Source organism: Pseudonocardia broussonetiae, from assembly GCF_013155125.1.
GTDB classification, from domain to species: domain Bacteria; phylum Actinomycetota; class Actinomycetes; order Mycobacteriales; family Pseudonocardiaceae; genus Pseudonocardia; species Pseudonocardia broussonetiae.
In genome coordinates this window covers 6,622,341-6,680,011 of the sequence record NZ_CP053564.1, presented here as the reverse complement: position 1 = coordinate 6,680,011, position 57,671 = coordinate 6,622,341, and the positions used below count along the sequence as shown (strand labels likewise).

Annotated in this window: 40 protein-coding genes (2 of these 40 cut by a window edge); 28 read left to right on the top strand and 12 right to left on the bottom strand. The window is 73.6% G+C overall.

What is annotated here, in order from left to right:
* A protein-coding gene (locus HOP40_RS32195; protein WP_240157395.1) for a DUF899 domain-containing protein crosses the window boundary here: on the top strand, positions 1-578 show its 3' portion. The gene continues 94 nt to the left of window position 1, outside the view; 578 of the gene's 672 nt are visible here — the last part of the coding sequence; its start codon lies off the left edge, out of view; its stop codon occupies positions 576-578.
* Here the strand turns inward: HOP40_RS32195 and HOP40_RS32190 are convergent.
* Positions 575-1,177: a hypothetical protein gene (locus HOP40_RS32190; RefSeq protein ID WP_172166652.1), complete on the bottom strand. Its 603-nt coding sequence runs from the start codon at positions 1,175-1,177 to the stop codon at positions 575-577. The genes HOP40_RS32195 and HOP40_RS32190 overlap by 4 nt on opposite strands.
* A 298-nt stretch (positions 1,178-1,475) precedes the next feature.
* Between HOP40_RS32190 and HOP40_RS32185 the strand changes: the two genes are divergently transcribed.
* From HOP40_RS32185 to HOP40_RS32130, 12 genes are all read left to right on the top strand, one after another.
* Positions 1,476-4,322: a helicase-related protein gene (locus HOP40_RS32185; protein WP_240157394.1), complete on the top strand. Its 2,847-nt coding sequence runs from the start codon at positions 1,476-1,478 to the stop codon at positions 4,320-4,322.
* 74 nt (positions 4,323-4,396) lie between these two features.
* Complete coding sequence (locus HOP40_RS32180; protein WP_205346994.1) at positions 4,397-9,088, top strand: Eco57I restriction-modification methylase domain-containing protein; 4,692 nt, start codon at positions 4,397-4,399, stop codon at positions 9,086-9,088.
* On the top strand, positions 9,085-10,671 hold the full coding sequence (locus HOP40_RS32175) for a 3'-5' exonuclease (RefSeq protein WP_172166648.1): 1,587 nt from the start codon (positions 9,085-9,087) through the stop codon (positions 10,669-10,671). The genes HOP40_RS32180 and HOP40_RS32175 overlap by 4 nt, the downstream gene beginning before the upstream one ends.
* 4 nt (positions 10,672-10,675) lie before the next feature.
* Positions 10,676-14,455: a protein kinase domain-containing protein gene (locus HOP40_RS32170; RefSeq protein WP_172166645.1), complete on the top strand. Its 3,780-nt coding sequence runs from the start codon at positions 10,676-10,678 to the stop codon at positions 14,453-14,455.
* Positions 14,455-16,086, top strand: a complete 1,632-nt coding sequence (mads7, locus tag HOP40_RS32165) for a methylation-associated defense system protein MAD7 (RefSeq protein ID WP_172166643.1) — start codon at positions 14,455-14,457, stop codon at positions 16,084-16,086. Before HOP40_RS32170 ends, mads7 begins: the two co-directional genes overlap by 1 nt.
* Positions 16,086-21,185, top strand: a complete 5,100-nt coding sequence (locus tag HOP40_RS32160; RefSeq protein WP_172166640.1) for a helicase HerA domain-containing protein — start codon at positions 16,086-16,088, stop codon at positions 21,183-21,185. Before mads7 ends, HOP40_RS32160 begins: the two co-directional genes overlap by 1 nt.
* Before the next feature lie 200 nt (positions 21,186-21,385).
* Positions 21,386-21,697: a hypothetical protein gene (locus tag HOP40_RS32155; RefSeq protein WP_172166629.1), complete on the top strand. Its 312-nt coding sequence runs from the start codon at positions 21,386-21,388 to the stop codon at positions 21,695-21,697.
* Positions 21,682-22,215 (top strand): hypothetical protein, encoded by a 534-nt coding sequence (locus HOP40_RS32150; RefSeq protein ID WP_172166627.1) that lies wholly within the window; start codon positions 21,682-21,684, stop codon positions 22,213-22,215. The genes HOP40_RS32155 and HOP40_RS32150 overlap by 16 nt, the downstream gene beginning before the upstream one ends.
* Positions 22,212-22,934, top strand: coding sequence for a hypothetical protein (locus tag HOP40_RS32145; RefSeq protein ID WP_172166625.1), 723 nt, complete (start codon positions 22,212-22,214; stop codon positions 22,932-22,934). Before HOP40_RS32150 ends, HOP40_RS32145 begins: the two co-directional genes overlap by 4 nt.
* Positions 22,935-23,012: 78 nt before the next feature.
* Positions 23,013-29,105, top strand: coding sequence for a DEAD/DEAH box helicase (locus HOP40_RS32140; RefSeq protein WP_172166623.1), 6,093 nt, complete (start codon positions 23,013-23,015; stop codon positions 29,103-29,105).
* Positions 29,105-31,216, top strand: coding sequence for a UvrD-helicase domain-containing protein (locus HOP40_RS32135; protein WP_205346993.1), 2,112 nt, complete (start codon positions 29,105-29,107; stop codon positions 31,214-31,216). Before HOP40_RS32140 ends, HOP40_RS32135 begins: the two co-directional genes overlap by 1 nt.
* 180 nt (positions 31,217-31,396) lie before the next feature.
* Positions 31,397-32,089, top strand: coding sequence for a DUF4253 domain-containing protein (locus tag HOP40_RS32130; RefSeq protein ID WP_240157393.1), 693 nt, complete (start codon positions 31,397-31,399; stop codon positions 32,087-32,089).
* Positions 32,090-32,096: 7 nt separating this feature from the next.
* Here HOP40_RS32130 and HOP40_RS32125 read toward each other — a convergent pair whose 3' ends face one another.
* From HOP40_RS32125 to HOP40_RS32115, 3 genes are read right to left on the bottom strand one after another with little or no spacing between them, the layout of a single operon-like run.
* Positions 32,097-32,459, bottom strand: coding sequence for a hypothetical protein (locus tag HOP40_RS32125; RefSeq protein WP_240157392.1), 363 nt, complete (start codon positions 32,457-32,459; stop codon positions 32,097-32,099).
* Positions 32,456-33,475, bottom strand: a complete 1,020-nt coding sequence (locus HOP40_RS32120; protein ID WP_172166619.1) for a DUF4236 domain-containing protein — start codon at positions 33,473-33,475, stop codon at positions 32,456-32,458. Before HOP40_RS32120 ends, HOP40_RS32125 begins: the two co-directional genes overlap by 4 nt.
* A gap of 7 nt (positions 33,476-33,482) precedes the next feature.
* A complete protein-coding gene (locus tag HOP40_RS32115; RefSeq protein ID WP_172166617.1) occupies positions 33,483-34,076 on the bottom strand; it encodes a TerD family protein in 594 nt (197 codons plus the stop codon).
* An 89-nt stretch (positions 34,077-34,165) separates the two neighbouring features.
* On the opposite strand from HOP40_RS32115, the gene HOP40_RS32110 reads away from it, so the two are divergent.
* From HOP40_RS32110 to HOP40_RS32090, 5 genes are all read left to right on the top strand, one after another.
* Positions 34,166-35,179 (top strand): hypothetical protein, encoded by a 1,014-nt coding sequence (locus tag HOP40_RS32110; protein ID WP_172166615.1) that lies wholly within the window; start codon positions 34,166-34,168, stop codon positions 35,177-35,179.
* Between the two features lie 89 nt (positions 35,180-35,268).
* Positions 35,269-37,500 carry a GmrSD restriction endonuclease domain-containing protein gene (locus HOP40_RS32105; protein WP_172166613.1) on the top strand — a complete coding sequence of 744 codons (2,232 nt, stop codon included), beginning with the start codon at positions 35,269-35,271 and terminating at the stop codon, positions 37,498-37,500.
* A 30-nt stretch (positions 37,501-37,530) separates the two neighbouring features.
* Complete coding sequence (locus HOP40_RS32100) at positions 37,531-37,872, top strand: ArsR/SmtB family transcription factor (RefSeq protein ID WP_172166611.1); 342 nt, start codon at positions 37,531-37,533, stop codon at positions 37,870-37,872.
* 1 nt (position 37,873) lies between these two features.
* Positions 37,874-38,359 carry an SRPBCC family protein gene (locus HOP40_RS32095; RefSeq protein WP_172166609.1) on the top strand — a complete coding sequence of 162 codons (486 nt, stop codon included), beginning with the start codon at positions 37,874-37,876 and terminating at the stop codon, positions 38,357-38,359.
* A 28-nt stretch (positions 38,360-38,387) separates the two neighbouring features.
* Positions 38,388-39,320 (top strand): glycosyltransferase family 9 protein, encoded by a 933-nt coding sequence (locus tag HOP40_RS32090; RefSeq protein ID WP_205346991.1) that lies wholly within the window; start codon positions 38,388-38,390, stop codon positions 39,318-39,320.
* Between the two features lie 3 nt (positions 39,321-39,323).
* On the opposite strand, the gene HOP40_RS36235 is transcribed toward HOP40_RS32090, so the two are convergent.
* Positions 39,324-40,226 (bottom strand): helix-turn-helix transcriptional regulator, encoded by a 903-nt coding sequence (locus tag HOP40_RS36235; protein ID WP_240157391.1) that lies wholly within the window; start codon positions 40,224-40,226, stop codon positions 39,324-39,326.
* 69 nt (positions 40,227-40,295) lie between these two features.
* Between HOP40_RS36235 and HOP40_RS32080 the strand changes: the two genes are divergently transcribed.
* Positions 40,296-40,973: a class I SAM-dependent methyltransferase gene (locus HOP40_RS32080; protein ID WP_172166606.1), complete on the top strand. Its 678-nt coding sequence runs from the start codon at positions 40,296-40,298 to the stop codon at positions 40,971-40,973.
* 3 nt (positions 40,974-40,976) lie between these two features.
* On the opposite strand, the gene HOP40_RS32075 is transcribed toward HOP40_RS32080, so the two are convergent.
* Together HOP40_RS32075 and HOP40_RS32070 are read right to left on the bottom strand one after the other, a co-directional pair.
* Positions 40,977-41,759 (bottom strand): aminotransferase class IV, encoded by a 783-nt coding sequence (locus HOP40_RS32075; protein WP_172166604.1) that lies wholly within the window; start codon positions 41,757-41,759, stop codon positions 40,977-40,979.
* Between the two features lie 10 nt (positions 41,760-41,769).
* On the bottom strand, positions 41,770-42,417 hold the full coding sequence (locus HOP40_RS32070; protein ID WP_172166601.1) for a TetR/AcrR family transcriptional regulator: 648 nt from the start codon (positions 42,415-42,417) through the stop codon (positions 41,770-41,772).
* 72 nt (positions 42,418-42,489) lie between these two features.
* On the opposite strand from HOP40_RS32070, the gene HOP40_RS32065 reads away from it, so the two are divergent.
* A complete protein-coding gene (locus tag HOP40_RS32065) occupies positions 42,490-43,431 on the top strand; it encodes an NAD(P)-dependent alcohol dehydrogenase (protein WP_172166599.1) in 942 nt (313 codons plus the stop codon).
* Positions 43,432-43,468: 37 nt separating this feature from the next.
* Positions 43,469-46,549, top strand: a complete 3,081-nt coding sequence (locus HOP40_RS32060) for a DEAD/DEAH box helicase (RefSeq protein WP_172166597.1) — start codon at positions 43,469-43,471, stop codon at positions 46,547-46,549.
* Positions 46,550-46,577: 28 nt separating this feature from the next.
* Here HOP40_RS32060 and HOP40_RS32055 read toward each other — a convergent pair whose 3' ends face one another.
* A complete protein-coding gene (locus HOP40_RS32055) occupies positions 46,578-47,690 on the bottom strand; it encodes an NYN domain-containing protein (RefSeq protein WP_172166595.1) in 1,113 nt (370 codons plus the stop codon).
* The gene (locus HOP40_RS32050; RefSeq protein WP_172166593.1) at positions 47,687-48,307 is read right to left on the bottom strand and encodes an NUDIX hydrolase; all 621 of its coding nucleotides are present in this window, start codon (positions 48,305-48,307) and stop codon (positions 47,687-47,689) included. Before HOP40_RS32050 ends, HOP40_RS32055 begins: the two co-directional genes overlap by 4 nt.
* Positions 48,308-48,377: 70 nt before the next feature.
* Here HOP40_RS32050 and HOP40_RS32045 point away from each other — a divergent pair, with 70 nt between their 5' ends.
* The gene (locus tag HOP40_RS32045) at positions 48,378-49,115 is read left to right on the top strand and encodes an ARPP-1 family domain-containing protein (protein WP_172166591.1); all 738 of its coding nucleotides are present in this window, start codon (positions 48,378-48,380) and stop codon (positions 49,113-49,115) included.
* The gene (locus HOP40_RS32040) at positions 49,112-50,008 is read left to right on the top strand and encodes an ADP-ribosylglycohydrolase family protein (protein WP_172166589.1); all 897 of its coding nucleotides are present in this window, start codon (positions 49,112-49,114) and stop codon (positions 50,006-50,008) included. The genes HOP40_RS32045 and HOP40_RS32040 overlap by 4 nt, the downstream gene beginning before the upstream one ends.
* 279 nt (positions 50,009-50,287) lie before the next feature.
* Here HOP40_RS32040 and HOP40_RS32035 read toward each other — a convergent pair whose 3' ends face one another.
* Positions 50,288-51,310 carry a thermonuclease family protein gene (locus tag HOP40_RS32035; RefSeq protein WP_172166587.1) on the bottom strand — a complete coding sequence of 341 codons (1,023 nt, stop codon included), beginning with the start codon at positions 51,308-51,310 and terminating at the stop codon, positions 50,288-50,290.
* 80 nt (positions 51,311-51,390) lie between these two features.
* On the opposite strand from HOP40_RS32035, the gene HOP40_RS32030 reads away from it, so the two are divergent.
* From HOP40_RS32030 to HOP40_RS32020, 3 genes are read left to right on the top strand one after another with little or no spacing between them, the layout of a single operon-like run.
* Positions 51,391-52,560 (top strand): Tm-1-like ATP-binding domain-containing protein, encoded by a 1,170-nt coding sequence (locus HOP40_RS32030; RefSeq protein WP_172166585.1) that lies wholly within the window; start codon positions 51,391-51,393, stop codon positions 52,558-52,560.
* The gene (locus HOP40_RS32025) at positions 52,557-53,399 is read left to right on the top strand and encodes a phosphoenolpyruvate hydrolase family protein (protein ID WP_275691321.1); all 843 of its coding nucleotides are present in this window, start codon (positions 52,557-52,559) and stop codon (positions 53,397-53,399) included. Before HOP40_RS32030 ends, HOP40_RS32025 begins: the two co-directional genes overlap by 4 nt.
* Positions 53,399-53,836: an SRPBCC family protein gene (locus HOP40_RS32020; protein ID WP_172166583.1), complete on the top strand. Its 438-nt coding sequence runs from the start codon at positions 53,399-53,401 to the stop codon at positions 53,834-53,836. Before HOP40_RS32025 ends, HOP40_RS32020 begins: the two co-directional genes overlap by 1 nt.
* On the opposite strand, the gene HOP40_RS32015 is transcribed toward HOP40_RS32020, so the two are convergent.
* Positions 53,824-54,411 (bottom strand): hypothetical protein, encoded by a 588-nt coding sequence (locus HOP40_RS32015; protein ID WP_172166581.1) that lies wholly within the window; start codon positions 54,409-54,411, stop codon positions 53,824-53,826. The two genes, HOP40_RS32020 and HOP40_RS32015, sit on opposite strands and share 13 nt — an antisense overlap.
* 77 nt (positions 54,412-54,488) lie before the next feature.
* Here HOP40_RS32015 and HOP40_RS32010 point away from each other — a divergent pair, with 77 nt between their 5' ends.
* Positions 54,489-56,225 carry an ATP-binding protein gene (locus tag HOP40_RS32010; protein ID WP_172166579.1) on the top strand — a complete coding sequence of 579 codons (1,737 nt, stop codon included), beginning with the start codon at positions 54,489-54,491 and terminating at the stop codon, positions 56,223-56,225.
* Between the two features lie 53 nt (positions 56,226-56,278).
* Here the strand turns inward: HOP40_RS32010 and HOP40_RS32005 are convergent, their stop codons facing one another.
* Positions 56,279-57,040 (bottom strand): VOC family protein, encoded by a 762-nt coding sequence (locus HOP40_RS32005; protein WP_172166577.1) that lies wholly within the window; start codon positions 57,038-57,040, stop codon positions 56,279-56,281.
* 60 nt (positions 57,041-57,100) lie between these two features.
* On the opposite strand from HOP40_RS32005, the gene HOP40_RS32000 reads away from it, so the two are divergent.
* Positions 57,101-57,671: the 5' portion of an exonuclease SbcCD subunit D gene (locus HOP40_RS32000; RefSeq protein ID WP_172166575.1), read on the top strand. 620 nt of this gene lie beyond the right edge of the window; 571 of the gene's 1,191 nt are visible here — the first part of the coding sequence; it begins with the start codon at positions 57,101-57,103; its stop codon lies beyond the right edge, outside the window.

Sequence of the window (57,671 nt, the reverse complement as noted above, 5' to 3'; positions counted from 1 at the left end):
GCGCCCGCGACGCCATGGCGGCGCGGCGGCGCCGGATGCCGTGGACGCCCGTCGAGCGGGAGTACGCGTTCGACGGCCCCGACGGACGGGTGAGCCTGCCCGACCTGTTCGACGGCCGACGCCAGCTGATCGTCTACCGCGCGTTCCTCGAGCCCGGGGTGCACGGCTGGCCCGACCACGCCTGCCGCGGCTGCTCGCTGGTGGCCGACCAGGTCGCGCACGTCGCCCACCTGCACGCCCGCGACACGACCCTGGTCTTCGCCTCCCGCGCCCCGCAGCCCGACATCGCCCGGGTGAAGGAGCGGATGGGTTGGACGATGCCCTGGTTCACGATGACCGACGGGTTCGACGCCGACTTCGGCGTCGACCAGTGGCACGGCACCAACGCCTTCCTGCGCGACGGCGACCGCGTCTACCGGACGTACTTCGTCGACAACCGCGGTGACGAGGCGATGGGCGGGACGTGGAGCTACCTCGACATCACCGCCCTGGGCCGGCAGGAGTCGTGGGAGGACTCGCCCGAGGGCTACCCCCAGTCCCCGCCGTACGCGTGGTGGAACTGGCACGACGCCTACTAGCCCACCAGGGCGGCCGCGTGCCCGGCCTTCACCTCGACGTCGCGGTTGACGGAGTCCATCGCCTCGCCGGGCACGATCTCGCAGCCCATCGCGGCCGCGTTCATCACCCGGACCATGCCGACGAGGTGCGCCAGCCGCACCTCGTCGCGGTCGACGGGCTGCTGCCCGCCGACGGCGAGGTCGATGATCCGGTCGACCCACAGCGCCTCGCCGTGCATCCCGGCGTCCTCCAGGACCGAGCGCAGCCGCTCGGCCAAGCGCCGCGGCGGGAGGTCCTGCCAGGTCGCGAGGGTGGCGGCGTCGGCGGGGAAGAGGCGGTCGCGGTCGCGGAAGTAGATCAACTCCAGCGCGTGGGCGTGCGCGTAGGCGCAGTAGGTGCAGCCGTTGAGCAGCGAGTACGCGACGCACGCCAGGTGCGTGCGCACCGGCCCGAGCACCCGCAGGGTCACCAGGTAGCGGGGCATGTTCGCCGCGAACCACCGCAGCGCCCCCGCTGCCCCCCGCTCCCGCACGATCGTCGGGATCATGCGCGGGGAGCAGTCCCACATCCACCGGCACAGCCCCTGGAGCGCACCGGTCACGAGGTCGTTCGCTGACATCCGAGCTCCTCACGCCGGGTAACGACGTTATCACTCCGCCGGGGAGCGGGTCACGTTTCGGCGTCGCCGGCAGGGTTCGTGCTACCGAAACCGATCGCGCCGAGTACGACGCGGTTGCCGGATGTGGCGCTGGAGCCAGGGCAGGCGGTGCTGGTGGGACGGCTGTGGGCGCCGTCGGGAGGACATCCGCTCTCTGTTCACGCGGATCGACAACGGGATGCCGGTGAGCTGCCCTCCCTGTGTGCTCGCCCCGTACCCGCCCACTAACGTGCGGTGCTCAGCGACGACGGGGGACCGGGTGCAGGGGGCGTTCGCGGCGGGCGGCGTAGTGGTCGTCCGCGACGAGGAGTGGATCGTCTCGGCCTGCGACCGGGTCGGCGGCGGCTGGCGAGTCCGCTGCCTGGGCAGCTCAGAGCTGGTGCGCGGAGTGTCGGCCACCTTTTACAGCGCGCTCGACGACATCGCACCCCTCGACCCGGCCGACGCCGAGCTGGTGCGCGACGACTCCCCGCAGTTCCGGCGCAGCCGGTTGTGGGTGGAGGCGGTGCTGCGCAAGACTCCGGTGCCGCTGCACGAGCCGGGGCTGACGGTGAGCCGCGACATGCTGCTCGACCCCCTGGACTTCCAGCGTCAGGCCGTCGCCGAGGCGCTCGATCCGGCTAGATTGCGGCCGCGGCTGTTGATCGCCGACGCGGTGGGGCTGGGGAAGACCCTGGAGATCGGGATGATCCTCGCCGAGCTGGCCCGCCGCGGCCGCGCGGAGCGGGTCCTCGTGGTCACGCCGCGGCACGTGCTGGAGCAGATGCAGTACGAGCTGTGGACGCGCTTCGGGATCCCACTCGTGCGCCTCGACTCCGACGGGATCGCCCAGGTCCGGCGCCGGCTCCCGGCGAGCCGCAACCCGTTCACCTACTTCCCGAAGGTGATCGTCTCGATCGACACGCTCAAGTCGGCGCGCTACCGCTCGCACCTGGAGAAGCACCTATGGGACGCCGTCGTGATCGACGAGTCGCACAACCTCACCAACCCCGGCACGCAGAACAACAAGCTGGCCCGGATCCTGGCGCAGAGGACCGAGGCGCTCATCCTGGCCTCGGCCACCCCGCACAACGGGAAGGCGGAGTCGTTTGCCGAGTTGATCGGCCTGCTCGACCCCACTGCGATCGTCGACCCCGAGCACTACGAGATGCGCGACATCGCCCACTTGTTCATCCGCCGGCACCGGCACTCCCCGGACGTCGACCGCGAGGTCGGCCACAAGTGGGCGAAGCGCCCCGAACCGCAGGTGCTGGCTGTGCCGGCGAGCCCGGCGGAGGACGCGGTGGCGACCGAGCTGTCGCAGGTGTGGCTGCATCCCGAAGGTGAGTCGCCGGTGGCCGGCGCCGGCCGCAGGCTGTTCCCCTGGACGCTGGCGAAGGCATTCCTGTCCTCGCCCGAGGCGCTGGCCGAGACGGTGGCGAACCGGACCAAGACGCTGGCGTCGAGCGGTGAGCTCCACACCCCCGAGGGCACGGCGCTGACCCGGCTGGCCGAGCTGGTCGAGGGTGCGCTCGGCGGTGGCTGCGCGAAGCTCGACGCGCTGGTGGAGCACCTCGGCGCGATCGGCGTCGGGCGCGGGAAGGAGACGCGGGTGGTGCTGTTCAGCGAGCGCGTCGCGACCCTGAAGTGGCTGCGCCGGGAGCTGCCCTCCCGGCTGCGGATGCCGGACGACGCGTTCGCGGTGCTGCACGGCGGTCTGATCGACAAGGAGCAGCACGCGGTCGTCGACGCCTTCCAGCGCTCGGCCACCCCGGTGCGGGTCCTGATCACCGGTGACGTCGCCAGCGAGGGCGTCAACCTGCACAAGCAGTGCAGCCGGCTCGTGCACGTCGACATCCCGTGGAGCCTGATCCGGATCGAGCAGCGCAACGGCCGCATCGACCGCTACGGGCAGCTGGAGGAGCCGCAGATCACCGCGCTCGCTCTGACGACGTCCGACGAGCGGTTCTCCGGAGACGTCCGCGTGCTCGCCCGCCTCCTGGCCAAGGAGCACACCGCGCACACCGCGCTCGGCGACGCCGCATCGCTGATGCGTCTGCACGACGTGGGCGCCGAGGAGGAGGCCGTGCGCCGGGCACTGGCCGAGGGCCGCCCGATCGACGAGGTCGCTCCGGATCCCGCGCCCGACGGCGACGTCGCCGGGAGCTTCGACGCCTTCTTCGACGCCCTGGGCGAGGACGTGGTGGACGCGCCTGCGGAGGCGGCGCAGCTCGGGCTGTTCGACCGCCAGGTCGACTTCCTGCGCGAGGCCCTGCACGAGGCGTGCCCCGACCCGGCCGCGAGCGTCCGCAGCGGGGGAGTGGGGTGGACCGAGCACCCGGCAGAGCAGCTGGTGGAGCTCGTGCCGCCGCCCGACCTGATGGCCCGGCTGAAGGTGCTGCCGCAGAGCTACCTCACCCAGCGCCAGGTCCGCGAGAAGCTGCTGCTGGCCGTCACCCCGGAGGCCGGCACCGAGTCGCTGCGCCGCGCGACGCAGGGCACGGCCGCGGGTGACCAGACCACGCAGTGGCCGCTCGCGCACTTCCTGTCCCCGCTGCATCCCGTGCTCGACTGGGCGGTCGACCGCGCGCTGAGCCGGCTCGGCCGCAACCAGGTGCCGGTGGCCACCGCCGCCGTCGACGCCCCGACCGCGCTGGTGCTCGGCACGTTGACCAACGGCCGGGGGCAGGTTGTGCTGCGCGCCCTGGTCGGCATGGAGTTCTTCGCGCCGGGAGTGGCGCCGATGGTGCACCCGGACGCCGTCGACGTGCTGGCGCGCGCCGGGTTCCGCACGGGCGCGGTGAACGCCAACGCCTCCCTCGACCTCGAGGTCCACCGGCCGCTGGTGCCCGCCGCGGTGACGCAGATGCGCCAGTACATGTCCTCGCTCGCCACCGAGCGCGCATCGACGATGGGGGAGCCGTTGCAGGCCGCCGCACAGCGGATCGACGCGTGGCGCCGCGCGTCGCAGGCCCGGGCCGACGGGATGAGCGCCCAGCGGGCCACGGCTCTGCGCCGGCGGATCGACCGCCACGGCGACGCCTCGGCCGAGCTCGTGGTGTCCCTGAACGCCCGGGCCGAACCGATGGTGCGGGTCCTGCTTCTGCTCCTCCCGGAGGGATCGTGACGCGTTTCGACTCGATCGTGGTCGGCAACGACCTCGTCTCCGAGCACTGGCTCGCCGAGCAGTTCCCGGCCACCGTGCGCGCGCTGCGTGCGGACTGGAAGGACCGCGAGGAGCACACCAAGGCCACCCCGCGGTCCGGGCTGACCGGGCTGGGGGCGAAGTTCGGCTCGCTGCTGGTCCAGGCGCGGGAGCAGAGGTCGGAGAAGCTGCTCAGAACGCTGCACGACGCCGTCCGGCAGGCGCTGCAGCTCGACGGCCCTGAGGTCGAGGTCGGAGAGCTCGCGGTGCCGGCGGTGGTGCGCGGTGAAGGGCTGCTGGTGCTCCAGGCCCGCGACGCGATGACCGTCGAGGACGTACTGGACGGCGACGGCGCCGGGCACCTGCTCGGCCCGGCCACGGTCGACGGCAAGCCGGAGACCACCACCTCCCGGGTGCTCTCGGCACTCTTCGGCGCCGAGACGCCGCCTGCGCTGGTGGTGGTCACGGCCGGGGCATGGGTGCTGTTGGCCGAGCGGTCGAGCTGGCCGGAGGGTCGTTGGCTCGCCGTCGACCTCGCCACCGCGCTGGAGCGGCACGACACCCGGGCGGCGGGGGAGCTGGAAACGATCGCGGCGCTCGTGTCGGCTGACGCCCTCCTGCCCCGCGACGACGGTTCCGTCCTGCTGCTGACCCTGCTCGAGGAGTCGGTCAAGCACGCCGTCGGCGTCTCGAAGGACCTCCGCGGCGGGGTGCGGGAGTCGATCGAGCTGCTGGCCACCGATGTGCTGCGCCGACGCGCCGAGCTGGGCCTGCCGTCCGACGTGGACGGGCTCGCGCCCGACCTCACCCGCCAGTCGCTGCGCTTCCTCTACCGCATCCTGTTCCTGCTCTACGCCGAGGCGCGCCCCGAGCTGGGGGTGCTGCCCGTCGGCACCAGCGAGTACGCCGAGGGCTACGGCCTCGACCGGCTGCGCGAGTTGGTGCTGACCGACCTCACCAGCGACGCCGCCGAGCGCGGCACCCACCTCTACGACTCCCTGCGCATCCTGTTCCGGCTGGTCAACGACGGCTACCCGCCGGAGACGCTGGGCGCCGACGGGGTGATCTCCCCTGCCGACGGCCCGGCCGACGCGCCGTCCGCCGGCGCGGACGACGGCGGCGAGCTGCGCTTCGAGGCCCTGCGCGCCGACCTGTTCTCGGCCGACGCCACCGCGCTGATCGACGAGGTCGGCCTCGGCAACCGCTGCCTGCAGCAGGTGCTGGCCCGGTTGCTGCTCTCCCCGGAGCGCCGCGGCCGCGACCGCGGCTTCGTCTCCTACGCCCAGCTCGGCATCAACCAGCTCGGTGCGGTGTACGAGGGCCTGATGTCCTACACCGGATCGATCGCCACCCGGCACCTGGTCGAGGTCGCCCGCGACGGCGACCCGTCCAAGGGCAGCTGGGTGGTGCCGGAGGAGGACACCCGCGAGTTCGACCCGCGCTGGTTCGTGGAACGGGTCGATCCGGAGACCGACGTGTCGGCCCGCGTCCGCTACGCCCCCGGCGACTTCGTCTACCGGCTCTCGGGCCGCGATCGCCAGCGCAGCGCCTCCTACTACACCCCCGAGGTCCTCACTCGCTGCGTCGTCACCCACTCGCTCGCCGAGCTGTTCACCGACGACACCCCGGCCGCCGACGTCCTCGACGTCCGCGTCTGCGAGCCCGCCCTGGGTTCCGGCGCGTTCCTCGTGGAGGCGGTCGACCAGCTCGCCGACCAGTACCTGACGCGGCGCCAGCGCGAGCTGGGGGATCGCATCGACCCCGAGGACGTGTCTGCCCAGAAGCAGCGCGTGAAGGCCTACATCGCGCTGCACAACTGCTACGGCGTGGATCTCAACTCCACCGCCGTGGAGCTGGCGGAGATCACCCTGTGGCTCGACGCCATGCACCCCGGCCTGCGCGCACCCTGGTTCGGGCTGCATCTCCGCCGCGGCAACTCGCTGATCGGCGCCCGCCGCGAGACCTGGACCCCCGCCGACATCGCAAAGGGCGGCTGGCTCACCACCGTGCCGACGCCCCGCCCGCTCGGCTCCGCGGTGTCGCCCTACGAGGTGCACCACTTCCTGCTCCCTGCCGCCGGGTGGGGCGCGGTGGCCGACACGAAGGAGGCGAAGGAGGGCCGACCTGCGGCCACCGACACGCTGAAGAAGTGGCGCCGCTCGAACAAGACTGCGCTGAGCAAGACCGAGCTGGCCCGGCTCCAGGCGCTCGGGCAGCGGGTGGAGACCCTGTGGACGCTCGCCCAGCGCCGCCTGGAGGTGGCCGAACGGGAGATCCGCCGCGACATCCCGATCTGGGGCGCTGCCGACCTGCCCTCGGGCACCGGCGCCGTGCAACGCGAGCAGATCGAGGCCAGCCTCACCGACCCCGCGAGCGCCTACCGCCGGCTGCGCCGGGTGATGGACGCCTGGGCGGCGCTGTGGTTCTGGCCGGTCACCACCTCCGTCGCCCTCCCGACGCGGGCGCAGTGGATCGACGCCTGCGAGATGCTGCTCGGGGTGCGCAGCAAGGCCGAGGCCAAGCTCGGCCGGGGCCTGTTCGCCGACGCCGCCACCTGGCCGGAGCTCGACGACGCCGAGCAGTCCGAGATCAGCTTCACGACCATGCGCCCGGTCGACGAGGTGCTCGCCGCGCACCCGTGGCTCGGGGTGTGCGCCGGGATCGCGGAGCGGGAGGGGTTCTTCCACTGGGAGTTCGACTTCGCCCCCGTCTTCGCCGAACGCGGGGGCTTCGATCTCCAGCTCGGCAACCCGCCCTGGGTGCGGCCGGACTGGGACGACAACCTGGTCCTGGCCGAGGACGACGCGTGGTTCGGGTTGGCCGACAAGCCGGGCGTCACCGAGGTGCGGGAGCGGCGTGAGCAGGTGCTCGACGACGGGGACGTGCGGTACCTCGACGAGCGCGCATCGCTCGCGGGCACGAGCGCGCACCTGGGCAGCGCTGTCGACCGGCCCGTTCTGGCTGGGCTGCGGCCCGACTTGTACCGCTGCTTCATGGACCGCACCTGGCGCAGCATGGGTGACGGCGGGATTGTCGGGCTGATCCATCCGGAGTCGCATTTCACCGAAGCGGCGGCGGGGAGGTTGAGGCGGCACACCTACAGTCGTTTGCGACGCCATTGGCAGTTCCGCAACGAGCGAAAGCTGTTCGAGATCGGCAATACCCGGGAGTTCGGGTTGCACGTGTACGCGGCTCCGGGTGATCCTGACTTTCTCAACGCTGCCGCGCTGTATGTTCCCGAAACGATCGACCGGTCCTTCCATCATGACGGCAGTGGCCCGGAGCCAGGCATCAAGGATGACGAAGACCGATGGGACGCTAGACCACACGCGGCGCGGCTGGTGTCGGTCAATTGCGAAGTGCTTGCGACCTGGGCTGCCCTCATCGAAGAGCCAGGAACTCCGGCGATCGAGGCACGCATGTTGCGTCCCATCACCGCGGCGAGTCAACAGGTGCTCGACAAGCTCGCGGGAGCGCCGCGATTCGCTACATCACGCTTCGACTGGGCTTCAGGTTGGAACGAGGCAACCGATAGGACCGCTGGCTTCTTTATCAGTGGCTCTGCCGTGCCCCCGTCGCTCGACGATGTGATCATTCAGGGCCCTCATCTAAGCGTTGCCAACCCGTTCTATCAGAATCCACCAGCTACCTACCGGACCTTCAAGGACTATCGGGCTGTCGACCTGGAGGAACTGCGAGAGCTGGTCATCCCGCGCACTAACTACCAGCGCGCCAAGCCGACCCCGGACTACATCGCCGGTTACCCGCGGTGGGGCGGCGTCCCGGCGAACCGATTCTGGCGTGTGGCCTGGCGGCGCATGGCTGACTCCTCAACGGTTCGCACGCTGCATGCCGCGCTGATTCCGCCTGGGCCAATGCATGTTCACCCCGTGCTCACTCTCACCGCCGATTCCTTGGATCTTGCTGTCGCCGCCGGCATGTGGGCGTCCCTGCCGGTCGACTTTTTTGCGAAGGTTGGCGGCTCGTCAGAGATGAACACGTCGGTCGTCCGGCGCTTCCCCCACCCCCGCGACCACGTCCTTGTCCCCGACCTGATCCTCCGGGCCCTGCGCCTGAACTGCCTGACCGCCGACTACGCCCCGCTGTGGGAGGAGCTGTTCGACCCGTCCTGGCAGCTCGACCAGTGGACCCGCGACCTACCGGCCGTTCCGCTGCACGAGGTGGGGCCACGCTGGACCATGCAGACCCCGCTTCGCCGCGACGCGGAACGCCGGCAGGCGCTGGTGGAGATCGACGCGTTGGCCGCGGTGATGCTGGGAATCACCGCAGAGGAACTGTGCGCGATCTACCGCACCCAGTTCGGGGTGCTGCGCAAGTACGAGCGGGTGATGCAGCACGACCGCAACGGCCGTCAGGTGCCCAAGGACGTTCTGAAGGTCGCGAATCAGCGCGGGGCCGACCTGGGCCGCTACGAACTCCCGTTCACCCCGGTCGACCGGGAGGCGGAGATGACTGAGGCCCACGAGCGGTTCACCGCCCGCATGCGGATGCGGGAGGCCGCGCACGAGGGCTTCGACACCGGCGACCCGGACCTCACCGCCGAGATCCTGCGGCAGTCCCGCGCCACCGGCTACAGCCCCGGGTTCCTGCACCGCGTCAACGACGGCAGCGGGTTCCGGATGGTGGAGCCGACGCCGGACACCTCGCCCGAGGCGATGGCGGTGCTGCGGGCCGAGGGCGTCGACGCCTGGCGCGCGTTCGCGGCCCGGCAGGGGGAGCCGCGGTGACCTCATCGGTGCAGGACCTGCACCGCCGGGCGTCGGCGGGGTTGGGGGACCGGCCGGGCACCGTCCTGCTGGCCGCCGACGGGCCGGACCGTCCCGACCTGCTGCTCATCGACCGGGCCGTGGGCCTGCTCGCGATCGAGTTCGACCCGCACGGCCACAGCGCCACGGACCGGGCGCCGTTCGTGCGTCTCAACCGCAAGCGGGCCGAGCTGCGGGCCGCCCTCGGCGGGCTGGCCGACGCCGGGGTGGGGGGGGCCGTCGTGCTGGGCGCGGCGACGGGACCGTTCCCGGTGCAGCCGGCGAGCGCCGTGCTCGGCCTCCCCGAGCTGGACGACGCGGCGTGGCCGGACCGCCTTCCGCCCCGCCCGCTCGACGAGGAGACCTTCCGGGCGATCGTGGACCGGCTCGCCCCGTCGATCGTGTTCACCCGCCGGGGCCGCACCAGCTCCCACGACCCCGGCTCCGTGGCCCGCGCCGACCTGCGCCTACAGCTCGACGCCGCACAGGCGGCCGTCGCGCTCGCTGCGGTCCGCGACGTCGCCGTAGTGACCGGGCCGCCGGGCAGCGGGAAGACGCTGCTCCTCGCCGCCCGCGCCCGGCAGCTCGCCACCGCGCACCCGGGGTGGACCGTCGCGGTCGTCATGTACAACAAGTCGCTCATGCACTACGTGAACGACCTCATCGGTGTTCCGTCCGTGCTGGTCGGCACCGTCGGACGGATCGCGCACCATCTCGGGCTGTGGGTCGACTTCGCCGGCGGGCCCGCGGCGGCAGCCGCGCTCACCGCGGTACGGGCCCGCCGCCTCCCGCCGGTGCTCGACGCGCTGCTCGTCGACGAGGCCCAGGACCTCGACCCGGCGTGGCTGCACACCCTGATGGACGCCGTCCGGCCCGGCCGCGGGGGCACCGTGATCGTCGCGGACCCGGCGCAGGGTCTCTACCGTGACGTCGACCTCGACGGGGCGCTGCGCGGCCGGGACGTCGCCCGGCACGTCCTCATCCGGCCCTACCGCAGTACCCGGCCGATCCTGCGGGCCGCCCAGGCCCTCGCCCCGGCCGGGCCGGGCATCCCGTCCGCCGGGGCGCCGGACGGGGAACCCGTCGACCTCGTCTGGGCGGCCTCCTGGGACGAACAGGCCGCCTGCGTGGCGGCCGAGGTCCAGGCGATGATCGCGGACGGCCACCGGCGGCCCGCCGATATCGCGGTGCTCGTCACCAAGATCGGCGGCACGCTGAAGCGGCTGCGCCTGGCGCTCGACGAGCGGCAGGTCGCGTACGCCGTCGTCGATCGCGACAACTCCGCGACCTACACGCCGGGCGCCGACGCCGTCACGTTGCTGACCGTGCACTCCGGGAAGGGCCACGAGTTCCCCGTCGTGGTGCTGTTCGGCCTGGAGGCCGTGCCCGACGGTCGGGGTGACGCCGAGGCCGCGCGCAAGGCCCGCGTCGGCTACGTCGGCGTGACCCGCGCCCGCGACCAGCTCCTGATCACCTACACACGCACGAACCCGCACGTGGCGAACCTGCTCGACCTCGGTGACGACGTCCGTCGCTGGACCTGGCCCGACGACTACGAGGTGTGAACCGATGGCCCAGCTGCACGTACTGTCCGAGTGGCACGGGCCGGGGGAGGAGTACGCGGCGACGCGGCTCGCCGCCGAGCTCCCCGACGACTGGCACGTGATCGCCGGTCGGCAGCTGCCCGACCCGCGCGGCGCCATCGACCTCGACCTGGTCGTGGTCGGGCTCAACGGCGTGCACCTGTGCGAGGAGAAGTCCTGGGGCCCGGACGTGGTTGTCGGCGAGGTCACCTGGTATTCGAACGGGCAGGCCCGGCCCAACGCCCTCAACCAGTGCTCGCACGCGGCGAAGGTGCTCGCCGGCCGGCTCCGTACGAAGGTGGGGGGCTGGGGGGTCGCGGCGAAACAGCTCGCACGCGGCGGTCGGGCCGTCACCGCGCACGTCGTGATGTCGGCGGACCCGCTCGTCCTCACCGGCGCCACCGAGCTCGGCGAGGACACGGTGCTGCGGCTCGCCGACGCGGCGCAGGTGCTGACGCGGCGCGACACCGCCCTCGGTGGGGCCCTCGCCCCGTTGCGCCCACAGCTGATGGCGTACCTGCTCGGGCTCGGGGCCCGGCCGAAGCCCCACCACGCCACCCAGATCCTGCACTACTCCGTACTGGGGCGACCGCACGTGGAAGGGCACGTGACGGTGTTCCCGGCGGCTAACCCGGCCGGGAACCCCGTCGGGCTCTACGCGGTACCGGTCGCCAACGCGGCCGATCCCGAGCAGACCCGGCGGCTCGCCACCCGGGAACACGACGCGCTCGTCGCGCTGGCCACCAAGGAACGCACCTGGCGGGTGCAGGACTGGTTCGACTGGGAGGGCTACCGCGTCACCCCGGTCGTCGTCGACATGGACGGGACGAGCCTGGGCAAGCTCGCGTCCGAGCGGCGGCCCGAGCCCGACGCGAGCGGGCGCGTCCCCGAGGAGATCGGCACCGCCGTCGTCCACGACGCGTTCACCGCCCTCGCTACCGTGCACGGCGAGGGGATCATGCACCGGGCCTTGCAGCTGCGCAGCGTCGAGGTGACCGGGCACAACCGGGTGCGGTTCCGCGACTTCAGCCGGTCCCGGCTGCCGGAGGCCCTGACCGTCGCCCCCGCACTCGACGACGAGCACCGCTCGGCCGCCTTCCTCCCGCCGGGCACGACCCTGGCCTTCTACCAGACGCGCGACGACGTGTACGGCCTCGCGCTGTGCCTCGTGCAGTGGCTGCACGGCGACCCGTCCGACGAACCCGACCACGACCTGGCCCGGCAACGGGCCGCGGCCTACCCGGGCGTTGGTGCCACGCTCGCCCGCTGCCTGGCCGTCACCCCCGCCGACCGGTTGGACGCGGCCGCGGCGGCCGCCGCCACGGGCCCCCGACCCGGGCCGCCCGCCCCGCGGGACATCGGGCCCGGGACGTTGGTCGGCGGCCAGTTCCGGGTGCAGCACAAGCTCGGCGAGGGAGCCTGGGCGGTCAGCTGGCTGGCGGTGGACGAGGAGGTCGACAAGCTCCGCGTGCTCAAGCACCTGCGGCCCGAGCGGGTCAGCGCCGAGCAGGTCAAGGCCGAGTTCCTGCACGCCGACGCGATCAACAGTGCGCACTGCGCCCGGCCGTACCGCGTGCTTCCCCAGCCCGAACCCGGCGTGCTTGTGCAGCAGTACATCGAGGGCCCGACGTTGAAGGAGCGCGGCGACCACCTGCGGGCCGCCGGCCTGCGGTTCGAGCCTGAGGAGGTCCGGCGTATCGCTGTCGACGTGCTGCGCGGCCTGGCCGACGCCCACGACCAGCACATCTACCATCGCGACGTCAGCCCGAGCAACGTCGTCGTCCGGCCCGACGGGCACGCCGTGCTGATCGATTTCGGCTTGGCCGCCGCCACCGACGCCGCACAGTCGGCCGTCGGGTCACCCCCGTTCACCGCGCCCGAGGTGTGGACCCGGCGGCACTGGTCGCCGGCGGCGGACATCTACAGCGCCGCCGCGACCGTCCTCACCGCGGTGCTCGGCCGGTACCCCTACCGGGGTGCCGACGTCGACCAGCGCGACGTCGTCGCGCCGAGCGCGGAGGACCAGGTGCACTACGGGCGGGCCCTGCTCGCGACCCTGTACGAGGCCCTCCATCTCGAGCCCGCGGCCCGGCCCGGAGACGCCCGCGCCCTCGCCGACCGGATCCAGCAGGCTCGCGACTCGGAGGCGGTCGCCGGTACCCGGGTGATTAATCCGACCGTCGACGCGCTGCGTGGGCTGTACCGCGGGAGCGGGGTGGGCAACGCCGGGAACCGCGGCCTCGACGACCTGTTCGCGCAGGAGACCTACGTCCCGACGGTGCTCGACTCCGGTCTGCTGCCGGCGATCCTGCGTCGCGATCTCGACGTCGTCGTGCTCAGCGGCAACCCCGGGGACGGTAAGACCTCGTTCCTGGTGCAGGTCGGCGACGCCCTCGACCGAGCAGGCGCCACGGGCACCGGGGACGCGGCCGGGTGGCGCAAGACCGTGGACGGACACACGTTCGTCGCGGTCTACGACGCGTCAGAGTCGCACGGGGACCTCTCGTCCGACGCGCTCATCCGGGCCGCCCTCGATCCCGCCGCCGGGGAGCATCCGTCCCGCCGGACGGTGCTGCTCGCCGCGAACGACGGACGTATCGTCGACTTCTTCACCGACCACGAGGAGCTCTATCCCGCCGTGGCCGAGCAGATGGAGCGGCAGCGCCGGGCCCCGGCCGGGCCGGGGAGCCGGATCGTCCTCGTCGATCTCAAGCGCCGCGCGCTCGCGCTGCCCCACGGAGGCGGCCTCGGGCTCGACATCCTCGCCGCGGTCACCGAGCCGAAGCGGTGGACGGCGTGCGAGGGCTGTGTGGCTCGTGCGACCTGCCCGATCCGGGCCAACGCCGCACTGCTCCGCACCCGGGGCGCCCAGAACGGGGTCTGGACCCTGCTGCTGACCAGTCACCTGCGCCGGCGCAGGCGGGCCACGGTGCGCGACGTCCGGTCGGCACTCGGTTTCCTCGTGACGGGCAACCGCTCCTGCGCCGACGTCCACGTCGAGCACGGGCGGGGCCAGGACCCCGGCGCCGGCGCCGACCGCCGCACAGCCGACCTGGCCTTCACCGACGGGAGCGGCGACTACCTCGTGCAGGAATGGTCGGAGCTCGACCCGGCCACCCTGTCGGCCCCGGGGGCGGCCCGCGCCGCCCGCTCGGACCCGACCGTGCTGCCGGATCTGTCCGCCGTCGACATCGGGGTCATGGCGAGTCTCAAACGCCGGCTGTTCTTCGGGGAGTGGTCGGCGCCCGGTGCCGAGCACGAGGTACGCAGCTATCGCTACCTGCTCGACTACCTCGACGCCCTGGACGATCCCGAGAAGGCGCGGACCGTGTTGCTGCGCGGGCTGTCGCGGGTGCTGGCCTACGTCGGGTACGCGGGAGAGCACGTTGCCCTGCGCGACCGCACCTTCGACGACCCAGCGGTGCGCGCGATCGTCGTGGTCAAGGAGCTGCGGGCCGAGGAGTTCACGCTCCGCACCGACACCGTTGCCTCCGCCTACGTCGAGTCCTTCCCCGACCTGCTCGTACTGGAGCACGACGGGTCCCGCGCCCGGCTGCGGATCACCCTCGACACCGCTGAACTGCTGCTGCGGGCCGCCGCGGGGGAGGTGCTGGGAGATCCGGCGTCGGCCGCCCTGCGCCAGGAGATCGAGGGCTTCGGCAACCAGCTGCGGCTCCAGCCGGCAGGCAGCGTCCGCATTGTCGACGGGGCCGGCCGCTCGGTCGGCGCCACCGTGCAGGGCGAGAAGATCGTGCGGGTGCCGTGATGACCATCAAACTGCCACCCGCGCTGAAGACCTACCAGTACCGCGATCTCACGGTGTTCTCCCTGCTCGACACGGATACCGATCGGGTCTTGCCCCAGCTGTTCGAGCTGTGCGTGAAGGGCGGGCGGACGGCCCGCTCCAAGACCGACGCCCGCGACTTCGCCGGATACCGCGAGCGCCTGCTGAACAGCGGATTCGTGAACGGCTTCGACAACGCCGACGACCAGGCCCTCCTGGACGGGTGGCTGCGCTCCTGCGTGGTCGACATGGGCTCAGTCGGCCGCAGCCGCACCGGGGAGCAGATGCTGGCGGTCGCCCCCCTCACCCTGGCCGCGTACCGGGCTGGGCTGCCCACCCGCCGGGAACGCCATCGGGGCATCGACGACTTCGTCTACCGGTTGCTCCTCGCGGCGGTGGGCCGCAGGGGTTCTCGCGCCGAGCGCCGCGACCTGCGCGAGATGGTCGGGGCCGCCGTCGGGCGGGGCATCGTCATCGGGCCGGAGCCGCGCTGGGAGCCCCGGCTCGCCGACGCGGCGCAGCTCGACATCGGGGCCCTGCTCGAACTCCGGTTCGTCGAGGGCTTCGAGATGAGCGACGCCAAGGAGATCGAGGGGCTGCAGCCGAACAGCCCGCTGCCGCGAGTCGCTGACGACATGGGGACCCTGCTGCTGTCCCACCTCACCGAGTACGGGCACCGGCTCCCGACCCAGGCGCTGATGTCGAGCTTCGCCGCGCTGCTCGCCCTCAGCGTCCTCACCTTCAGCCTGCGGGTCGACGCGGCGGCGCGGGACCTGCTGCGCACCGGGGAGCTGCCGCCGGACATGCGGGAGGAACCGTCGTCGTCGACGCTGGAGCTCTATTGCGACTTCACCGGGGTGCTCGACTCCGAGTCCGACCGGATGAGCCGGCGCTGCGTGGAACGTGACCTGGACCGGGTCCGGCTGGCGTTCCGGGACCGCATGACCTTCGTCGTGGTGCAGAACGCGCTCGAGCGGATGGCGTCGGAGAAGGAACGGCGCGCCACGATGACCCGCCCGGAGCAGCTGGCCCACGCGGCGTCCCTGCGCACCCACCCGCGAGTCGAGGCGTACGCGCTGAGCCGGCTGGAGGATCTGGTGTTCGATCCCGGCCCGGACGTCACCGAGCTGGAACAGGAGTTCCTGCAGCGCATACAGGGCGGGGACTCCTCCGAGCTGGACAAGCTGCTCGACGTCCTCCAGCACGTCAACCAGAACCCGGCCACTGCGGCCGCCGTCCAATGGTTCTGGTCTGTCGGGGGGCTCCAGAAGCCCTACGGGCTGCTGGACGGCCAGCAACGCAGCCGGCGGACCTGGCGGTACGCGCCCAGCGACGAACTGCTCACCGCGCTGCTGCTCGCCGTGTTCCTGCGCCCGGGCGGTGCGGGCGTCCGTCCCACGATGCCGCTGCACGAGCTCCTCGCCGCCCTGCGTGACCGGTTCGGGCTCCTGATCGACCGCCCCCCCGCGCGCCAGGACGGTGCCGAGGCGCGGGCCGCCGCGGCGGCGAACCTGGAGGCGTTCAAGCGTCGCCTCCAGCTGCTCGGCTGCTTCGACAGCCTGTCCGACGACTTCTCCGTGCAGGTCGTCCACCACCCACTGGGAGCGTCCTGATGCCCGTGCTGTCCCCGCCGGCCCAGTCGAGTGCGGCCCTGCCGGAGGTGGTGATCGGCGTCATCGCCCGCTACGTCGCCGCGCAGCTCGTCGACCGCAGCGCCGGGCACTGCGTCCGGATCGACAGCATTCGCCCCGAGGACGGGCTCGCGCTCGTCGCTGCGCTCCGGCGGGGCGTTCCGGCCGACGCGCTGGACGTGTACCTGCTGGCCGAGTCCCGCGACGACGCCGACGGTCGCACGTCGATCCCGGCCGAGCGTGCCGTCGAGCTGCGCAACCGCAAGCTGCGCGTGCTGCTGCTGCTCGTGCCGATCGGCAGCGGCTCGGCGGCCAGCTCGCTCGACAACAGCTTCGAGCGGATCGATGTCGCCACGCTGCTGCGGGCGGCCGGGGACGAGCTGGTGGCCGGCCTCGACGAGGAGCTCCGCTCCGCGGTCAACCGGGTGGCGCGGGCGCTGAGCCGGTCACGGCCGGTGGAGGCGTGGGCGCGCTACGTTGCCGCGGTGACGGTCGATCCGACCTGGGAGACGGTGGGAGCCGAGCTCTCGGTCGTCGGCATGGTCCCGGACCTCGGCGGACCGGAACTGGTGCCGCGCCTGGACCGCAACGTGCGCTGCGTGCGCGCCATCGCCCGACCGCGCCGCGCCGTGGCACCGGTGGCGGACCGGCTCGACACCGCAGGCCTGCAGGAGGGGTCCGAGCGCGAGCGGATCACCCGCTACCTGTCCCGGCCCGACGTCGACCTGTCGGACGTGCCGACCTGGGCGGCCGCGCTGGTCGCGTCGTCGCTCGCCCCCACCTTCGACGGTTGGCCGCTGGCCGAGCAACACAGCGTCGACGCCGATCGCGTCGTCGTCACGCCGTTTCTCAAGGAGGACGGCGCGCTACGCACCGGCACCCAGCTCCGCCAGCAGTCACCGGGCGAGCTGCCCTACGCCGAGGCCGGGCCGGACGATCCCGCGTCGGTAAAGCTGAACTGGAAGACCGAGCCGCCGCGCCCGGACGGCATCGACCGTTGGCTGATCGAGGCGCTACCTCCTGAGGACCTGCGCGACGCCGACACGGAGCCGCTCGCCACCCAGTCGGTGAAGGGGGACAAGCGGACGGCGACGGTGCGGATCTCCTTCGACGAGGAGAACCTGACGGCCGGTGCGCTCCTGATGCTGCGGCTCACCGCCCTCGACTCCGCCGGGCAACCCGTGCTGCTCACCGACGGCTCGGTCGCCGTCCAGGAGAGCCAGCAGTTCGCGGTGCGGTGGGAGGCGGACATCGTGCCGGGCGCCACCCGCCGGGCGTCAGCGCTGTCGCTGCCGCTCGCCCGGATCGGCGCCGCGCTCGACGGGCAGGACGACCTCGACCTCGAGTCGCCCACCTGGGACGAGGCCGAGTCGGAGTTCACCGTGCGGGTCGGCGGTCGGCGGACCGCGCTGCTCGCCACCAGCCCTGCGCTCACCGGGCTCCAGCGCCGGATCATGGCCGATCCCGGCCCGGAACGGGCCGTCGCATGGGAGGCCGCAGGCCGCCTGGGTGAGGTGGTGGGCGCCGCCGACATGACACCGATCCCCGGCACGCTCCCGCTCGCGCTGGCCGACCGCAGGCGCCGCCTGTTCGAGGAGCTCGCCTCCCGGTGGCCCCGCGACATCCCGGAGACACTGCATTGGGACGCCGACCTGCGCTCCGAGGTGCTCGCCTACTGCCAGAGCTACCGGAGGGCCCTCGACTCGGTCCCCGACGAGCAGACCCGGGTCTCCCTGCTGACGCTCGACACGGTGATGCTCTCCGTCGACACAGCGGGTGGCGCCTCCATCGCCACCGTGATCGTGTTGCCGCTGCACCCGCTGCGGCTCGCCTGGTTCGCCGGCTACGACGCCGTCCTCCACGAGTGGGCCGAGGCTCTCACCCGGGCCGGCACCCGCACCGAACGGCGGCGCTCGGTCGACGCCGACCTGGCCGGGCGGGTGACCCCGGCGAACTTGCCGCACGTCGTGCTCAGCCCCGAACCGAAGGCGTACGTCTACACGCGGGAGGCCACGCTCGGTACCGGCATCTACCTGAACCCGGAGGAGCCCGAACCCGGTGCGGCCGTCCAGGCGGTCTTCGACGTGCTCGGCCTGGGCCGCCGCGACGTGAGTTCGAGCGTGCCGCCCGCGATCGTCGCCGAGCGGCTCACGGCGTACCGCCGCGTCCATCCCGGTCAGGAGTCGCTGCGCCTGCTGGCGTTCAACCCCGGCTCGGGAGAGCTGCTCGCGAACGCGCTCGCTTCCTCGGTGCTCGCCGGGCAGGACGAGGAGGACGACGAGGTCGGGCAGGCGCCGGCGCGCGTCGAGATCGTCGCGTTCAGCAGGCGGCGCTCGCTCACCGACCCGCTGCCGGCGTTGACCGAGTTGCAGGCCGACGTCGCCGTCCGCCAGGTGCAGGGGACCCGGTCCTACCTCACCCCGCTGCTGGGGCTGAGCGTGCGGCCCGCCGAGCAGCTGTCGTCGGAGACCTCGGCCGCTCACCTGGGTGTGCTGGCCGACCTCGCCCGGATCAGCGCGACGGGCCGATCCGAGCTCCCCTCGGTGGCGTCGTCGTTCCACAACCTGCTCACGCCGACGACGAACCTCCGGCTCGCCGCGTCCGAGACGATCGAGTGGCAGACCTCGGCCGCGTTGCGCTCGCGCAAAGGGGTCGGCGCCGCCGAGGCGGTGGACGCCCACCGGGCCTACAGCGCAGCGCTGGCCGCCCAGCTCGGTGGAGGCACCGGCACGGCCGTCACCGCTGCCCTGCGCGACGGCGAGCAGGCCACCCTGAACGCGGCGCACGACCGGGCCGACTGGGTGCTGACGCTCGACCGGCACCTCGGTATCGACCTGTTCACGGCCGGTGCAGCCACGGACGAGACCTACATCTTGGACTACGCCCCCGACTTCCTGGAGGGCCTCGGGCCGCGGCTCACCGTCACCACCGCACACCGCAAGGAGGTCCAGCGGCTGCTGGCGGACGCGATGGGGGAGCTCCATCTCGCCGCCGTCGACGAGTCCGTCCGGGCCGTCCTGCACCACCTCCAGATCGTCTCGGGACGGCTCGCCCTGCGTCTGATCGGCCGGTCCACGCTCGCGACCGAAGCCGTGAGCCTGGCGGCGTTGATGGCCTACCTCGGCGCTCGCGGCGACCTTCGGGACACGATCGTCGTGCCCGTCGACGCTCACCTCGACGTCTTCGGGGACGCTGTGGCGGGCGGCGTACAGCGGTGTGACGTCCTGCTCGTCCGCGTCACCGCCCGCACGATGCGGATGGAGTGCGTCGAGGTGAAGTCGCGGCGGGCCGCCGTGTTGCCTGCGCAGCTGGCCGACGAGATCGTGGACCAGCTCGACGCCACCGAGGACATGCTGCGCAACACGTTCTTCCGCACCGACCCGCCGCGCATCGACGCCGACCTTCAGCGTGCCCGGTTGGTGGGCATCCTGCGGCACCACGCCGAACGGGCCGTGGCGATGGGCCTGCTGGGCGCGGCCCGGCGGGCTGACGCCGAGCGGTTGTTCGAGCGGCTGGAGGACGGCCAGCTGGTGCCTGAGTTCCCGAAGACCGGGTATCTCGTGAGCCTCGGTGACCAGCCCGACGTGCCGCGCGAGCACCGGGGCGTCCCGATCCACGTGGTGACCGCGGCCGACCTCGGTCCCGCGGGGCTGGCCTCGGTCGCGGGACCGCCGGGTGGCCCGGACCCCGACCCGCGACCGGGTCCCGATTCGGAACCAGACCCTGATTCGGGACCTGGACCTGGACCCGGTCCGGGACCTGACTCCGGTCCGGGACCTGACTCCGGTCCGGGACCTGACTCCGATCCGGGACCTGACTCCGATCCGGGACCTGACTCCGATCCGGGACCCGAGCCCCACCCGGACCCGGGTGGCGCCGACCCGGGCTCCTACCCCGACCATACTTCCGGCCCGGGAGGGCCCGGAACGGCCGAGCCAGCGTCGGCGCCGCCCGCCCGCCCGCATCCGTCTCCCGAGCCTCCGCGTCCGGTGGCGGACTCGGCCGACGCGACGGAGGCGGAGGAGCCTGCAGACCAGCCGGGGCCGGCCGGCGACTTTCCTGCGGTAGTCGACGTCCACCTGGGCCAGGACGGCAACGCGGCAGAGGTGCGATGGCGGATCAGCACGTCTGGAAGCCCGCACATGTTCGTGCTGGGCATCCCAGGTCAGGGCAAGTCCGTCACCACCCGGCGGGTGCTCGACTCGTTCGCCGATCAGGGCCTTCCTGCACTGGTCCTGGACTTCCACGGCGACATGGCGGCCGATCCGGCCGGCGGCGCCGCCGTGCTGGACGCCGCGGAGGGCCTCGCCCTGTCGCCCTTCGAGCTGCGCGACGACGACCACTCCCGCTACGCGGAGGCGGCCTGGGAGCTGTCGGAGGTGATCGGCTATGTCTGCGACCTCGGTGAGATCCAGCAGAACGTGGTCTACGAAGCGGTGCGGGACCTGTATCGGGAACATGGATTCGGCTCGATCGGGGGACCGACGGGGCTGCCGACGATGACCGGGTTGGCCGAGGTCGTGGCCGAACGGGAACGCGGCGGACGGGGCCGCAACGTCGCGGCCCGCCTGCGTCCCCTCACGGACTTCGGGCTGTTCGTCGACCGGCCCGACGAGCGGGGGTTCGCCGATCTCCTGCGGTCCGGTGTGGTGCTGGACGTCCACGGTTTGATGGAGCAGGTGCAGCTGGCGGCGGGTGCCTTCGTCCTGCGCAAGGTCTACCGGGAGATGTTCCGGTGGGGGCAGACCGCCCAGCTGCGGTTGGCCGTCGTCCTCGACGAGGCCCATCGACTCGCCCGGGACGTGACGCTGCCCAAGATCATGAAGGAGGGCCGGAAGTACGGCGTGGCCGTCGTCGTCGCCAGCCAGGGCGTCGACGACTTCCACCGCGACGTGCTCGGCAACGCCGGGACGAAGGTGGTGTTCCGGTGCAACTTCCCGCAGAGCAAGAAGGTGGCCGGGTTCCTGCGCGGACGGACCGGTCAGGACATGTCGACGGCCCTGGAGAACCTCGGTGTCGGCCAGGCTTTCGTGTCCACCCCGGAACGAGCCGAGGCTCGCAAGGTCTTCATGGCCCGGTGACAGGACCGGCCGGGTCCCCCCCCGGGTGGTTGGCACCCGGAGACCGTCGCGGTCGGGCACCGCTGACGGCCGGATCCGGGCGACCACGGCCACCGGCCGACGCATCCGTGCGGGCCGGTGACCGCGGGCATGCCGGCTTCCCGCTCGTGCGTTTCAGAACGGCGGGTCGTCGGGCAGGTCGCGGCGCGGTGGCGGGCGGGGTGGACCACGAGCTGAACCACCCCTACGCCCCGATCGCGCACATCCCGGTGGGCAGCGCGGTCACTGCGGTGCTCGACGGGCAGCAGCGGCTCACCGCGCTCAACGTCGGCCTCTACGGCAGCCTGGCCGAACGACTCCCGCGCAGGTGGGCGAACAACCCCGACGCCTACCCCGTCAAGCGTCTGTATCTCGACCTTCTGCACGGCGGGGACGACGAGGACCTCGACGGCCGTTTCCGCTTCCTGACCGACGCCGAGCCGCGCCCGCGGAGGGGGCGCCGACCGGCTGGTACCGGGTGTCGCAGATCCTGAAATTGGCCAACAGCGGGCCCGCGATGGTCGGTTGGCTCCGCCAGAACGGGTTGATCGACGACGAGCGCGCCTACGAGCGCCTCCATGCGCTCTACCACGCGGTGTGCGAGCGGGAGGCGATGAACGCTTACCAGGAGGACGGGCAAGACCCGAACACCGTCCTCGACATCTTCGTGCGGGTGAACAGCGGCGGCACCAAGCTGTCCTACTCGGATCTGCTGCTGTCGATGGCCACCAACCAGTGGACCGAGCTCGACGCCCGTCAGGAGGTGCGCAATCTCGTCGACGACCTGAACGGCAGCGCGCGCGAGATGAGCTTCAGTCGCGACAACGTGCTCAAGACCGCGCTCGTGCTGATCGACGTGCCCGACATCCGGTTCAACGTCGCCAACTTCACCCGCGCCAACGGGGCGGAACTGGAGAAGCAGTGGGGCGGGGTACGCAACGCGATGCTGCTGGCGTCCCGGCTGCTCGCGAACTTCGGGTTCACTGCCCGCACCTCGCCGCGAACAGCGTGATCGTCCCCCTGGCCTACTACCTGTACCGACGCGGCGCCACGGAGTCCTACCTGACGGGTGGCGCCCACGCCGCCGACCGGGACGCGATGCGCACCTGGGTGCTGCGCAGTCTGGTCAAGCGGGGTATCTGGGGAAGCGGGCTGGATGGAGTGCTGGCCCGCCAGCGGGAGGCGATCCGGTCGACCCCGGTGGCCGCGGGCTGGCCGACCGAAGCCCTGGAGGCCGCCATGGCCCCGATCGGCAAGTCGCTGACGTTCTCGGCGGCCGAGATCAGCGAGCTGGCGCACCTGCAGTACAACTCGCCCCGGACGTTCGCCGTCCTCGCGCTGCTCTACCCGGGCCTGAACCTGGCCGAGCAGTTCCACGCGGACCACGTGTTCCCCCGCGCTCGGTTCTCCGCGGCTCAGCTGCGCCGCCACGGCGTGCCGGAAGAGCAGCGGGTCGCCTACGGCCAGGCGGTCAACGGCCTGGCCAACCTCCAGCTGCTGCGGGGACCGGTCAACATCGCGAAGAAGGACTCCTGGCCGTGGGAGTGGCTCCACTCCGACGCGTTCCTCTCGGCCGCGGCCCGCGAGCAGTACGCGGTGCAGAACGACCTCGACCTGCTGCCCGGGACGTTCGACGGTTTCCTGGCGTTCTGCACGGCGCGGAGGGCTCGCTTGGAGCAGCGGCTCCGCGCGTTGCTCGGCGTCGCGGACCCGGACCCGTCCGGCGGGTAGTGACCCCGACCGGGTGGCCCGGGTCGCGCAGGCGGCCCGTTCCACTACGGTGAGTCGCCTACCTGGGGGAGGTCCGCCGTGCTGCCGTCGCTGGTCGCCGAAGATCTCCGCGCGTCGCTGACCAGCTTCCTCGGCACCACATTCGCCCTCGGTGACGACGACGTCCGTGCGGAGCTGGAGCGGTTCGTGGCCGACCCGGCCCACGGCGTGTTCCGCGGCCCCTACGTCCGGCTGCGTCTACCGTTCCGCCCCGCCGACGAGTCGTGGCGCGGGCATCTCGACTGGTCGCCCGCCGGCTTCCGGCCGCATCGCCATCAGGCGCAGGCGTGGATGCGGCTGGCGTCGCGCAACCGGCAGCCGCTGCCGACACTCGTCACGACCGGCACCGGGTCGGGCAAGACCGAGAGCTTCCTCGTGCCGCTGCTCGACCACTGCCGCCGCAACCGCGGGCAGCGTGGGATCAAGGCGATCGTGCTCTACCCGATGAACGCGCTGGCCAACGACCAGGCACGGCGCGTCGCGGGGATGGTGCACCGGGAGCTGTCGGGTCTGCGGGTCGGCCTCTACACCGGAGACTCCACCGGTGGCGATCAGATGACCGACACCGCCGTGATCGGCGACCGGTACGCCATGCGGGCAGATCCCCCGGACATCCTGCTCACCAACTACAAGATGCTCGACATGCTGCTGCTGCGCAGCGAGGACGTGCCTCTGTTCGCCGGCGCGGAGGAGTCGCTGCGCTACCTCGTGCTCGACGAGTTCCACACCTACGACGGCGCGCAGGGCACCGACGTGGCGATGCTGCTGCGGCGGCTCGGCGCGGCGCTGGGGGTCACCACCGACGACCGGCCGCTCGGCGCGATCACCCCGGTGGCCACCTCGGCCACGCTCGGCGGAGGGCCCGACGGTGCGCCCGCGCTGCGACGCTTCGCCGAGACGGTGTTCGGCCTCCCGTTCGACGAGGACGCACTGGTGGGGGAGGACCGGCTCACCGTCGACGAGTGGGCCGGGACGGACACGTACGGGCCGGTCCCGCTGCTCGACGAGGTCACCTCCGCCCTGCGGGAGTGTTCGTCGCACGCCGAGCAGCTCGCCGTCGGGCGCCGGCTGTTCCTCGGGTCGCCCGCCGCGAACCCGGGACGCGCGGGTGAGCTGCTGCGGGCCCACCCGCTCACCCGCACCCTGCTCGGGCTCACCGCCGTACCCCGCCCGCTCGGTGAGCTCGCGGCCGACCTCGAACCCAGCTGGGGGGCCACGTCCGGGCAGCGGGCCGAGGCGGGGCGGCACGCCGTGGCGTTGTTCCTGGCCCTCCTCTCCCAGGCTCGCGACGGTGACCGGCCACTGCTCGGCGTCGACGTGCAGCTGTGGATCCGTGAGGTCAGCAGGCTGCTGCGGCGGCTCGGCGGGGTGCCGCAGTTCCGCTGGCACGAGGGAGCCGAGCCGGAGGACGGGAGCAGGCACCTGCCCTCAGTGTTCTGCCGGCACTGCGGCCGCTCGGGCTGGGGTGTCGTGGCTACCGCGGGCGGTGGCCACGAGACAGGAGCGGTCGCGGTGTGGGGCAAGTCGGTGGTCGACCCCGCCGCCTCGCGGGCGTGGATCTACGCGCCGGGCGAGGCCGGCGAAGGCTCCACCGACGTGGTGTGGGTCGACCCGGACAGCGCGGACGTGGTGCCCACCCCGACCAGCCGGCACGGCAGCGAGGTGCCGGTGCTCGTCACCCCCGACGCCCAGGCGGCCCGCGACGGTCAGTGCCCGTCCTGCGGGCGCGCCGACGGCATCCGATTCCTGGGTTCGCGCGTGGCCACCCTCGCGTCGGCCACGCTGGGGCAGTTGTTCGGCAGCCCTGATATCGCCGCAGCTGAGAAGAAGACCCTGGTGTTCACCGACAGCGTGCAGGACGCCTCGCACCGAGCGGCCTTCGTCGAGAGCCGGGCCTACGCGCTGAACCTGCGTGCGCTGCTGCACCGGGCGATCGGGCACAACGGATGTACGCTCGATGCGCTCGGCGCAGCGGTCGCCGATGGCGCCCGCACCCCTGCCGAGCGGTACGCGGTGCTGCCACCGGATCTGCGTGAGCACGAGGTCTTCCGTGCGTTCTGGGCCGACGACGGGAAGCGCGAACGCTACGTCACCGATTTCGTGGCCCGGCGGATGGCCTTCTCCGCGACGCTCGAGTTCGGGCTGGCCTCGCGCACAGGACGCACGAGCGAGCTGACAGGTGCGGTCACCGCGCACGTGCACGTCGAGGACCTCGCCGCCGTCGTCGACAGGGCGCTGACCGCCGTAGCCCGACACGATCTGCAGCTGACGCTGGACGGGGTCGGACCGCAGCGGACCGCCGCGTGGGCCCGCGGCATCATCGAGCGCGTCCGCGTCCAGGGCGGCATCGCGCACGAGTGGCTCACCCGGTTCGCAGAGACGGACGACCGGCACAGGATTTGGGGCGGCCGCCCGCGCCGGGAGGGCATGCCGGCGTTCCCGGCGCCACGACCGGGGCAGACCGGGCGGCCCGCGCCGCGCTTCCCCACCGCGGCCCGGCGCGCCGAGAACCTGGACCTCGTCGTGGGATCGCGGAGCTGGTACTCCACCTGGACGGCCCGCGCACTCGGCGTCCCGGCTGCCGACGCCTCGCGCTACGTGCTCGCCCTCTTCGACGCGCTGGTCGCCGACGGCGCGCTGGTCCGACTGCCCGAGGCCCGCAATCCCGTCTGGCAGATCCCCGCCGGCCGAGTTCTGCTCGCCCGCACCTCCGGTGCGCCACCCATGTTGCGCTGCACGGTGTGTGCGACCCGGTTTCCCGGCCCGGAGATCGTGCTCGACGAGCTCGACGGCGGTCCGTGCCAGCGCGACCGCTGCCCGGGGGTGTTCAGCGTCGAGCGGTCCGGTCACGACTACTACCGGGAGCTGTACCGCGGGGGTGAGGTCCGGCGCATCGTCGCCCGCGAGCACACCTCGTTGCTGCCCGCGGCCGAACGGGTAGCGCTCGAGGAGACCTTCAAGTCCGCGAAGGGGGCCGACGCCCCCAACGTGCTGACCTGCACGCCCACTCTGGAGCTCGGCATCGACATCGGCGACCTGTCGACGGTGGCGCTCACCTCGCTGCCGCGGTCGACGGCGTCCTACCTGCAGCGCGTCGGACGGGCAGGTCGCCTCACGGGCAACGCGCTGGTGGTGTCGCTGCTGCCGGCCCGCCCGCTGGAGCTGCAGCGGCTGACCGATCCGCTCACGATGATCGCCGGTGATGTGGTGCCGCCGGCCTGCTACCTCGACGCCACCGAGATCCTGCGTCGCCAGTACCTCGCGTCGTTGTTCGACCGGCATGCACGCTCGCCGCAGCCCGGCCGGACCCGGCTGGCCAAGGACGTGTTCGCCGGCGGGTTGACGTCCACGTCGTGGCTCGGGCGGATCGTCGCCGACGCCCGGGCGAACGCCGAGCCGTACGTCGAGGGCTTCCTGCGCGGTTTCGGCGATGCCGTCACGAAGGACACCGCGGCCGAGCTGGGTGTGTGGGCCGGTGTCGGCGCCGAGGGGGTCCCCGGGTTCGAGCGCGACGTCGAAGCGGCCGTCACCGCGTGGGTGGCCGAGGGTGCCGAGCTGGACGAGCGGCGCAAGGCGGTCGACGCCGAGATCGCGCGCATGCGGGCCCTGCCCTCGCTCGACGAGGCGGGTGAGCGCGATCTGCGCCGCCTGTTCGGTGAGCTCGGCGCCGTGCGGAGCACACGGGCCCAGCGCGATCGCACCTACTGGATCTCCGCGCTGGAGGCGGCCGGTCTGCTGCCCAACTACGCGCTGCTGGACGACACGACCCGTCTCGACGTCGGTCTGTGGTGGACCGACGAGGAGTCCGGGGCGCACGAGTCCAGCGACGAGCAGTACGTCCGGGGCAGTCGCACGGCGTTGTCCGAACTCGCACCCGGTGCCACGTTCTACGTGCGGGGGACGTCGGTCGAGATCGACGGGATCGACCTGGGCACCAGCCGCAACCCGGCCACCGTCGTGCGTCGCTTCTGCCCCGCCTGCGGCTGGTCCGGTCCCGGCGGATCGGCCTCCGGGTGCCCCCGGTGCGGAGCGCTCGGCGCGGCCGACGCGGGTCAGGTGCTGACCACCCTGCCGTTCCGTCGGGCGTCGGCGTACGCCTCCCGTGAGCTGGCCATGCGCGACGACGACACGGAGGACCGGCGTCGCACCCGCTTCACGGTCGTCACCACCGTGGATGCTGACCCCGACGACATCACCGCGGCCTGGGAGCTGGCCGACTACCCCTTCGGTGCGGAGGTCCTTCGGTCCGCGGACATCGGTTGGATCAACGTCGGCCCCGCCGATCGCGGTGGCGCGACCCGGACGATCGCCGGTCAGGAGGTCGCCACGCCGCTGTTCGACGCCTGCACCCACTGCGGGGTGGTGCCCGCGGCTCAACGCGGGGTGCGCGACCGCTCGGACGCCCGGCACCGCGGCTGGTGCCGGCAGCGCCGCGAGCCGTCCACGACGGCGTGGGCCTCCGTCGCGCTCACCCACCGGCTGCGCACACAGGCCGTACGCCTGCTCGTCCCGCCGATCGTCGTGGCCGACCGCACGGTCCGCACCTCGTTGCGGGCCGCACTGCTGCTGGGTCTGCGTGAAGTCCTGGGCGGGGACCCCGACCACCTCGACGTCGTGGAAGCCGCCGACCCGGTACCCGGGAGCAGCGAGCGGTGGGTGATGGTGCTGCACGACCTGGTGCCCGGTGGCACCGGATACCTCGGCCGCTTCAGCGACCCCGACCGTGTGCGTGACCTGTTGGCCGCCGCGCTGCGGGTGCTGCAGGCCTGCCCGTGCCGCTCGGAAGCCGTCACCGCGTGCCACCGGTGCCTGCTGCCCCACGTCGCACCGCACCTGGCGCCGGAGGCGCGGCGCGACGCCGCCGTGGACCTGCTGGAACAGATCCTCGGGCAGTGGGAACCGCGGCCGATCGACACCATCCGCCGCATCGTCGTCGGCTCCCACGACACGCCCATCGAGAAGCGCTTCCGCGCGTTGCTGCTGCGCTGGGCGAAGACCCGCGGTGCGGCCGTCACCACGCAGGCCACCACCCACGGCGACCGGGCCACGGTGCAGTTCCCCCAGGCCCACGGCAGCGCCGTGTGGCAGCTCTCACCACAGGTCCGGCTCGGCGAGGTGCAGCCCGATTTCCTGCTGACCAGCGCCGACACCGAGGTACCGCGGATCGCCGTGTTCTGCGACAGCGTCCGCTGGCACAGCAGCCCGCAGACCAACCGCCTCGCCGACGACGCGAGCAAGCGAGCCGGCCTGCGGGATCAGGACGTCCTGGTGTGGGCCGTGACGCACGACGACCTCGATGCGTTCGCCCTCGTGCTCGACGGTGCCGCGGTGGTGCCCCCTGCGTGGTGCGACGAAGCGGTGCGCACCACCTACGGGCAGGTGGCGCGGCGGATCGCCGCACCGGGAAGCGTTCCGCCCGCGGATCTGCTCAGCGACCCGATCTCGATGCTCACCGCGTTCGTGCTCCGACCGGAACGCAGCGCGTGGGAGAGCCCGGCGCACGCGCTCGCGCTGGCGTTCGTCCGCGGCGCGGCCACGAAGCAGGTCGATGACGTCGACGGGTTGCTCTGGGCGGAGCTCACCGGCGAGCCCGGTCCGGGCCCCGGCCGATCGACCGTCGCCGTCCCGCGGAGTGCTCGCGGTGCCGTGGTGGCCGCGGAGCTGCAGAGCCCCGCCGACGTCCGGGTGTGGCTCGGGGTCGACGACCGCGACGGGCGCGTGGGCACACCGGAGCAGGTGGGGAGCTGGAAGGACTGGTTGGCGCTGAGCACCGCGCTGCAGTTCCTCGCCGCCGGCCGATTCCACGCCCACACCTCGAACACCGTTCCGCGCGGCGGGGCGGAGCTCGTCGTCCTGCCGCTTCCCTGGCAGCAGGTCGTCGACGTCTCCGAGGAGGTGATCGCTGCGCTGGTTCGCGCGCTGGCCGGCACAGGAGTGCCGCTGCCCGAGGCAGGGTTCGAGGTCGACGACGGTGAGTACCAGCTCGACCTGGCGTGGCCGGCCGCGCAGATCGCCGTGGTCGCCGAGCCGGACGATGGCCGCGAGGCCTGGCTGGCCGGCAACGGTTGGACTGCCGTTCCCCCCGATGTCGCGGCGGTGCGCGCTGCCCTGACCCCTGTTGGAGGCCCCTGATGGGCGTGATCATGTCCAAGGAGTTCCACCGCGCCGTCGACGTCGACGGATCGCTCAAAGCGCGGGCCTGGGACTTCCTCACCAAGCTCAGCCGTGACGCCGACCTCACCGGTCTCGATCTGAAGCTGCCGCGCAATGCCGCCGACCGTCGGGTGCGGACCGCGAGGGTCGACCTCAACCACCGTGCGGTCGTCTTCGCTGTCGGGGACGAGCGCGAGCCGATGTGGCTGCTCGCCGCGATCAAGCCGCACAACGAGGCCTACGCGTACGCCGAGACCCTCACGCTCGAGGTGAACCCCGCCAACGGCGCGATGGAGGTGCTGCGGACGGAGGCGGTGCGGCGCACCGTCGAGGAGTTTCGGGCCCGACCGGTCGCCGAGGACCTTCCGCAGGTGCTTCCCTTCACCGCTGAGGAGCTCGCCGGTCTCGGCATCGACGCGGGTGTGGCCTCCGAGGCGATCCGGTTGACCAGTGAGGAGGACGTGCTCGATCTCGCTGCCGATCTACCCGAGTGGCAGCAGCGGGCACTGCTCGAGCTGGCCACCGGCACCTCGATCGAGGAGGTGCGCAGCACCTACGAGCTGGACCAGGGGCCCGCGGGGGACGACCCGCTGGCCGCTGTCGACCGGCCCACCAGCAGGATGCAGTTCGTCTACCTCGACAGCGACGACGAACTGCGCCGCATGATGGAGGGTGATTTCGCCGCCTGGCGGACGTATCTCCATCCACAGCAGCGAGCGGTGGCGTACCGACCGTCGTACAACGGCCCGTTCCGGCTCGCCGGGGGCGCCGGTACGGGCAAGACCGTCGTGGCCCTGCATCGCGTGGCTCATCTCGCGCGCCGCGCGGGTGCTCGGGTGCTGCTCTGCACGTTCACCCGCAACCTGGCCGCGAATCTCGACGTGGACGTTCGCGGGCTCGTCACGACCGAACAGCTCGCCCGGGTGGACGTCCGCGGTGTCGATCAGGTGGTTCGCGCGATCGTGACGGCCGTCGACGGAGCGCCCGGCCAGCTGCTCGGCGACCGCGAGCAGGAGACCCTGTGGGAGGAGGCGATCCGAACGGCAGGAGCCCCCGAGCTCACGCCAGGGTTCCTCGCAGGGGAGTTCCGATCAGTCGTGCTCGCGCTGCCTCAACGGAACAGAGCGACGTACCTGGCCGTCAAGCGGCCCGGCCGAGGTGTCCGACTGAACCGGGTGCAGCGCGCGGCGGTCTGGAACGCGGTCGAATCGTTCGAACGGGCCGCATCGATGCAGGGTCGAACCACGTTCGAGCTGCTCGCGGCCCGGGCCGCCGACATCCTCGCCGATCCTGCGCTTCGTGTCCGTGCGCCTGCCTACGACCACGTCGTCGTCGACGAGGCGCAGGACCTGCACGCCGGCCACTGGCGGGTGCTGCGCGGACTGGTTCTCCCCGGTCCCAACGATCTATTCCTCTGCGAGGACGGCCACCAGCGCATCTACGGTGAGCGCACCGTGCTGTCCCGGTTCGGCATCGAGACCCGTGGCCGGTCCCGCCGCCTGACGCTGAACTACCGCACATCTCGGCAGAACCTGGCGTTCGCGCTCGGGGTCATCGGTGATGCCTCGGTGCAGGACCTCGACGGTGAGCAGGAGAGCGTGGCCGGGTACCACTCCACGTTCGCCGGGCCCGTCCCCGCTCTGCGAGGATTCCGGTCTCCGACCGAGGAGATGGCGTCGCTGGTGGAGACGGTGCGCGAGTGGCTCGCCCGGCCGGTCGAACCAGCGGCCATCGCGGTGCTCTCCCGACGCGAACCCGAACAGGGACGGGCTCGGCAAGCGCTCCAGGAAGCCGGGATTCCGGTGGAGCTGCTCACTCGTGACGGCCCGGGCAACCCGGGCTCGGTGAAGATCGCGTCGATGCACCGCGCGAAGGGCACCGAGTTCTCCTGCGTCGCGATCATCGGAGCGGAGGCGGGCGTGGTACCGCTGAGCTGGCTGGTCGACGAGCTCCCTGAGCCGGAGCGACCCGCCGCGCTGGGCAGGGAGCGCTCACTGTTCTACGTTGCGAGCAGCCGAGCCCGTGATGAACTGGTCGTCAGCTGGTCAGGGGCGCGCAGCCCGCTGCTGCCGGAGCCTCGCTCGACCTGATCGGCCACTGCTCGTCATCGCAGACAATCCAACCCCGCGGGTCTCAGCGCAATGGCCGGCTCATCGGGGTGCGCGCGGTGCAGGTCCTGGCAGCTGACGAGCGTTCGAGGCGTTCGGTGGTCGGAGCAGATGTTCGGATCTGTACGGAACCGTGGGGCCGCGGGATCCGTCTGTGTCGCCATGACTCTCGAACTCCCGGCCCTGCGCCCACTCGGACCAGCACGCCTCAGCGTCGAGCCGCACACGGCCCACCCCGCCTATGCGACCCTCCTCGCCGACGCCGCCACGACCGGGTCCTGTCCGGTGTGGGTGAGCGAACGCGGCCTGCAGATGCTCGAGCCGCCGCGCGATCCGCATGCCGTCCTCGCCGAGGTGGCCTCCCGGGACGCGGCCACGTTCCTCGACGAGCGGTGGCCGTCGGACTGCCCCCAGTGCGGTTGCCGCGACTCGTTCGGCAGCTTCACCGGGCTGGCACCGGCCCTCGTGCCCGAGGACGATCCGGTCGCGGTGGCGGCCGAGTCCGAGATCGCCTCCCGGAGGTCGCACCTGGCGCTCGTCCCGGGGATCCGGCCGGCCGATGCCGTGGCGGTGCTGCGCTGGCGGGGCACCTGCAACCGGCACGACGACGTGGCCGGCCTCTCGGCGGTGCTGCGCAGCTGGGAGGAGCGGTTCGGAGCGTTGCTGGTGCAGATCGACTTCATGACGCTCTGGCTGACGGTGGCCGCGCCGCCGCGCACACCGCAGGAGTGCCGGGCGGTGGCCGCCGAGCACTTCGCGTTCTGTCCCGATGTCGACGGTGAGGATCCGCGGGCGCTCCGGGACTACGCCGCGACGCTCGCCGGTCGGAGGTGGTGGCGGTTCTGGTGGGACTGAACGCGCGTCAGGCGTCGCGCAGCCAGGTGGCGGCGGTCTGGCGGGAGATGCCCAGGGCGCGGGCCATCGCCAGCACCTCCAGCCCCTCCCGCTTCCCGGTGGCCAGCAGCTCGCGCTGGCGGACGCGCAGCTCCTCGATTCCCGCGGCGACCTCGGCCATCTCCGCCAGGAGTTCCTCCGCCCGCGGGGTGGCCCCGGCGCGGGAGCGGCCGGCGCCGGGGCGGGGGAAGGTGCGGACGGCGTCGGCGTCCCAGGTCCGGCCGTCGGCGAGCGGGGCGGGGGCCTGGCCCCGGGAGACGTAGCCGTGCCAGGTCGCGAGCTTGACGCCCCACGCGTCGGCGCACTCCTGTGCGGTCCAGGCCTCGCTCACCACAGCTCCACCTGCGCGAGGCCGGGGTGCGTCGGGTCCTCGGCGCGGACCTGCTCCAGGTCGCGACGGGCTCCGGCGCGGTCGCCGTGGGCCAGCCCGACCTGCGCGCGCTCCAGCAGCGCCCGGTGCCGCACCGACGACGCCCGGCCGGGCACCCGCAGCGCCGCGTCCAGCGCCTCGCGGGCGGCGTCGGGGTAGCCCAGCGCGCCGAACGCGCGGCCGCGGAACACGAGCAGCAGGGCGGAGGCGTCGTCGAGGTTGGTGGTGGCGCCGGTCGTCTCGATCACCTCGGCGTGGCGGCCCGCGTCGCTGTAGAGCTCGGTGAGCGAGAGGGCGGCGGGGACGGTCGGCTCGGCCTGCTCGACCGTCCAGATCGCGGTGTCCAGGTCGCCCGCCGCCTGGTGCAGCTCGGCGACGGCGAGCAGGACGACGTCGGTGGTGATCCCGAGGTGGGCGACGGCGCCGCGGGCGATCTCGACGGGCCAGGTGCGGTCGGCGAGGTGGCGCACGGTGAACGGGTGCGTCCGCAGCGCCGTGGTGCCCTGGGAGACGACCCAGGCCAGCAGCTCCCGGGCGCGCTGCGGGTCGCGCTCGTCGAGGCCGTCGAGGGCGGCGGCGAGGAGGCGGAGCACGGGATCGGCGCGGCCGTGGGTGCGCGCGACGTCGGCGTAGCGGCCGGTGCGCAGGGCGTCGAGGAGGTCGCGCTCCCAGGGCGGTAGGACCGGGACCGGGGCCGGGGGATCGGCGGGCCAGGGCAGGCTCGGCACCGGGGACGGCGCGGGCGGCGGCGGGGACGGAGCCGGCGGCGGCGCGGGCCGGTTCGCCCGCGCCTCGCGCAGCGTCGTCGAGTGGACCAGCCCCATGCGCGCCAGCCCGACGGTGCTGCTGATCCGGCCGCCCGGGTGCCGGGTGAGGCGCGCGTTGCGCGAGCCGACGGAGTAGCTGACGCCGCCGTTGCTCAGCGTCACGTGCACGCCGGGGAGGACCTTGATGCTCTTGTGCAGCCAGAAGCCCACGGTGCTCCTACAGCTCGTAGCCGGCGGGGACGGGCGGACGGCGCCAGTCGACGCCCTGGGGCGGGGGCGGCGGCTCGTCGTCGATGTCGACGCCGAAGTCGCGGGCCAGCCCGGCGAGGCCGTCGTGGTAGCCCTGCCCGACCGCGCGCACCTTCCACCGCGCGTCGCGGCGGTAGAGCTCGACCGCGACGGCCGCGGTCTCGGCGGCCAGCCCGTCCATGACGAACGACGCCAGCTCCGCGCCGCCGTCGCCCGTCACGGCGACGCGGAACGGGGCGAGGTCGGCGAGTGTCCGCCCGGGTGCGGCGTCGAGGCCGACGGCGAAGGCGAGCGTCTGCACGGCGGGGTCGACGCCGTCGAGCTCGACGACGACCCGGTCGGTCACCTCCGCACCCGCCCGCTTCCCGGCGTGGACGACGCGGCGGTCGGCGGAGGCGGGCTGGTTGTAGAAGACGAAGTCGGCGTCGCCGCGGACCTTCCCCTCGACGAGCAGGAGCGCGGAGAGGACGGCCTCGAGCTCGGGGCGGGGGGTCCAGGTGCAGGTGACGGAGACTGAGCGGGTCGGCGGGAGCGCGGTGTTGGCGCCCTTCGTCAGCTGCACGCGGCCAGGCTACGGGGCGGGTCGATCACTCCGGCACCAGTTCTCCCGAACGGCCACGGAGTCGGTGTCCGGCGCGGCATCCTCCCGCCATGACGACCTACGCGTACGACTCGTCCACCCGCACCCTGCACGCGACGTGGAGGTGCGGCATCGGCGGCGTCGCCCGCTCCGTCGCCCGCCTGCACGAGCGCACCTCGGACCGGACCGGCATGCACCTCGCCCAGGCCCTCACCGACCTGTCCGCCACCGCCTGGCTGAGCTACTCCGACCCCGGCCTGCTCGGCGAGCCCGACCGGGAGGAGGTGCTGCGGGCCCTGCGCCGCCCGCACCTGGTGGAGGACGGCCTGCTGTACCGGGAGGCCGACCAGCAGCTCGAGAACGCGCACGGCGTCGGCCGGGCGCTGGCGGCGGTCGGCAGCGCCGGCGTGGTGCGGGCGGTCGTGGCCGACGTCGTCGCCGAGCTCGACGCGGTCGACCGCGCGCTGCTCGGCGACCTCGACGGCCGGGCCCGGCAGGCCGTCGTCGTGGCCCGGCTGGACGCCTCGCCCACCCAGATCGCCGCCGCCGACCGGCTGCTGCACGCCGTGCCGATGGGCAGCGAGGAGCTGTTCGACGAGGTCGACTCGACGGCCGCGTGCGTGGCCGCGGCGCACTGGCTGCAGGCCGCGCTCGACGTGGTGGCGACCGTCGTCGACGAGGGCGACCCGCTCGACGTGCTGGAGTCGGCCGCGGAGGAGCAGGGCGCCGACCTGGGCGGGGTGTGCACGGTCCTCCAGGTGCTGCAGGTCGGCAACCCGCCGCTGGCCGTCGTGCGCAACCTCGTGAGCTCGGCGATGCAGGCCGCCCGCGGCATGGTCCTGCCCGGCGACCTGGGTCCGGAGGACGACGTCGTCGACGGCGAGCCCCGCTTCACGCTGCTCGACCCGCTCCGTCCCACCCGGGCGCTGCTCACGGGCCTCGTGCGGGCCGTGCAGGTCTGCTTCACGGTGTTCGAGGAGCGGTGCGGGGTGGTCGAGGAGGAGGTGGCCCGCCGGCGGTTCGACGACGCGGTGCGGGCGGAGGCGGCGCGGTCGGCCGGGCGGCTGCTGGCGACGTCGGGCTGATCCTGGGGCCCAGCTCCGGCCGCCCTCCGTAACAACCCCGTCCGCGGGCCCGATGGACGAGCGCACGCGTACGTGGGGGGAATGTCGGCATGGCGAAGTTGAGCGCGATCCTGGACCAGATCGACGGTGGGACGATGCTCCTGCCGGAGTTCCAGCGGGGTTACGTGTGGAACCGCGACCAGGTGCGCGGCCTGATGCGGTCGCTCTACCGGGGCTACCCGGTCGGGGCGCTGCTGGTGTGGGAGACCGACACCACCGACCAGGCCGTCCGCGGCGCGGTCGGAGCGCGGGGGACGCGGTCGCTGCTGCTGGACGGGCAGCAGCGGGTCACGACCCTCTACGGGCTGATCCGCGGGCGTCCGCCGGCGTTCTTCGACGGCGACGCCGAGGCCTTCTCCGGGCTGCGGTTCAACGTCGAGACGGAGTCGTTCGAGTTCTACGGCCCGGTCAAGATGAAGGACGACCCGCGCTGGATCGACGTCACCGCGCTGTTCGTCGACGGGCCGACCGCCGTCGCCAAGGACCTGCACGCCCACCCCGACACGGCGGCGCGCTTCTTCGAGTACCTCGACCGCCTGCAGACCCTGCGCAACGTCGTCGACCGCGAGTTCTACGTCGACGCGATCACCGGTGCGGACAAGACGGTCGACGTGGTCGTCGACATCTTCAACCGGGTCAACTCGGGCGGCACCAAGCTGTCGAAGGGCGACCTCGCGCTGGCGCGGATCTGCTCGGAGTGGGCCGACGCCCGCCCGATGATGCGCAACAACGTCGAGCGCTGGGCCGCCGACCGCAACGTCCGGTTCACCCCGGACTGGCTGCTGCGCAACGTCAACGCCGTCGCCACCGGCCGGGGCTCGTTCTCCGCGCTGGAGGACGTCTCGGCGGGCGACTTCCAGGACGCCCTCTACAAGACGCTGCACAACGTCGACCACCTGCTCGACCTGTTCTCCTCGCGCCTGGGCCTCGACCACGACCGCGTGCTGTTCGGGCGCGCCGGCATCCCCGTCCTGACCCGCCTGCTGCACTCCCGCGGCGGCCGCTTCGCCGACCAGGCCGAGGCCGACCGCGCCCTGTGCTGGTTCGTCCACGCCGCCGTGCGCGGCCGGTACGCCGCGTCCGGGGAGACGACGCTGAACCGCGACCTCGAGACCGTCGACCGCGACGGCATCGACGGCGTGATCACCAACCTGCGCCGGATCCGCAAGGGCCGGTTGACGATCGACCCGCAGGACTTCGAGGGCGACGGGCGCGGCTCGCGCTCCTACCCGCTGCTGTACCTCGTGAGCCGCACCGGCGGCGCGCAGGACCTGCTCAGCGGGCGGCCGCTGGGCGCCGACACCGGCGCGATCGAGGTGCACGAGATCTTCCCGCGCGCGCTGCTGGCGCACGCCGGCTACTCGCGGGCCGAGATCAACTCCGTGGCGAACTACGCCTTCGTGACGCCGTCGACGGCCACGGCGCTGCACGGTCGCGAGCCGGGGGAGTACCTGCCCGGACTGGCGACGCGCGAGTCGCAGTGGATCCCCGACGGCCTGTGGCGGATCCAGGACTACCCGAAGTTCCTCGCGGCCCGCCGCAAGCTGCTGTCCGCGGCGGCCAACGAGTTCCTGGGCGAGCTGATGGCCGGCGTCCTCCCGGAGTCCCGGGTGCTCGTGCCGGTGGAGGTCACCGAGGACGCCGCACCGCCGGACCCCCGCACCGCGGAGGTGGCGGCGCTGGTCGAGGAGCTCGCCGGCCTCGGTTACGCCCGCCCGCTGCTCGACGAGGAGATCACCGACGCCGAGACCGGCAAGGTGCTCGCCGTCGCCGAGGCGTTCTGGCCCGACGGCCTGCAGGTCGGCCAGGGCAAGCCGGTGGTGCTGGAGCTCGACCCCGAGGAGGCGGACCTCCCGCGGCTCACCGAGCTCGGCTGCGAGGTCTTCACCAGCAGCGACGCGCTGCGCGGGTACGTCCAGCGCCTGGGTGAGGTGGCGTCGGGGGAGCGCACCTCCGGCGCCGGCTTCGCCGAGCAGACCGGCGGCGACGGCACGCTGGAGAGCGCCCTGTTCCTGATGATCGCGCGGTGCCAGGCGGAGCTGCAGTACAACCCGGTCCAGCTGCGCGAGATGGTGCACGAGCTCGGTGCGCTCGACACCGTCCGCCGGATCCTCAACTCGGCCACGCCGAGCGACGGGTTCCGGCGCCTGTGGGAGGAGCAGCGGCTCGACCTCGCGGTGGAGACGGTCGCGCTGCGGTTTCCCGCCCTGTTCGCGCCGGGGGAGCTGGCGACGGCGCGGCAGCGGCTGCGAGATGCAGGGGTTGTGGCAGCACAGGGTTGACGTACAACCGATCGGTTGTATATTGGTGTCATGACCGAGGACGACGAGGACCGGGCCGACGCCCTGTTCCACGCCCTCGCCGACCGCACGAGGCGCGACATCATGCGCCGCGTGCTGGCCGGGGAGCACTCGGTCTCCGCGCTCGCGGCGCGCTACGACATGAGCTTCGCCGCGGTGCAGAAGCACGTCGCCGTCCTCGAGAAGGCCGGTCTGCTCACCAAGCGGCGCAACGGCCGCGAGCAGCTGGCCAGCGGCGACGTGGCGGCGGTGCGGTCGGTGGGCTCGATGCTCACCGAGCTGGAGCAGGTCTGGCGCGGCCGCATCGCCCGCATCGACGAACTGATCGCCACCGACAACGCCCTGGAGAGCTGACATGCCCGTCACCGACGTCTCGCACGACATGGACACCCTGACCCTGACGATCGTCGCCGAGTTCGCGGCACCGGTCGACCGCGTGTGGCAGGTCTACGCCGACCCGCGCCAGCTCGAGCGGGTCTGGGGGCCGCCGACCTACCCGGCCACGTTCGTCGACCACGACCTGAGCCCCGGCGGCCGGGTCACCTACTTCATGACCAGCCCCGAGGGGGAGAAGTTCGCCGGGTACTGGAACATCGTCTCCGTCGACGAGCCGACCGGCTTCACCTTCGAGGACGGGTTCGCCCACGAGGACTTCTCGCCGAACCCCGCCATGCCCGTGTCGCGCAACGAGTACCGCTTCGCGCCGACCGACGGCGGCACGCGCGCCACCTACACCGCCACCTACGCCTCCGCCGAGGGGCTGCAGCAGGTGCTCGACATGGGCGTCGTCGAGGGCTCGTCGTCCGCGATCAACCAGATCGACGAGCTCCTCGCGCGGTAGGGCGCTCCCGCGGCGGGTATGCGGGCGCGTGACCGCACCCCGCCTCGTCGCCCTGCGCGCGCTCAACCTGGGCGACCTGCTCGTCGTCGTACCGGCGCTACGGGCGCTGCGCCGGGCCTTCGCCGGACACGAGATCGTCCTCGCCACGCACGGCTGGCTCGGGCCCGTCGTCGCGCTGACCGGCGCGGTCGACCGCCTGCACGCCGTTCGCGGGCTCACGCCCCTCGACGAGCCGCCGGGGCCGAACGTGGTGGTCAACCTCCACGGGGTGCCGGCCGAGAGCAACCCGGTCCTCGACGCACTGCGGCCGCACCGGCGGATCGGGCACGCCGCGCCGGGCTGGAGCGGCCCGGAGTGGCGGCCCGGAGGGCACGAGCGGGAGCGCTGGTGCGACCTCCTCGTCGCGCACGGCGTCCCGGCCGACCCCGCCGACCTGCTGCTGGCCCCGCCGGACGGCCCGTCGCCCGCACCGGGGGCGACGGTCGTGCACGTCGGCGCGGGCTACGGGGCGAAGGAGTGGCCGGTCGAGCGGTTCGCCGCGGTCGCGGCCGAGCTGCGCGGCGCGGGGCACGACGTCGTCGTCACCGGTTCGGGCGCCGAGCGCGAGCGGGCCGTGGCCGTCGCCGCCGCGGCCGGGTTGGCGTGCGACGCGGTGCTGGCCGGGCGGACCGACCTCGGCGAGCTGGTCGCGCTGGTGGCCGGCGCGCGGCTGGTCGTCAGCGGGGACACCGGGGCCGCGCACCTCGCCTCGGCCTACCGGACGCCGTCGGTCGTGCTGTTCGGGCCGGCGCCGGTGGAGGAGTGGGGTCCGCCCGCGGACGGCCCGCACCGCGCGCTGACGGCGGCGGACCTGCGCCGCGGCGACGCCTTCGCCGCCGACCCGGACCCGGCGCTGCTCGCCGTGACCGTGCCCGACGTGCTCGCCGCGGTGGACGAGGTGCTGGTGCCGGCGGTGCGGTGAGGATCAGGCGCGCCCGCGCCATCCGCCCGGCGTCGTGCCGTGCTCGCGGCGGAAGACCCGCGCGAAGTAGCCGGCGTCGGGGAAGCCGACGGCGCGGCCCACGGCCGCGACCGGGGAGTCCGTCGACGCGAGCAGCCGGCGCGCCTCCAGCATCCGGCGCTCGGTGATCCACTCCAGAACCGTGCGGCCGGTGCGGTCGCGCACGCGCGTCGTCAGGTGCCCGGGGGAGAGCCCGACGGCGGCGGCGACGTCGCGCAGCGACAGGGGCTCGGCGTAGCGCTGCTCGATCACCGCGAAGACGTCGCCCAGCAGGGGCTCGCGGTTGAGGCGCAGGTCGGCGACCACGCCGCCCTCGACGCCGACCGCGAGCCGGGCGACGTCGACGAGCAGCAGCGTGAGGTGGGCCGTGGCCGCGGCGTGGTGGCCGTCGCGGCGCTCCCGCAGCTCGGCCTCCAGGAGCGCGAACCGCCGTTCCCAGTCCGGGCGGGCGTCGGGCGGGACGGCCATCCGGGTCGTCCCCGACGGGCGCCCGCCGACGAACGGGGCCAGCAGCGGGTGCGCGCCCCAGGCGAGCGGGGAGGCCGCGGGCTGCGCGCCGAGCACGTCGGCGTCGAACATCACCGACCAGCCGGCCACGCCGTGCAGGTCCTCCGGATCGCCGCCCCACGTCGTCGGCCCGACGACGTCGCCCGGCGCGACGACGAACAGGTCGCCCGGCCCGGCGACCCGGCCGGACCCGTGGCCGACGTAGGTGACGAGGAAGAAGTCGTGGGCGTGCTCGCCCGGCGGCACCCGCGCGTGGTCCCCGCCGATGCGGTGCACGAGGACCCGCGGCCCGGCCGGCCCGGCCGTGAAGCCGTAGACGGGCACGCGCCGCCCGCCCGAGGCCATCCGCACGGTGCGCACCGTCGGATCGTCCCACCATCACCGCACATCGGACACCTCCGCAGGTCCGCGGGCCGTCATCCTGGTCGGGTGGACGACACAACCTCCCAGCACGCCGGTCACGGACACGGTCACGGGCACCGGTCCTTCCTCCCCGCCCTGGGCGAGCACCGCCCGCCCGTCTTCTACGACGCCCTCGGCCGGCTCATCGGCGCGCCGCGGATGTACGCCGCGGTCGCAGAGGTCGCGGACCTCGACGCGTCGTCCGCGGCGACGGTGGTCGACGTCGGCTGCGGCACCGGCGCGCTGCTGCGCCGGGTCGGCCGCGACCTGCCCGGCGTCCGGCTCGTCGGCGTCGACCCCGACGAGCGGATGCTCACGACGGCCCGCCGCAAGGCCGTGCGGAGCCGCGAGCGGGCCGTCCGCGACGCGCGCTGGGAGCGCGGCTACGCGCAGGAGGTCCCGGCCGCGGACGGCACCTGCGACCTCGTGCTCTCCTCGCTGATGTTCCACCACCTCGACCCCACGGGACGGGCCGAGATGCTCGCGGAGGTGCGACGCGTGCTGCGGCCGGGAGGCGCGCTCGTGCTGGCCGACTTCGACGGCACCCCCGGCCCGGTCCCGCTGCGCCGCCGCTCGCCGATGCTGGCGTTCGGGCCGGGCGAGCTGCAGGGCCTCCTCGCGGAGGCGGGGTTCGCGGTGCGGGCCGAGAAGCGGCTGCGGCTGCTGGTCGGCGGGGTCGTGGTGCTGCGGGCCGAGGTGGTCTGACCCTCAGGGAGCCAGGCGGTCGGCCACGTACCGGCGGAACGCGTCGGCCGCGGCGGCGGTGAGCGGGCCGGGGGCGGCGGGGAGGTCGCGGGCGTCGATCGCGGCGACCGGCTGGACCTCGCGCGTCGTGGAGGCGAGGAAGGCCTCGTCGAGGGCGTCCAGCTCGTCGCGGCGCAGGCTGCGCTCGGTGGCGCCGGAGACGGCGAGGACGTGCCGACGGGTGATCGAGTCGAGGACGTGGTCGGCGAGCGGCGGAGTGTGCAGGCGGCCGCCCCGGACGTAGAAGAACGCCGACGTCGGCCCCTCCAGGACGAGCCCGTCGGGCGTCACGAGCAGCGCCTCGCCCGCGCCCGCCTCCCGCGCCAGCCGCGACGCGTGCATGTTGGCGGCGTAGGACAGCGACTTGACGGCGTCGAGCACCCGCGACGGCGCGTACTCGACGGTGCCGAGCGTGATCGTCGGCGCGACCACGGGCGGCGGGGCGAGCACCACGACGCGACGCCCGGCCCGGGTGATCAGCAGGCGGACCGTCCCGTCGACGGCGCCGGCGCGCTCCAGCAGCGCCGCCACCTCGGCCTGGGCGGCGTCGAGGTCGAACTCCAGGCGCAGGTTCGCCGCCGACCGCTCCAGCCGCTCGACGTGCTCGTCCCACGCGAAGGGCCGCCCGCCGTACAGCCGGGCGACCTCGAACACCCCGTCGCCGCGCAGCAGCCCCTCGTCGGTGACCGGGACCGTCATGGCCCCCGCCGGACCGATCACGCCGTCGACCGAGGCCAGTTCGTCCACGACGGGGACCCTACTTTCCCTCCTCGAGGCGGGCGGCGAGCCCGTCGAGGATCAGCTCCAGGCCGTAGCCGAACTCGTCGCCGTAGGCGTAGCCGGTGCCGCGGACCTGCTCGGCGACCATCGCGGCCAGGTGCGGGTAGGCGTCGACGGGCAGGTCGAGGGCGTCGACGAACTGCTCGGTGCTCTCGCCCGGCTCGAACGGCAGCGTGAGCTCGGTGAGCACGAAGCCGTAGACGTAGGCGTCGAGCACGGAGAACGCGTGCGACGCGAGCGCGACGCCGAACCCGTTGCCGCGCAGGCAGCCGAGCACGGCGTCGTGGTGCCCGAGCAGCGCCGGGCCGGGGTTGCGGCGGGACTCGATCAGGGTGAGCGCCCACGGGTGGCGGGCGAGGACCTCGCGCGCCGACGCGGCCCGGGCGGCCATGGCCGGGCGCCAGGGCGCGTCCGGCGCGGGGAGCGCGATGCCGGTGAAGATGCGGTCGGCGAGGGCGTCGAGCAGGTCGTCCTTGCCCGACAGGTGGTGGTAGAGCGACATCGCCTCGACGCCGAGCTCCCGGCCGACGGTGCGCATGCTCACGCCGACGAGCCCGCCGCGGTCGGCGACGCGGACGGCGGCGTCGACGATCCGGTCGCGCGTGAGCGCGGGGCGCTGGACCACGGGCACCTCCCTTGCCTTCTTACAGGTGTAAGGCTAGCGTCCGGCAGCAACGTACACGTGTAGAGGAGCGCCATGAGAGCCGCCGTCGTCGACAGGTACGGGCCGCCGGACGTCGTGCGGATCGCCGAGGTGTCGACGCCGGTGCCGCGGGCCGGGGAGGTGCTCGTGCGGGTGGTCGCCGCGGCCGTCACCTCGGGCGACGCGCGCATCCGCGCCGCCCGGTTCCCGCGCGGCTTCGGCCTGATCGCCCGGCCGGCGTTCGGCTGGTCGGGGCCGCGGCGGCCGGTCCTGGGCGGCACGTTCTCCGGCACGGTCGAGGCCGTCGGGCCGGGCGTCGAGGGGATCGCCGCGGGTGACGACGTCTGCGGGATGACCGGGCTGCGGATGGGCACGCACGCCGAGTTCGTGGCCGTGCCGGCGAAGCGGGTGGTGCGCAAGCCGGCGGAGGTGAGCCACGAGGACGCGGCGGGCGTGCTGTTCGGCGGGTCGACGGCGTTGCACTTCCTGCGCGGTCGGGTCACGCGCGGGGCGTCCGTGCTCGTCGTCGGCGCGTCGGGGGCGATCGGCACCACCGCCGTGCAGCTCGCGGCGCAGGACGGCGCGACGGTCGTCGGCGTCACGAGCGGGGCGAACGCGGCGCTGGTGCGCGACCTCGGCGCCGCCCGGGTCGTCGACCACACCCGGACCGGCCTGGACGAGGTGACCGACCGGTTCGACGTCGTGCTCGACACGGTCGGCCGGCTGTCCACCGCGGCCGGGCGCCGCCTGCTCACCGACGACGGGGTGCTGCTGCTCCCCGCCGCGACGCTGGGGCAGATGCTGCTGGCGCGGGGCCGGGTCCGGGCCGGCACCTCGCCGGAGGACCCCGCCGACTTCGCCCTGCTGCTGGAGCGGGTGGCGAAGGGGGAGCTGGCCGTGGTGCTGGACCGGGTGGTGGGGCTCGACGACATCGCCTCGGCGTACGAGCGGGTGGACTCGGGGCGGAAGGTCGGCAACATCGTCGTCCGGCCCTGATGATCGGGACGAGCGGGGCGTCCGACACGATCGTGGCGTGAGCCACCCGCTGCCCGAGGGCGTGTACGAGTCGCTGCGGACCGACGGGCTGGAGGCGGCCGTCGCGGGGCTGGCCGGGCTGACGCCGCGCTGGCACGGGGTCGAGCCGGCCGACGCACCGCACGTGCTCGCCCGGCACATCGCCGAGTCCGTGGAGCGCAAGCTGGCCGGGATGAGCCGGCCCGAGGAGCGGCTGGCGCTGGTCAACGAGCTGCTGGAGCGGGTCGCGGACCCGGGGGAGCGGGTGGCGTCGCACCAGCAGCTCGCGGTGCTGAGCCGGGAGGTGGCGCCGGGGGTGCACCGGCTGCAGCGGCCGATCACGCCCCTGTCGGCCACGGCCCTGATGACCAACGCCACCGGCGAGCCGTCGCTGAGCACCGAGGTGCGGGCCGAGCTGGGGTCGGCCGACCGCGTCGACCTGCTGTGCGCGTTCATCCGCTGGCACGGCGTGCGGGTGCTGGCCGAGGAGCTGGCGGCGTTGAGGGAGCGCGGCGTCCCGTTCCGGGTGATCACGACGACGTACGTGGGCGCCACGGAGCAGCGGGCCGTCGACGAGCTCGTGCGCCGCTACGGCGGCGAGGTGAAGATCAGCTACGAGACCCGCACGACGCGGCTGCACGCCAAGGCGTGGCTGTTCCGCCGCGACTCCGGCTACACGACGGCGTTCGTCGGCAGCAGCAACCTCTCGCGCTCCGCGCTCGTCGACGGGCTGGAGTGGAACGTGCGGCTCTCCGCGGTCGCGACGCCGGACCTGGTGCGCAAGTTCGCCGGCACGTTCGACAGCTACTGGGCCGACCCGTCGTTCGTCCCGTACGACCCGGACCGCCCCGAGGACGCCGAGCGGCTGCGCACCGCCCTGCGCCGCGACGCGTTCTCGCCCGGACCGACCGCGATCAGCGGCCTGGAGGTGCGGCCCTACCCCTACCAGGAGCAGATCCTGGAGGCCCTCGCCGCGGAGCGCGAGCTGCACGACCGGCACCGCAACCTGGTCGTCGCCGCCACCGGCACCGGCAAGACCGTCGTCGCGGCGCTGGACTACGCGCGGCTGCGCCGCGAGCTGCCGCGGGCCCGGCTGCTGTTCGTCGCGCACCGCAAGGAGATCCTGGAGCAGTCGCCGCGCACCTACCGCGAGGTGCTCGCCGACGGCGCGTTCGGCGAGACCTACGTCGGCGGGGAGCGGCCGGAGCGCTGGGAGCACGTGTTCGCGAGCGTGCAGTCGCTGTCGGCGTACGGCGTCGACCGGCTGCCGCCCGACCACTTCGACGTGGTCGTCGTCGACGAGTTCCACCACGCCGAGGCGCCCACCTACCGCCGGCTGCTCGAGCACCTCGCCCCGCGCGAGCTGCTCGGGCTCACCGCCACCCCCGAGCGCACCGACGGCTCCGACGTCCGCAGCCACTTCGACGGCCGCACCGCCTTCGAGCTGCGCCTGTGGGACGCGCTGCGCGCCGACCTGCTCGTGCCGTTCCACTACTTCGGCGTGGCCGACGGCGTCGACCTCGACGGGCTGGAGTGGACGCGCGGCAGTTACGACGTCACCGCGCTGGACAACGTCTACACCGGCAACGACGCCCGCGCGGCGAAGGTCGTGCGCGAGACCGTCGACAAGGTGACCGACGTCCGGGCGATGCGTGCGCTCGGGTTCTGCGTGTCGGTGCGGCACGCGCGGTACATGGCCGACGTGTTCGTCCGCGCCGGCATCCCGAGCCGCGCCGTCACCGGCGAGACCCCGGCCGAGGAGCGGGCCGACGCGCTGCGGGCCCTGCGGGCGCACGAGCTGACCTGCCTGTTCACCGTCGACCTGTTCAACGAGGGCCTCGACCTGCCCGAGGTCGACACCGTCCTGCTGCTGCGCCCGACGCAGAGCGCCACCGTGTTCCTGCAGCAGCTCGGCCGCGGGCTGCGCCGGGCGCCGGGCAAGGCGGTGCTGACGGTGCTCGACTTCATCGGCCAGCACCGTCGCGAGTTCCGCTTCGACGTCCGCTACCGCGCCCTGACCGGCACCAGCCGCGCCCAGCTCGAGCGCGACGTCGAGAACGGCTTCCCGTTCCTGCCGTCGGGGTCGCAGCTCGTGCTCGACGCCGTGGCGCAGCGGATCGTGCTCGACAACGTGCGCGCGCAGCTGCGGCTGCGCCGGCGCGACCTGGTGGCGGACCTCCGCTCGCACGGTGACCTGCCGCTGTCCGGGTACCTCGCGGAGTCCGGGCGCGAGCTCGTCGACGTCTACGGCCGCAACGGCTCGTGGACGGGCCTGCGGCGCGAGGCCGCCCTGCCGTGCGCGTCGCCGGGGCCGGACGAGGACGCGCTGCTGCGGCGCGTCGTCGGGTTCGCCCACGTCGACGACCCGGAGCGGGCGGAGGTCTACGCGCGGCTCGCGACCGTCGACGGCCCCGGCTACGACGAGCTGACACCGCGCGAGCAGACGCTGGCCCGGATGCTGTTCTTCGTGCTGTGGCCCGACCGCGGCGGGTTCGCCTCCTACGGCGAGGGCCTCGCGCGGCTGCGCGCCCACCCGGCCGTGTGCGCCGAGATCCGGGAGCTCGTCGCGCTCGGCGCCGACACGGCCCGCCACGTCGTGCGTCCGCTCGGCGAGGGCCTGATGCCCGTACCGCTGCTGAGCCACGCGCACTACCGGCGCGAGGAGGTCCTCGCCGCGCTGGGCTGGGCGTCGACGGAGCGCAAGGCGCACGGCCACGCCACCGGCGTCGCGTGGGCGCCGGCGACGTCGACCGACGCCCTGCTGGTCAACCTGCGCAAGACCGAGCGCGACTTCTCCCCGACGACGATGTACCGCGACTACGCCGTCGCCCCCGACCTCTTCGCGTGGGAGTCGCAGAACGCCACGTCGATCGCGTCGGAGACGGGGCAGCGCTACCTGCACCACCGCGAGCGCGGCACGCACGTGGCGCTGTTCGTCCGCGACAGCCCGACCGGCGACCTCGGCCCGGCCCCGTTCCTGTGCCTGGGGCTGTGCGACTACGTGCAGCACGAGGGCGAGCGGCCCATCGCGATCACCTGGCGCCTGCGGCGGGCGATGCCGGCCGAGACGTTCGCGGCGGCGCGGGTGGTGGCGTCCTGATCCACCGGGGCGGCGGCGGCCCGGTGGCTCAGTCGGGCACGCGCAGCAGGTAGTCGCCGGTGTCCTCGTCCCAGTCCATCGCGAGCAGGTCGCGGGCGCGGGCGGCCTTCGCGAACGACAGGAACGTGTTGAAGCCGTAGCGCTTCTCGCTGAACCCCGGCTCGCGCTTGCGGAGCTGGTCCTTGAGGCCGGAGAGCTGCGGGCGGAAGCGCGGGCCCTGCAGCCCGCGGACGACGTCGACGAGCAGCCGGAACGCGTCGTCGTCGGCGGAGGCGTCCTGCGGGAACGTGACCTCGGGGTCCCCCTGCGCCGAACCCTTGCGCAGCTCGACGACCCCGGCGGCCTCCAGGTGCCGCATGAGCTCGCCGAAGCTGCGGAAGCCGTGGTCGGCTTCGTCGAAGGTGGGGTCCTTGCGCAGGATCGCGCGCTTGAGCCGTGAGGCGAGGACGACCCCGTCGGCGTGGCGCTGCAACCCGGCCAGGGTGGTGGTGACGATCGGGCCGACCTCGCGCTCCTCGACCGGCGCCGCCGGCTCGTCGACGACCGGCTCCTCGGCGACCACCACGGGCGCCACGTCGGTGACCGGCACGGCCTCCACCGGCACCGGTGCGGCCGCGTGCCCGCGACCCCGGCGCGCGGGGCGGCGCGGCGCCTGCGACGGCTCGACGCCGGGCAGGCGGTCGTAGAACAGGAACTCGTCGCACGAGGGCGGCAGCAGCGCCGACGTCGACGACTCCACGCCGATGCCGATCACGCGCTTGTCGAGCTCGCGGAGCTTGTTGACCAGCGGGGTGAAGTCGGAGTCGCCGGTGCAGATCGCGAACGTCGTGACGAAGCTGCGCTCGAACGCCATCTCGATCGCGTCGACGACCATCTTGATGTCGGCCGCGTTCTTGCGCGACGCCCCGAGCCGCTGCGGGATCTCGATCAGCTCGACCTGCGCGCGGGTGAGCAGTCGGCGGTCCTCGTCGAAGGCCGACCAGTCGGCGTACGCCCGCCGCGCGACGACCCGCCCGCGCTCGGCCAGGGCGTCGGCGATGGGGCCGAAGTCGAACGGTGTGACGCCGAGGCCGTCGCGCGCGCCGATGGCCAGGTTCTCGTAGTCGAGGAACAGCGCGATGCGCTCGTCGTCGTTGATCATGCGTACTCCCGGGGTGCGCGGCGGAAGACCCGGGCGGGCTTGCCGACCGATCCGCGGCTCAGTGTGCCGGTGTCGATCAGGTGCTCCTGCATCCGGCGTCGGAACGTGTCCTTGGGCAGGGGCGCGCCGAGCACGGCCTCGTGCACGCGCTGCAGCTCCAGCAGGGTGAAGTCGGGTCCGACGAGGCCGCGGGGGTCGGGGAGCGCGGCGTAGGCGTCGCGGGCCCAGGCGACGGCGGCGTCGACGATCGCGGTGTGGTCGAACGCGAGCGGCGGCAGGTCGTCGACCGGGGTCAGCGGGCCGTCGAGGCGCTCGGCGGGGACCAGGTCGACGTGGGCGACGGACAGGACGCGGCCGCGGTCGTCGCGCTCGGGGTCGTCGAACACGGCGAGCTGGCGCGGCTCCTCACCCGTCACGCCCGCCTTGTCGCGCAGCACGCGCAGGGCGGCGGCGCGCAGGGTCTCGTCGATCCGCAGGAACGTGCCCGGCAGCGCGCGGCCCTCGTGCAGCAGGACGCAGAGCCGGTCGTCGGCGACGGTGAGCAGGGCGACGTCGACGGCCACCGAGGGGTGCGGGTAGTCGGCCAGCGTGCGGCCGGAGGAGTCGCGCCAGATCATGCTGGACAAGTTAGCGCACTCGTGCTCTTATTAGTTATCGCAGTCTTGCGCTAATGAGGGAGTGGTCGGGATGGACGTGCACGTGGGCAACCCGGTGGTGCGGGGAGCGCTGACGGTGTTCCCCGTGTTCAACGGCGCCGCGGTCGCCGACACCGGCTACGCGCTGGGGGGCGTGGTCGTGGCCGAGCGCCGCGACGCCGCGGTGGGGGAGCTGCTCGTCACCAACCCCGGCGACCGGCCCGCGCTCGTGCTGGAGGGCGAGCTGCTGGCCGGGGGCCGGCAGGACCGGGTGGCGGCGCGGTCGGTGCTCGTCGAGCCGGGGTCGGCGGCGGTGCTGCCGGTGCGGTGCGTGGAGCAGGCCCGCTGGGCCGGGGCGGGGGTGCACGCGCGCGACGGGCGGCGGGCGCCGCTCGCGGTGCGCACGGCGTCGGGCCAGCGGGAGGTGTGGGAGCGGGTGGCGCGCTACGGCCACGGGGAGTCGCTGTTCGACACCGTCCGCCACCTCGACGCGGCCGCGTCCGCGCTGGTCGCGGGCCTGTCGCCGCTGCCGTTCCAGAGCGGGGTGCTGGTCGGGATCGCGGGGCGACCGGTCCTGCTGGAGGTGTTCGACGCCCCGTCGACGCTCGCCGCCGTGTGGGGCGGTCTGCTGCACGCGGCCGCGCTCGACGCACTCGGCCGCCGTCCGGTGGCCACGCTCGGGCGCCACGCGCGGCGGTTCGTCCGCGACCTCGGGCCGCGGGTGTCGGTGCTGCGGTGGCAGGGTCGGGACGTGCACGCGGTGGCGATCAACGAGCGGGCGGCGGCGTGAGCACCGAGGAGGACCGCGCGGCGGGGGTGCTGCTCGGCGCGGCGTGCGGCGACGCGCTCGGCGTCCCGTACGAGCTGGGCAGCCGCGCGCTGGGGGAGCGCGCGGAGATGCTCGGCGGCGGGCTCGGCGGCTATGCGCCGGGGCAGTGGAGCGACGACACCGAGATGGCGTGCGTGATCGCGCGGGTGCCCGGCGACCTGCGCACGGACGCCGCGCTCGACGCCGTCGCCGCCGGGTTCCTGGACTGGTTCGCCGCCGGCCCGGCCGACGTCGGCACCCAGACCGCGGCGGTGCTCGGGGCGCTGCGCGGCACGCCACGGGCCGGGGCCGCGGCGCGGATGCGGGAACGGGCGGCGGCCGTGCACGCCGCGACCGGGCGCAGCGCGGGCAACGGCTCGCTCATGCGCACGGCGCCGGTAGCCCTGCGCAGCACCGGGGTGGTGGAGGCCGCGCGGGCGGTGTCGGGCCTGACGCACCACGACCCCGTCGCCGGCGACGCCTGCGTGCTGTGGTGCCTGGCGATCGACCGCGCCGTGCGCACCGGCGAGCTCGACGTCCGCGTCGGGCTGCCGCACGTCGACCCGGCGTGGGAGGGGTGGATCGACGAGGCCGAGCGCAACGACCCCTCGGCCTTCGCCGCGACCAACGGCTGGGTGGTGGCGGCGCTGCAGGGGGCATGGTCGGCGGTGGCCGGGGCAAGGGACCTGGTCGACGGCCTGCAGGCCGCGGTGCGCGGGGGCGGCGACACCGACACCGTCGCGGCGATCGCCGGCGCCCTGCTCGGGGCGCGGTTCGGGGCGTCGGCGGTGCCGGGGGAGTGGCGGCGGGTGGTGCACGGGTGGCCGGGGCTGACGGGGGAGGACCTGGTGGTGCTGGCCGGGGGCGCGAGCTAGCCGCAGTCGGTCGTCGAGGCAGGGGGGACGGTGGTTCCCGCGGTCCCGACACTGTTCTGGTCGATCGAGCGGTTCGCCGACGCCGCGGCAGCGCAGCCCGCGCTCACTGAGTGGGCGGACGTGCTGGGTGCGCGCTACGTGCTCGCGTGACCTGTCCGGTGAGCGGCGGCGGTGGTGCACAGGTGGCCGGGGGCGCGTGAGAGGAACGCCACGGTAGTTCGGGCCCGGCCGAACAGCACTGACGTTCCTCTCACGCGTCGAGGCATGCCCGTCGCGCAATCAGCACGGGCGGTAGACGACCCCACCCGGTTCGTAGCAGCGTTTGCCGGTGTAGGTGTCGCCGCCACTGCTGCTCCCGCCGCTGCTCGGCGGGGAGGGCGCGGATGCCCGGTCGCGCTCCTCTGCTCGCCGGCGTCGCTCCTCGGCTTCGCGAGCCTCTGCGGCCTCGGCCTCCGCCCGGGCCTGCTCCGCCTGTCGTGCCTCCTCGGCGATCCGCGCGGCCTCTGCCTGTTCGGCCGCGAGTCGCACACCTGCGGTGCCCTGCAGCTCCGCGCGCCGGGCCGCCGCCGCAGCGCGCACCTCGTCGACCCGGTCCGCGAAGCGCAGGCGAGCGGACTGCTCGAACACCGCCAGAGCGGGTCGGGTGGTGTCGCGGACCAGGACGAGGAGACGGTCGGCAGCAGAGACGAGGATCGATTCGGTGTTCACTGCGACCGTGAACGCGCTCGACGTCGCGGCCGCCGGTGGGGCGGCTACGGCGGGAACGGCCTCCAGCGCCGCCACCTGCGCGGGGAGGGTGCACTCCACGTCCGCCGAGTACAGCCCGACGCCCGCCGCCTCGGCTTCCGCCCGAGCCTCCTCGACCGGCGGCAGGAAGCGGACGTTGTCGTCGAACACCACGACGGCGGCGAGCCCGGCGCGGGCGATCTCCGCGTTCACCAGTGCCCCAGCAGCGGTGAACACGCCGGCAAGGGTCCGGTCGTAGCGATCGGTGCGGACCTCGTCGTACTCGAGCCGCACCGGCGTCCCGCTCGGCAGCAGGTCCTCCAGGAACGCCGTCGCCTCGAGGGCCAGGCACTCGACGGGCCGGTCCGGGTCGACGGACTCCGGGGTGTCGATGTTGAGCAGGCGCACCCGGTGCTCGGTGCCCCCGACGGTCACGTCGATCGTGTCGCCGTCGACGACCCGCGTCACGATCGCCTCGTCCGGCCCGCCCGACGTCGCGACGACCACCGCCGTCGTCACCCCGGCGACCGCGACCAGACCGACGACCGCCTTGACCAGTGCTCCAGTGAGAACCATGAACCCCCCGAACCTCGTGAACCGGACATCGCCGTCACTCCGGCACCCGTTAGCCGTGGCCATGCGCTACAACTGATCGGGTGATCGCCTACGTCGTCGGCACCCTGGACACCAAGGCCGCGGAGCTCGCGTACGCGGCCGACCTGCTGCGGGCGGCGGGGGTGGAGGCGCGGCTCGTCGACGTCTCCACCGGCCCGTCGAGCGGGGGTGACGTGCCAGCCGCCGAGGTCGCCGCGGCCCACCCCGACGGCGCCGGCGCCGTGTTCACCGGCGACCGCGGCACGGCCGTGAGCGCGATGTCCGTCGCGCTGGAGCACTGGATCCGCGCCCGCGACGACGTCGCCGGGATCCTCGGGCTCGGCGGTTCCGGCGGCACCGCGATCGTGGCGCCGGCGATGCGGGCGCTGCCCGTGGGCGTCCCGAAGATCATGGTGTCGACGGTGGCGTCCGGTGACGTCGCGCCCTACGTCGGGGCGTCGGACATCGCGATGCTGCACTCGGTCACCGACGTCGCCGGGCTCAACCGCATCTCCCGGCGCGTGCTCGCCAACGCCGCGCACGCGCTGGTCGGGATGCTCACCCACCGGGTGCCCGCCGCGGACGACCGCCCGGCCGTCGGGCTCACCATGTTCGGCGTGACGACGCCGTGCGTCACCCACGTCCGCGAGCGCCTCGGCGACGACGTCGACGCGCTCGTCTTCCACGCCACCGGCACCGGCGGGCGCGCGATGGAGAAGCTCGTCGACGACGGGCTGATCGGCGGCGTCCTCGACCTCACCACCACCGAGATCGCCGACCTCCTCGTCGGCGGCGTGATGGCCGCGGGGGAGGACCGGCTCGACGCCGTCGCGCGCACCGGCGTGCCGTACGTGGGATCGTGCGGGGCGCTGGACATGGTCAACTTCGGGGCCGACGTGCCCGGGCGCTTCGACGGGAGGCTGCTCTACGTGCACAACGCGCAGGTCACGCTCATGCGGACGACCCCGGCGGAGAACGTCGCCGTCGGGGAGTTCCTGGCCCGCAAGCTCAACGCGATGACGGGGCCGGCGCTGTTCCTGCTGCCGACCGGCGGCGTCTCCGCGCTCGACGCGCCCGGCCAGCCGTTTCACGACCCGGAGGCCGACGAGGCGCTGTTCTCCGCGGTCGAGAAGGACGCGCGGCCGGGGATCGTGCGCCGGGTGCCGCACCACGTCAACGACCCGGAGTTCGCCGACGCGGTCCTCGACGCGTGGCGGGAGGTGTCGGAGTGAGGTTCCGGCGCGCCGAGCTCGTCGAGCGCTTCGCCGACATGGCCGCCCGCGGCGAGCCCATCGTCGGCGGCGGCGCGGGCACCGGCCTGTCGGCCAAGTGCGAGGAGGCCGGCGGCATCGACCTCATCGTCATCTACAACTCCGGCCGCTACCGGATGGCCGGCCGCGGCTCGCTGGCCGGGCTGCTGGCCTACGGCAACGCCAACGAGATCGTCGTCGAGATGGCCGCGGAGGTGCTGCCGGTCGTCGAGCGCACCCCGGTGCTCGCGGGCGTCAACGGCACCGACCCCTTCCTGCTCACCGACCGCTTCCTGCGCGAGCTCGCCGACCTCGGCTTCGCGGGCGTGCAGAACTTCCCGACCGTCGGCCTCATCGACGGCGTCTTCCGCGCCAACCTCGAGGAGACCGGGATGGGATTCGGGCTGGAGGTCGACATGATCGCCGCCGCCCACGCCGCCGACCTGCTCACCACCCCCTACGTCTTCTCCGCCGACGACGCGCGCGTGATGGCGCGCGCCGGCGCCGACCTCGTCGTCTGCCACATGGGCCTGACCACCGGCGGCGCGATCGGGGCGGGCACCGCCAAGACCCTGGACGACTGCGTCGCGCTGATCGACGAGTGGTCCGCGGCCGCGCGGGAGGTGCGCGACGACGTCCTCGTGCTCTGCCACGGCGGGCCGATCTCCTCGCCCGACGACGCCGCCCACGTGCTGGAGCGCACCCGGTACTGCCACGGCTTCTACGGCGCGTCGTCCATGGAGCGCCTGCCCACCGAGATCGCGCTGACCGAGCAGACCCGAGCCTTCAAGAACCGTCTCCGCCCGAGAGGAACCGCCTGATGCCCCGCGCCTACGCCAGTGCCGTGATCGCCGCCTCCGCCGACGAGGTCTGGGGGATCGTCCGCGACTTCAACGGCCTCGCGTCCTGGATGCCGGCGATCGCCGCCAGCGCGCTCGACACCGACGGCAGCGCCGCGGAGGCCGGTGCGGTGCGCCGGCTGACGCTGGGCGACGGCGGCACCGTCGTCGAGCGCCTGCTCGCCCTCGACGACCACGTGCGCAGCCAGACCTACGAGATCCTCGAGAGCCCGTTCCCGGTGCGCCGCTACGTCGCGACGGTCCGGGTGGCGCCGGTGACCGACACGGGCCGGGCGTTCGTGGAGTGGTGGACCGACTTCGACGCCGACGCCGCCGACGAGCCCGAGCTGGTCAAGCTCTTCGCGGACGGGGTCTTCGGCGCCGGCATGGCGGCCATCCAGCAGCGCTACTCGGCCTGATCCTCGGCGGGGCGGGCGGGGCGCCAGGGGAGGGCGTACCCGCCGCGCAGCACGCCGTCCCATCCGACGAACGCCTCGACGACCCCGTCCATGACGACCGGGTCGTGCTCGGTGCGGGTGCCCAGCGCGAGCGTGTAGAGCAGGTAGACGAAGACGCCGTGGGCCTGCTTGGCGCGCTCGCCGGAGTTGCCGCTCAGCTCGGCGAGCACCGCGGGCATCGCGCGCGACACCAGGATCGAGATGCCCTCGGGGCCCTGCGCCGACAGCTCGTGCGCGCCGTCGACCATCCGGGCCCGCGCCGCCGTGATCGCGTCGGTGACGGCGGGCTCCTGCTTCGGCAGGAACGTCCGCGAGGTGTCGACGGCGGTGAACATCGTGGAGACCAGCGTGCCCGCGTGCGACTCGTCGTACTCGGCCTGCGGGTCGGCGGTCTGCGGGTTCTGCGGCGAGAACAGCCAGTCGACCACCGCGTCGAGCAGGGTGATCTCCAGGGCGGGGACCTGGTCGGAGGTCAGGGAGTGCAGACCCCGGATCACGTCGTCCATCCAGCCGAGATCGAACCTGGGCTCGGTCATCGTCGTCCTCTCCCCGTCGTGGAGGGTCGACAGTAGGCGGCGGTGGGGCGGGGGTCGAGGGTCACTAGGCTCGCCGCGTGTCGTCCCCGCCCACCCCGTCGCCCGTCGGACTCGTCGTCGGCACGGAGGACTCGACGCCGCTGCAGTTCTGCGTCGCCCTGCAGCCGGGGGAGTACCTGCAGCTCGACGACGTGGTCGTCACGCAGCGGTCGGTGCCCGGGCACGGCGCCGTGACGACGTCCGGGGTGGTCACCGAGGTGCGGGCGCGGCACGAGGGCGCCACCTTCGGCTCCGACGTCTTCCTCATCGCCGACGGCGTGCTGCCCGCGCAGGTGCAGGAGGTCGCCGAGATCACGACCACCCGGGTCGAGCCCGAGGTCTACGTGCCGCCGACGCCCGGCTCGCCCGTCCGCCGCGCCACCGGCCACGAGCGCGCGCAGGCCCTCTACTTCGACAAGATGGACCTCAAGGTGCCCGTCGGCCTCGGCCGCGACGGGGAGCCGATCTTCGTCAACCTGGAGTTCCTCGACGGCACCCGCGGCGGCCACGTCTCCATCAGCGGCATCTCCGGCGTGGCGACGAAGACCAGCTTCGCGCTGTTCCTGCTCTACTCGATCTTCCGCTCCGGGGTGCTCGGACGGCGCGCGGTGAACGCGAAGGCGCTCGTGTTCAGCGTCAAGGGCGAGGACCTGCTGTTCCTCGACCACGCCAACGCCCGGCTCGACGACGAGCAGCGCGCCCGCTACGCCCGCCTGAACCTGCCGGCCTCGCCGTTCTCCTCGGCCGGCTTCTTCGCCCCGCCCACGCCCGACGACCCCACCGGCCGCCCGTACGTCAGCGGGCGCACGAGCGGGGTGGCGGCGTTCTGGTGGACGCTCGCCGAGTTCTGCTCCGGTGAGCTGCTGCCGTTCGTGTTCGCCGACGCCGAGGACGAGCGCAACCAGTACACGATGGTGATCCACCAGGTCGCGGCCCGGCTGAAGCGGGTCGCCGTGCCCGTCGCCGACGGCGCCGTAGTCGTCGAGGGGCAGACGCTGCGCAGCTACGACGCGCTCGTCGAGTTCGTCGCCGACCGGCTCGCCGACGAGGACGCCCGCCGCGACTGGGCCGGCCCCGTCACCGGCATCGGCACGGTCAACGCGTTCCTGCGCCGCCTTCGCTCCTCGCTCAAGCCGCTGCGCACGATCGTCCGCGGCGACCTCGCCGACGCGCCGGGGCGGCGGGTGAGCACGGAGAACCAGCAGGTCACGGTCGTCGACCTGCACAACCTGCCCGAGCGCGCCCAGCGCTTCGTCGTCGGCGTGGTGCTGGCCGCGGAGACCGCGCGCAAGGAGCAGGCCGGGGCGGCGGGGCTGCTGTTCACGATGATCGACGAGCTGAACAAGTACGCCCCGCGCGAGGGCTCGTCGCCGATCAAGGAGGTGCTGCTCGACATCGCCGAGCGCGGGCGCTCGCTCGGCATCATCCTGATCGGCGCGCAGCAGACGGCGTCGGAGGTGGAGCGGCGGATCGTGTCGAACTCCTCGATCAAGGTGGTCGGGCGGCTCGACCCCGCCGAGGCCGGGCGCCCCGAGTACGGCTTCCTCCCGCCCTCGCAGCGGGCGCGGGCGGTGCTGGCGAAGCCCGGGACGATGTTCGTCTCGCAGCCCGAGATCCCGGTGCCGCTGGCGGTGGAGTTCCCGTTCCCGGCGTGGGCGACGCGGCTCTCGGAGAGCGCCGGGGCGCCGGCGTCGACGAACGGGCACGCGGCGACGGCGAGGGACCCCTTCGCCCGCCTCCCGGCGGGTGCGGAGGACGACGACGCGCCGTTCTAGGCCGTGAGCGGCAACGAGTGCCAGGGCACTCGTTGCCACTCACGGCTGACGCGTCAGCCTTCCATCCCCCCGTGCACCGCGAAGCTCGCATCGAAGGGGTCGACCAGGATCGCCATCCGCCCGAACGGGGTGTCGGTGGGCGGCATCGGCACCGACGCGCCGACCGCCGCGGCCACCGCCGCGTCGACGTCGGACACCATGAAGTAGGGCAGCCAGTGGCTGGGCGTGCCGGCGGGGGCGCCCATCATGCCGCCGATGCCGCCCGCGATCTCCCCGCCGACGGAGAAGGTGGCGTAGTCGTCGGGGGCGCCGGGGACGGCGTCGTAGGTCCAGCCGAAGACCGACGCGTAGAACTCCTGCCCCGCCACGGGGTCGGTGAGGCGGGCGTCCTCCCAGAGCAGCGCGCCGGGCTCGCCGTGGACCTCGGCGCCGATCGTGCCGCCGTGCTGCCAGATGCCGAACGCGGCGCCGGAGGTGTCGAGCGCCGTGCCGAGGTGCCCGTTGCCCGGGATCTCGAACGGCTCCACGAGCACGGTGCCGCCGTGCTCGGTGACCGCCCGTGCGGTGGCGGCGGCGTCGTCGCTGGCCAGGTACAGCGTCCAGGCCGCGGGCTGCCCGGGCTGCGCCGGGCCGAGCGCCGCGGCCGACCGCCCGCCGACCTGCGCGAGCGTGTAGTGGCCGAACTGCTCGCCGGTGTCGACGAACGACCACCCCAGCACAGGGCCGTAGAACGCGGTGGCGGCATCGACGTCGGGCGCGGCGTGGTCGACCCAGCACGGCGTTCCGGCGGGCCAGGGGGCGTCTCGGGTGGGCATGGCCGACAGAGTGGCACCGACCCCCGACAGAACACAGGGCCCGCCTACGATCGTCGCCCTATGCGCTTCCTGCACACCGCCGACTGGCACGTCGGCAAGACGCTCAAGGGCCACTCGCGGCTGGAGGAGCAGGAGCGGGTGCTGCGCGAGATCGTGGCGATCGCGCGGGAGCAGGAGGTCGACGCAGTGCTCGTCGCGGGCGACCTCTACGACACCGCCGCGCCCTCCGCCGAGGCCCAGAAGCTCGTCATCCGCACGCTGATGGGGCTGGCCGCGACGGGTGCGGAGGTCATCGCGATCGCCGGCAACCACGACCACGCCCGCGCGCTCGACGCGTACCGCCCGCTGGCGTCGGCGTCGGGGATCACGCTGGTCGGCGAGGTGCGGACGGCCGACCGCGGTGGCGTCGTGCGCTTCGACGCGCGGTCGACCGGCGAGCCCGTGACCGTCGCCGTCCTGCCGTTCCTCTCCCAGCGCTACGCCGTGCGCGCGGCCGACCTCGTCGCGCAGACCCCGGGCGAGAACACGAACGCCTACGACCAGAACCTGCGCGACGTCCTCGGCACCCTCACCGCCGGCTTCCGCGACGACGGCGTCAACCTCGTCATGGCCCACCTGACCGTGCTGAACG

Excerpts from the sequence above, each read along its gene's own strand:
- HOP40_RS32160 (WP_172166640.1), top strand. The coding sequence starts at position 16,086 with ATGCCCGTGCTGTCCCCGCCGGCCCAGTCGAGTGCGGCCCTGCCGGAG.
- HOP40_RS32020 (WP_172166583.1), top strand. The coding sequence starts at position 53,399 with ATGCCCCGCGCCTACGCCAGTGCCGTGATCGCCGCCTCCGCCGACGAG.
- HOP40_RS32055 (WP_172166595.1), bottom strand. The coding sequence starts at position 47,690 with ATGATCAACGACGACGAGCGCATCGCGCTGTTCCTCGACTACGAGAAC.
- HOP40_RS32050 (WP_172166593.1), bottom strand. The coding sequence starts at position 48,307 with ATGATCTGGCGCGACTCCTCCGGCCGCACGCTGGCCGACTACCCGCAC.
- HOP40_RS32065 (WP_172166599.1), top strand. The coding sequence starts at position 42,490 with ATGAGAGCCGCCGTCGTCGACAGGTACGGGCCGCCGGACGTCGTGCGG.
- HOP40_RS32045 (WP_172166591.1), top strand. The coding sequence starts at position 48,378 with ATGGACGTGCACGTGGGCAACCCGGTGGTGCGGGGAGCGCTGACGGTG.
- HOP40_RS32095 (WP_172166609.1), top strand. The coding sequence starts at position 37,874 with ATGCCCGTCACCGACGTCTCGCACGACATGGACACCCTGACCCTGACG.
- HOP40_RS32100 (WP_172166611.1), top strand. The coding sequence starts at position 37,531 with ATGACCGAGGACGACGAGGACCGGGCCGACGCCCTGTTCCACGCCCTC.
- HOP40_RS32135 (WP_205346993.1), top strand. The coding sequence starts at position 29,105 with ATGGGCGTGATCATGTCCAAGGAGTTCCACCGCGCCGTCGACGTCGAC.
- mads7 (WP_172166643.1), top strand. The coding sequence starts at position 14,455 with ATGACCATCAAACTGCCACCCGCGCTGAAGACCTACCAGTACCGCGAT.
- HOP40_RS32130 (WP_240157393.1), top strand. The coding sequence starts at position 31,397 with ATGACTCTCGAACTCCCGGCCCTGCGCCCACTCGGACCAGCACGCCTC.
- HOP40_RS32110 (WP_172166615.1), top strand. The coding sequence starts at position 34,166 with ATGACGACCTACGCGTACGACTCGTCCACCCGCACCCTGCACGCGACG.
- HOP40_RS32170 (WP_172166645.1), top strand. The coding sequence starts at position 10,676 with ATGGCCCAGCTGCACGTACTGTCCGAGTGGCACGGGCCGGGGGAGGAG.
- HOP40_RS32035 (WP_172166587.1), bottom strand. The coding sequence starts at position 51,310 with ATGGTTCTCACTGGAGCACTGGTCAAGGCGGTCGTCGGTCTGGTCGCG.
- HOP40_RS32015 (WP_172166581.1), bottom strand. The coding sequence starts at position 54,411 with ATGACCGAGCCCAGGTTCGATCTCGGCTGGATGGACGACGTGATCCGG.
- HOP40_RS32190 (WP_172166652.1), bottom strand. The coding sequence starts at position 1,177 with ATGTCAGCGAACGACCTCGTGACCGGTGCGCTCCAGGGGCTGTGCCGG.
- HOP40_RS32005 (WP_172166577.1), bottom strand. The coding sequence starts at position 57,040 with ATGCCCACCCGAGACGCCCCCTGGCCCGCCGGAACGCCGTGCTGGGTC.
- HOP40_RS32105 (WP_172166613.1), top strand. The coding sequence starts at position 35,269 with ATGGCGAAGTTGAGCGCGATCCTGGACCAGATCGACGGTGGGACGATG.